At 66.8% G+C, this 57671-nt stretch carries 44 protein-coding genes (1 of these 44 running past the window's edge); 27 read left to right on the plus strand and 17 right to left on the minus strand.

Annotated features, from left to right (window positions below):
- Positions 1-675: 675 nt before the first annotated feature.
- The gene (locus C4B30_RS02105; RefSeq protein WP_027781010.1) at positions 676-1791 is read left to right on the plus strand and encodes a porin; all 1116 of its coding nucleotides are present in this window, start codon (positions 676-678) and stop codon (positions 1789-1791) included.
- A gap of 173 nt (positions 1792-1964) precedes the next feature.
- Here the strand turns inward: C4B30_RS02105 and C4B30_RS02110 are convergent, their stop codons facing one another.
- Entirely contained in the window at positions 1965-2363 is a 399-nt protein-coding gene (locus C4B30_RS02110; protein ID WP_027781009.1) for a GreA/GreB family elongation factor, read from the minus strand.
- A gap of 514 nt (positions 2364-2877) precedes the next feature.
- On the opposite strand from C4B30_RS02110, the gene C4B30_RS02115 reads away from it, so the two are divergent.
- Positions 2878-3207 carry a DUF4148 domain-containing protein gene (locus tag C4B30_RS02115; RefSeq protein ID WP_089501999.1) on the plus strand — a complete coding sequence of 110 codons (330 nt, stop codon included), beginning with the start codon at positions 2878-2880 and terminating at the stop codon, positions 3205-3207.
- 159 nt (positions 3208-3366) lie between these two features.
- Here C4B30_RS02115 and C4B30_RS02120 read toward each other — a convergent pair whose 3' ends face one another.
- Complete coding sequence (locus C4B30_RS02120; protein WP_027781007.1) at positions 3367-3828, minus strand: CBS domain-containing protein; 462 nt, start codon at positions 3826-3828, stop codon at positions 3367-3369.
- A gap of 177 nt (positions 3829-4005) precedes the next feature.
- On the opposite strand from C4B30_RS02120, the gene ribA reads away from it, so the two are divergent.
- On the plus strand, positions 4006-4656 hold the full coding sequence (gene ribA, locus C4B30_RS02125; protein WP_006480964.1) for a GTP cyclohydrolase II: 651 nt from the start codon (positions 4006-4008) through the stop codon (positions 4654-4656).
- 284 nt (positions 4657-4940) lie between these two features.
- Here the strand turns inward: ribA and C4B30_RS02130 are convergent, their stop codons facing one another.
- Positions 4941-5327 carry a VOC family protein gene (locus tag C4B30_RS02130; protein WP_027781005.1) on the minus strand — a complete coding sequence of 129 codons (387 nt, stop codon included), beginning with the start codon at positions 5325-5327 and terminating at the stop codon, positions 4941-4943.
- Between the two features lie 300 nt (positions 5328-5627).
- Between C4B30_RS02130 and C4B30_RS02140 the strand changes: the two genes are divergently transcribed.
- On the plus strand, positions 5628-5918 hold the full coding sequence (locus C4B30_RS02140) for a hypothetical protein (RefSeq protein ID WP_089501996.1): 291 nt from the start codon (positions 5628-5630) through the stop codon (positions 5916-5918).
- A 204-nt stretch (positions 5919-6122) separates the two neighbouring features.
- Here C4B30_RS02140 and C4B30_RS02145 read toward each other — a convergent pair whose 3' ends face one another.
- The 3 genes from C4B30_RS02145 to C4B30_RS02155 form a co-directional block, all read right to left on the minus strand.
- Entirely contained in the window at positions 6123-6887 is a 765-nt protein-coding gene (locus tag C4B30_RS02145; RefSeq protein WP_199779029.1) for a hypothetical protein, read from the minus strand.
- Between the two features lie 51 nt (positions 6888-6938).
- Positions 6939-7547 carry an acyl-homoserine-lactone synthase gene (locus C4B30_RS02150; RefSeq protein ID WP_027781002.1) on the minus strand — a complete coding sequence of 203 codons (609 nt, stop codon included), beginning with the start codon at positions 7545-7547 and terminating at the stop codon, positions 6939-6941.
- A 210-nt stretch (positions 7548-7757) separates the two neighbouring features.
- On the minus strand, positions 7758-8201 hold the full coding sequence (locus C4B30_RS02155) for a DUF4902 domain-containing protein (RefSeq protein WP_089501993.1): 444 nt from the start codon (positions 8199-8201) through the stop codon (positions 7758-7760).
- Positions 8202-8274: 73 nt separating this feature from the next.
- Here C4B30_RS02155 and C4B30_RS02160 point away from each other — a divergent pair, with 73 nt between their 5' ends.
- Positions 8275-8994, plus strand: a complete 720-nt coding sequence (locus C4B30_RS02160; RefSeq protein ID WP_027781000.1) for an autoinducer binding domain-containing protein — start codon at positions 8275-8277, stop codon at positions 8992-8994.
- A gap of 54 nt (positions 8995-9048) precedes the next feature.
- Here the strand turns inward: C4B30_RS02160 and C4B30_RS02165 are convergent, their stop codons facing one another.
- From C4B30_RS02165 to C4B30_RS02195, 6 genes are all read right to left on the minus strand, one after another.
- On the minus strand, positions 9049-9756 hold the full coding sequence (locus C4B30_RS02165; RefSeq protein ID WP_027780999.1) for an MgtC/SapB family protein: 708 nt from the start codon (positions 9754-9756) through the stop codon (positions 9049-9051).
- A gap of 302 nt (positions 9757-10058) precedes the next feature.
- On the minus strand, positions 10059-11603 hold the full coding sequence (locus C4B30_RS02175; RefSeq protein WP_105131579.1) for a TolC family protein: 1545 nt from the start codon (positions 11601-11603) through the stop codon (positions 10059-10061).
- Positions 11590-13635: an FUSC family protein gene (locus tag C4B30_RS02180; RefSeq protein ID WP_105131580.1), complete on the minus strand. Its 2046-nt coding sequence runs from the start codon at positions 13633-13635 to the stop codon at positions 11590-11592. Before C4B30_RS02180 ends, C4B30_RS02175 begins: the two co-directional genes overlap by 14 nt.
- Positions 13616-14665, minus strand: a complete 1050-nt coding sequence (gene mdtN / locus C4B30_RS02185; protein ID WP_089501990.1) for a multidrug transporter subunit MdtN — start codon at positions 14663-14665, stop codon at positions 13616-13618. Before mdtN ends, C4B30_RS02180 begins: the two co-directional genes overlap by 20 nt.
- Positions 14662-14955 carry a hypothetical protein gene (locus tag C4B30_RS02190; RefSeq protein WP_105131581.1) on the minus strand — a complete coding sequence of 98 codons (294 nt, stop codon included), beginning with the start codon at positions 14953-14955 and terminating at the stop codon, positions 14662-14664. The genes mdtN and C4B30_RS02190 overlap by 4 nt, the downstream gene beginning before the upstream one ends.
- A gap of 356 nt (positions 14956-15311) precedes the next feature.
- Positions 15312-15953: a LysR substrate-binding domain-containing protein gene (locus tag C4B30_RS02195; protein WP_105131768.1), complete on the minus strand. Its 642-nt coding sequence runs from the start codon at positions 15951-15953 to the stop codon at positions 15312-15314.
- On the opposite strand from C4B30_RS02195, the gene C4B30_RS02200 reads away from it, so the two are divergent.
- The 10 genes from C4B30_RS02200 (at position 15883) to C4B30_RS02240 (ending at position 39709) form a co-directional block, all read left to right on the plus strand.
- A complete protein-coding gene (locus tag C4B30_RS02200) occupies positions 15883-17028 on the plus strand; it encodes a metallophosphoesterase (protein WP_105131582.1) in 1146 nt (381 codons plus the stop codon). The two genes, C4B30_RS02195 and C4B30_RS02200, sit on opposite strands and share 71 nt — an antisense overlap.
- 158 nt (positions 17029-17186) lie before the next feature.
- On the plus strand, positions 17187-17786 hold the full coding sequence (locus C4B30_RS02205) for an alpha-ketoglutarate-dependent dioxygenase AlkB family protein (protein ID WP_199779030.1): 600 nt from the start codon (positions 17187-17189) through the stop codon (positions 17784-17786).
- A 304-nt stretch (positions 17787-18090) separates the two neighbouring features.
- The gene (locus C4B30_RS02210) at positions 18091-18297 is read left to right on the plus strand and encodes a hypothetical protein (RefSeq protein ID WP_027780993.1); all 207 of its coding nucleotides are present in this window, start codon (positions 18091-18093) and stop codon (positions 18295-18297) included.
- A 296-nt stretch (positions 18298-18593) separates the two neighbouring features.
- Entirely contained in the window at positions 18594-19025 is a 432-nt protein-coding gene (gspI, locus tag C4B30_RS02215) for a type II secretion system minor pseudopilin GspI (RefSeq protein ID WP_105131769.1), read from the plus strand.
- On the plus strand, positions 19009-19671 hold the full coding sequence (locus tag C4B30_RS02220; RefSeq protein WP_089501987.1) for a PulJ/GspJ family protein: 663 nt from the start codon (positions 19009-19011) through the stop codon (positions 19669-19671). The genes gspI and C4B30_RS02220 overlap by 17 nt, the downstream gene beginning before the upstream one ends.
- Positions 19672-19848: 177 nt before the next feature.
- Positions 19849-22071: a tetratricopeptide repeat protein gene (locus tag C4B30_RS02225; protein WP_105131770.1), complete on the plus strand. Its 2223-nt coding sequence runs from the start codon at positions 19849-19851 to the stop codon at positions 22069-22071.
- Positions 22072-22113: 42 nt separating this feature from the next.
- Complete coding sequence (locus C4B30_RS02230; RefSeq protein WP_105131584.1) at positions 22114-24357, plus strand: tetratricopeptide repeat protein; 2244 nt, start codon at positions 22114-22116, stop codon at positions 24355-24357.
- Positions 24354-26594 carry a tetratricopeptide repeat protein gene (locus tag C4B30_RS02235; RefSeq protein WP_105131585.1) on the plus strand — a complete coding sequence of 747 codons (2241 nt, stop codon included), beginning with the start codon at positions 24354-24356 and terminating at the stop codon, positions 26592-26594. Before C4B30_RS02230 ends, C4B30_RS02235 begins: the two co-directional genes overlap by 4 nt.
- A gap of 46 nt (positions 26595-26640) precedes the next feature.
- Positions 26641-26841, plus strand: a complete 201-nt coding sequence (locus C4B30_RS35130) for a hypothetical protein (RefSeq protein WP_158683361.1) — start codon at positions 26641-26643, stop codon at positions 26839-26841.
- 64 nt (positions 26842-26905) lie between these two features.
- Complete coding sequence (locus C4B30_RS02240; RefSeq protein ID WP_234015379.1) at positions 26906-39709, plus strand: filamentous haemagglutinin family protein; 12804 nt, start codon at positions 26906-26908, stop codon at positions 39707-39709.
- Positions 39710-40277: 568 nt separating this feature from the next.
- Here the strand turns inward: C4B30_RS02240 and C4B30_RS02245 are convergent.
- Entirely contained in the window at positions 40278-41603 is a 1326-nt protein-coding gene (locus C4B30_RS02245; protein ID WP_105131587.1) for a substrate-binding domain-containing protein, read from the minus strand.
- A 687-nt stretch (positions 41604-42290) separates the two neighbouring features.
- On the opposite strand from C4B30_RS02245, the gene gspF reads away from it, so the two are divergent.
- Positions 42291-43508, plus strand: a complete 1218-nt coding sequence (gspF, locus tag C4B30_RS02250; protein WP_027780985.1) for a type II secretion system inner membrane protein GspF — start codon at positions 42291-42293, stop codon at positions 43506-43508.
- Positions 43509-43516: 8 nt separating this feature from the next.
- Here the strand turns inward: gspF and C4B30_RS02255 are convergent, their stop codons facing one another.
- Positions 43517-43963, minus strand: a complete 447-nt coding sequence (locus C4B30_RS02255; RefSeq protein WP_105131588.1) for a type II secretion system protein N — start codon at positions 43961-43963, stop codon at positions 43517-43519.
- A gap of 64 nt (positions 43964-44027) precedes the next feature.
- Here C4B30_RS02255 and gspG point away from each other — a divergent pair, with 64 nt between their 5' ends.
- The 6 genes from gspG to C4B30_RS02285 all read left to right on the plus strand — a co-directional run bounded on the left by gspG (position 44028) and on the right by C4B30_RS02285 (position 48080).
- Complete coding sequence (gspG, locus tag C4B30_RS02260) at positions 44028-44507, plus strand: type II secretion system major pseudopilin GspG (protein ID WP_105131771.1); 480 nt, start codon at positions 44028-44030, stop codon at positions 44505-44507.
- Complete coding sequence (locus tag C4B30_RS02265) at positions 44482-45018, plus strand: GspH/FimT family pseudopilin (protein WP_105131589.1); 537 nt, start codon at positions 44482-44484, stop codon at positions 45016-45018. The genes gspG and C4B30_RS02265 overlap by 26 nt, the downstream gene beginning before the upstream one ends.
- A gap of 194 nt (positions 45019-45212) precedes the next feature.
- Positions 45213-45959, plus strand: coding sequence for a secretin and TonB N-terminal domain-containing protein (locus tag C4B30_RS02270; RefSeq protein WP_105131590.1), 747 nt, complete (start codon positions 45213-45215; stop codon positions 45957-45959).
- A gap of 6 nt (positions 45960-45965) precedes the next feature.
- On the plus strand, positions 45966-46514 hold the full coding sequence (locus C4B30_RS02275) for an RNA polymerase sigma factor (RefSeq protein WP_011354683.1): 549 nt from the start codon (positions 45966-45968) through the stop codon (positions 46512-46514).
- Between the two features lie 11 nt (positions 46515-46525).
- Entirely contained in the window at positions 46526-47521 is a 996-nt protein-coding gene (locus C4B30_RS02280) for a FecR family protein (RefSeq protein WP_105131591.1), read from the plus strand.
- 298 nt (positions 47522-47819) lie between these two features.
- Entirely contained in the window at positions 47820-48080 is a 261-nt protein-coding gene (locus C4B30_RS02285) for a FecR/PupR family sigma factor regulator (RefSeq protein ID WP_234015369.1), read from the plus strand.
- Positions 48081-48222: 142 nt separating this feature from the next.
- On the opposite strand, the gene C4B30_RS02290 is transcribed toward C4B30_RS02285, so the two are convergent.
- The gene (locus tag C4B30_RS02290; RefSeq protein WP_105131772.1) at positions 48223-49035 is read right to left on the minus strand and encodes a hypothetical protein; all 813 of its coding nucleotides are present in this window, start codon (positions 49033-49035) and stop codon (positions 48223-48225) included.
- Positions 49036-49214: 179 nt separating this feature from the next.
- Between C4B30_RS02290 and C4B30_RS02295 the strand changes: the two genes are divergently transcribed.
- A complete protein-coding gene (locus C4B30_RS02295) occupies positions 49215-50849 on the plus strand; it encodes a transposase (protein ID WP_105131593.1) in 1635 nt (544 codons plus the stop codon).
- A gap of 77 nt (positions 50850-50926) precedes the next feature.
- Here C4B30_RS02295 and gspK read toward each other — a convergent pair whose 3' ends face one another.
- The gene (gspK, locus tag C4B30_RS02300) at positions 50927-51922 is read right to left on the minus strand and encodes a type II secretion system minor pseudopilin GspK (protein ID WP_105131594.1); all 996 of its coding nucleotides are present in this window, start codon (positions 51920-51922) and stop codon (positions 50927-50929) included.
- Between the two features lie 32 nt (positions 51923-51954).
- Entirely contained in the window at positions 51955-52518 is a 564-nt protein-coding gene (locus C4B30_RS02305; protein WP_105131595.1) for a hypothetical protein, read from the minus strand.
- 605 nt (positions 52519-53123) lie between these two features.
- Here C4B30_RS02305 and C4B30_RS02310 point away from each other — a divergent pair.
- The 4 genes from C4B30_RS02310 to C4B30_RS02325 all read left to right on the plus strand — a co-directional run.
- Positions 53124-54296, plus strand: coding sequence for a TIGR03032 family protein (locus C4B30_RS02310; protein ID WP_105131596.1), 1173 nt, complete (start codon positions 53124-53126; stop codon positions 54294-54296).
- Complete coding sequence (gene cysC, locus C4B30_RS02315; protein WP_234015371.1) at positions 54296-54943, plus strand: adenylyl-sulfate kinase; 648 nt, start codon at positions 54296-54298, stop codon at positions 54941-54943. Before C4B30_RS02310 ends, cysC begins: the two co-directional genes overlap by 1 nt.
- A gap of 152 nt (positions 54944-55095) precedes the next feature.
- On the plus strand, positions 55096-56751 hold the full coding sequence (locus C4B30_RS02320; protein WP_234015372.1) for a ShlB/FhaC/HecB family hemolysin secretion/activation protein: 1656 nt from the start codon (positions 55096-55098) through the stop codon (positions 56749-56751).
- Positions 56752-56816: 65 nt separating this feature from the next.
- Positions 56817-57671: the 5' end (the start) of a DUF2341 domain-containing protein gene (locus C4B30_RS02325; RefSeq protein ID WP_105131774.1), read on the plus strand. 951 nt of this gene lie beyond the right edge of the window; only the first 855 of its 1806 coding nucleotides appear in the window; its start codon is at positions 56817-56819; its stop codon lies off the right edge, out of view.

A 57671-nucleotide genomic window follows, 5' to 3' on the forward strand; every position in this document is an offset into this window, starting at 1 on the left:
GGGCGGGCTGGGCCGAGGCGGCGCGCAGCCAGCCGGTGCCGACAAAGGCGGCGGTCAATCCGATGGCGCGCAGCAGCGAGCGTCGATTCATCGCGGTTCCTGTTCTGTATTCGAGACCACCTTACATTAGCCTGCCGGTACGCCCGCCGGGTTACGCGGGCGGTCAAGGCTGTTACCGAGTGTCACGGCAGGCGCGAACCGCCTTTCCCTTTCTGACGGCTGACGGGATCTCGCGGTGACACGCGCGTGGCCCCCGTTTAGGGTCGACGGGGATGTTTTTAGATGCGGGACGGCCAATATTCGAGGTCGGATTAGGTACAAATTTCCGATTTGGGGTGCTGAACCGAATCCGTTTGTTGTTTCTATGCAACCGTCAAGACGATGACATGTAAGAATGGTGCGATGAAAGCCTCCAAAAAGGCCCCGTCAAGAAGTCAAAAACAAACGTTAAAACAAATACTTATGACGCGGCCCCACTTTCATTATTTCTAGTTCTGGAAAAGCTTATTTCTTTATTTGCGGATCGCTCCCCTAGGGTACACCCCTAAACTCACGGTTCCCAAACGGGCAACTATCCGGGCGCCGCCAGCAGGACCGATGGCGCTCCCGGGCGGTTGAAGACCGTTTATGAACAAGGTCGCGAGACCTGCCTCTTTTTAGAAGGGAGCTCCACGAATGAACAAGACTCTGATCGTTGCAGCAGCTGCAGCATCGTTCGCTACCGTCGCTCACGCGCAAAGCAGCGTCACGCTGTACGGCGTGCTGGACGCAGGCATCACCTACCAAAGCAACGTCCAGCCGGCACTCGGCCAAGCTGGCAAGTCGCGTTGGTCGATGGGTTCGGGCGTTGACCAGAGCCGCTTCGGCCTGCGTGGTTCGGAAGACCTCGGTGGCGGCCTGAAGGCAATCTTCACGTTGGAAAGCGGCTTCAACATCGGTAACGGCCGCTTCGCAAACGGCAACGGCGGCATGTTCAACCGCCAGGCTTTCGTTGGCCTGTCGAGCCAGTACGGCACGGTCACGCTGGGTAAGCAGTATGACGCAACGCAAGACTACCTGGCGCCGCTGACGGCAACGGGCTCGTGGGGCGGCACGTACTTCGCGCACCCGCTGAACCTCGATCGCCTCAGCACGAACGGCGACGTCGCAGCGAACAACACGATCAAGTTCACGAGCGCGAACTACGCTGGCCTGCAATTCGGCGGCACGTACTCGTTCTCGAACAACACGAACTTCGGCAACAACCGTGCGTACAGCGCAGGTGCTGCATACCAGTTCCAAGGTCTGAAGCTGGCTGCTGCATACTCGCAAGCGAACCTGGGTGACGGTACGAACGCAAACGGCGCGACGTCGTCGGTGATCGGTGGCATCGCTAGCCAAGGCCGCGTCCGCACGTACGGTGCTGCTGCTGGCTACGCATTCGGCCCGGCACAAGTCGGCGCTGCATGGACGCAAGCACGCCTCGACAACAACGCAGTCGGTCTGGGCACGCTGCGCACCGACAACTATGAAGTCAACGCAAAGTACAACCTGACGCCGGCTCTCGGCCTGGGTGCTGCTTACACGTACACGAACGCGAAGATCAACAACGGCAGCACGCACTGGAACCAGTTCGGTCTGCAAGCTGACTACGCACTGTCGAAGCGCACGGACGTCTACGCACAAGCTGTGTACCAGCGTGCAGCGAAGAACGGCATTGGCGCGTCGATCTACAACGGCGACAACAGCACGCTGCCGAGCTCGTCGATCAACCAAACCGCAGCAACGGTTGGTCTGCGTCACCGCTTCTAAGCGTGACGGGCGGGGTAACCCGCTTCGCAGCATCGAAAAGGCGCCTTCGGGCGCCTTTTTTTCGTCTTCCGAATGCGATGACGGGAATCCGGATCGTCCGGACACAAAAAAGCGAGGCCGGTGCCTCGCTTTTTTCGTTCTGCGCCCGCGTCGCGGCGCTGGTTGCCGATGGCTCAGCGCGTGTATTCGCCATTGGCTTCCGGCTGGAACACGATCTCGGCAACCTTCATCAGCTTTTCGGCGCCGCTCGGCTGCATCACCTTGACCATCTGGCCGCGTTGCGTACCCAGCAGCGCCATGCCGACGGGCGAGAAGACGTTCAGGCGCCCGAGTTCGAGGTTGGCGGCGTCCGGATAAACGATCGTCCAGGTAGCCTGTTCCTGGGTTGCTTCGTCGAGCAGCGTGATTTGCGAGTTCATCGTGACGACGTTCGCCTTGATGGCGTCGGGCTGGACGATATCGGCGCGTTCGAGCAGCGTGTCGAGCATCGTCTGAAAGCGCGGGTTGTGCTCGGCGTGCTTTTCGAGGCGAGCGACGTCGAGTTCGGTCAGCTGGTAAAGGCGTTGTTTCATGGTGGTTCTCCAAATGATCGGCAGGGGCAGGCGTGGCGTGCCTATGAGGATCGCCCGGAGCCTGTCTAACCTGGCTCCGGGTGGAGACCGAGCGGTCAGATCAGGCGCCGGGCAGGGGCGAGCGGCGCCTGGGCCGTGCGTCGAGCGAGGGGATGCGCCGGCTGGCCGGCGCGCGCGCGCACGCCGGCCGGGCCGGACGTTGAAACCGAAGGGGGCGTGAGCGCGTACATGGTGGATGGACTATCGACTGGCGAATAAAACCTTACGATTCTACAACACAACCTTCCGGCCATGTGATCTGACTGTTGGCCTTTCGTCAGCGATTGTTGTGTAGATGAAGCAAGTTGCAACGGCCCTGTCCGGAAACAGTGGGCGATTTTTTCCAAAAACGCAACGCTGTATATTCAAACTAAGGGTTTCCCCTTGGAATCGCGCGCACTACACTGAATTCAATCGCTTCAGACAGAGTCCTGCCGAGGCGACGTCAAAAGAGAACATATTCCGGAGGTAAATCATGAAGTCGATCATCTACGCAGCCATCGCCGCATCCGTCCTTGCCGCTCCGATTGCATCGTTCGCGCAGTCCGAGCAGGGGTTGACCCGCGATCAGGTCAAGGCCGAACTCGTGCAACTCGAGCAGAACGGCTACAAGCCGCTGGCGAGCGATTCGCAATATCCGAGCAACGTCCAGGCCGCCGAGCAGCGTATCCAGCCGAACCAGCCGATGCTCGCGCAAGCGGACACGAGCGGTTACGGTGCCGTGGCGACGGGTGCCGCGCAAGGCGGCCGCCGGGCGACGCGGGAAGCGCCGAATCCCGTGAACTCGGTCTACTTCGGTAACTGATTGAACGTTCGCCGGGTCTGCCCGAGCGCACCGCTGAATTGACGAGACGCGCGCCGGTGGCGCGCGTCGTTCGCCCGCAGGAGCAGAACCTCCGTCGCCGCATGCCGGCGGCTTTCCGCCCAGACGCTGATGCGTTTGGGCCTTTTTTGCTGGGGCGAATCAGGCGGACGTGACGGTGGGCGTGCCGTGGATATAGTGTTCGAGCTGGCTGATCGTGAACTGCTGATCGGCAATCACGCTCTTCACGAGGTCGCCGATCGAGATGATGCCGATCAGCTTGCCGCCGTCGAGGACGGGCAGGTGGCGCATCCGGTGCTGAGTCATCAGCGCCATGCACTCGTCGGTGGATTGTGACGGTTCGACGTAGCGCACCTTCGCCGTCATGATTTCCTCGACGCGGGTGGCTTTCGACGAGCGGTCCTGCAGGACGACCTTGCGCGCGTAGTCGCGCTCGGTGACGATGCCCGCAATGTCGTCGCCGTCCACGACCAGCAGAGCACCGATGCCTTTTTCGGCCATCAGCTTGATGGCGTCGTAGACGAGATCGGTCTTCGTGACGGTATAGATGGTGCGGCCCGAATCCGGCTTGGCCTTGAGAATCTGCGCGACAGTCGTGCTCATTCGCTTTCTCCGTGTGCAGGTCGATGCAGGGCAGGCGGGGCGTGATGCGCGTCACCCGGTGAGCCCAGTATAGCCGGGCGGGCGGCGGCAGTCGCGTGACGTTTCCAGATTAGCGGTAAACTCCCGTCACGCACCATCCACACAACTCCTACATTCCTGAACGTTTCGATTGAATTCATGATGTCTTCGCGTCCCCAATCGCCCACGCCGGGCAATGGCCAGGCCGACGAGTGCGTGACGCTCGTTGCCACCGCGTCGCTGCCCACGCGCTACGGTACGTTCACGTCATACGCGTTTCGCGTATCGGGCAGCGATGCCGAACATCTCGCGCTCGTGATGGGCGACGTGACCGGCGAGCAGTCCGTGCTGACCCGGCTGCATTCCGAATGCCTGACCGGTGACGTGTTCGGCTCGTACCGCTGCGATTGCGGCGAGCAACTCGATCTCGCGTTGCGTTACATCGCGGCCGAAGACCGCGGCGTGCTGCTGTATCTGCGCGGCCATGAAGGCCGCGGCATCGGCCTGAGCAACAAGATCCGCGCGTACGCGCTGCAGGAGCAGGGGCGCGACACCGTCGAGGCGAACCTCGATCTCGGCCTGCCCGACGACGCCCGCGAATACGACTCGGCCGCTGCGATCCTGCGCATCCTCGGCGTGACGTCGGTGCGGCTGATGAGCAACAATCCGAAGAAGTTCGATACGCTCGTGAAGCACGGTATTCCCGTCTGCGAGCGTGTGGCGCTCGCGGTGCCCGTGCGCGAGGAAAACGAGCGTTATATCCGCACGAAGCAGACGAAGTTCGGACATTACTTCGAAGAAAACGAGTAACCAGAACGGGCGCGCCGGCGCCCGTTTCTCGTCATCTGTTTGTCCGATCGTCGCCGATACAAGCGACGATCTCGATTCCCTCCTCATTCGTTCCAATTCCGATTCCGGATCCGTGACATCAGCTGCATCGCGCGCGGCGTCCGTCCATTCCGTACTCCCGTGACGATCACGCCATCGAGTCGATGCAGAACGCCGACGCTGCGTCGTTGGCGACCCGCGAATGCGGACGTGTTACCGCCCCCGGCAGCCACGCCGGCTCGTAACGGCTCACGCGCGTTTGACTGTCAGCGCCACGTGCCGTTCTGCAACACGATCCGGTAGCCATCGGCATCCTCGAAGGTCTGGCCTGATATTTCCCAGTACGGATTGAACGACGTCACCGGCATGAAGCCGTGTGCGGTCGCGCGCTCGCACGCGGCTTCCCATTCCGGACGATCGGGCAGGTAGAACACGATCAGGTCTTCGGGCGTCGGCGACGGCGCGATCGGATGATCGGGGCAGTGCGTGAACTCGAAGTGATAGTCGAGGCCTTCGCGTCCGAGCATCACGCCGGAAAAGCCGTCGTGATCTTCGAAGCGCGCCAGTACCGACAGATCGAGGGCGTCGCGATACATGCGCTCGGTGCGGGCGAGGTTACTGACCGGGCGGGCAATGCGCAAATGGGCGTGCAAGGTGACCTCGGCGGGAAGTGGCGGGCCGGTCAATGATAAGCCGGCCGATCCCGATTGGGCGACGCGAGCGGATCGTGTTTCCGGCGATACTCGTCGTATCGAACGATATCGATTCGGCCTGACCAAACGGATCGAATTGTCGAGCCTCGTCTCGCGAAAGAAAAAACATGACGCTTCTCGATCCAGTGTGTGCACGCCGCGTCGCAGCGGCTACTCATCTGCACAACATTCGAATTCATGTGTTCCGCAGCGTCTGCCGCACGACGCGCGGATACGCGCATGCCGGTAGGGAGATGACGAATGGGTAAGCCCGATCTTCGTCGGCCGATTACCGGACCGTATCGTCAGTCGCGATGGGCGGCCGGACTCGAGGCTGCTTTCGGATGGGTGGCAAAGGGGACGTTGATACTGGCCGGGCTCGCGGTGGTCGTGTTGGCGGCGCTGACGGGCGACGTTGGCGCCGTGACGGACCTGCCGTCGACCAGGAAGGGGTGGTTGTACCTGCTGCTGATAGTGGTCGTGGCGGTCGTGCTGATATGTGCGGCGCTTCACTATTGGCCACGCCCAGCCGGCGCGCGTCCGACGGGCTAGCCGGAACGGAAAATGATGTGGCCCCGCAATCCACGCAGGCAATAAAAAAGCCCGCTGCTTGAGCGGGCTGAATCCATGTTTGGAGACATGGAGGAGACAGACGTAAATTTAAGGGAAAACCCGGACGCTTGCAAGCCCTTCGTTGTATCCGCACAACCTGCCCGCGCGCGGCATGCCGCATGGCGGTGCGCGGCATGGCCTCATTCACATGCCGGCACCCCGTGCGTGCGCCGCGAACGCGCCGAACCGCTCTTGCGCGACGGGCAGCGCGTATTTGCTGCGCATCTCCGTCTCGATCCATGCACATGCCTCGCGCGCGCAGTCGGTCAATGCGTGCCGCGTCGCATGCCCGTCGATGTGGTAGACGAAACGCACGCCGACTTCGTCATCGTCAACCTGTCGTTCGAGCTGATTGAGCTGCAGTTGCGGCCCGTGCTGTTGCGATAGCGCGCGTAGTTCGTCGAAGTGATATTCGAGCCAGTCGGCGAAGAACAGCGCGTCGCTGTGGCACGGCAGGCGGAAAGCCGCGCTGCGCGACGGGCGCGCGGCGGGTTCGCCGGCCGCCGCATGCGGCTCGCGGTCGATCGCGATGGGCAGATCGACCGGCGCGAGCGGATGCCGGATCCGCCGGTACGGCTCGCGATCGCGCAACGCGTGCCACAGCAATTCGTCGCCGGCGGCGCCAGACGGCTGCATCGTCAGGTCGTGCCGGCCGTCGCCGGTCGCGAGGATGTCGCGGATCACGAGGCGCAGCGAGCACAGCGGCTCGTCCGCGACCAGCAGGGTGGCCGGGCGCGGCAGCCCGCACACGAGCGGCGCGGCGCCGGCGGCACGAAACACGAGCCCGCGGCGATCGAGCCGCACGAGCGGCAACGGCCTGGGAAACGACGGATAGGCGACCGCGATGCGGGCGCCGCTGGTGCTCGTCAACCCGGGCATCATCGCGCGAAAGACCTGGGACTGGTCCACGTTGATTCTCCTTCGTTACGATGCCGCCCGGACGGAAACGTGCGTTCCGGCTCAGGCGGCGATAGCTGGCCGGGCGGCTAGCCCCGGCTCGATTCCTAATGCCGCAAACGTTTGCGGATCGATGTCGATCCAGCACGCGACCACCAGACGTCCGTCCACCTGCTTCGGCGGGCCTGCACGGTGCGCGTGTATGCCGATCCGGCGGAACAGCCGCTCCATGCTCGCGAACGTCACGCCGATCAGCTGTCGCGCGCCGAGCTGCGCCGCGCATTCGACGACGGCAGCAAGCATCGGGCGCACGGCCCACTCGGCGTTGCCCGGGCCGCCTTCGTCGTCGGTCGCCGCGAAGCGGGACAACTCCCACACGGCGGCCGATTGCGGCAGCGGCATGTCCTCGGCGACCAGGTCGGCGAACAGCGACTTCAGCAGATACGGGCGCGTCGTCGGCAGCAGGCGCGCGCATCCGCACATGTCGCCGTCGGCATTTCGCGCGAACACGTAGACGGTGTCGTCGCGATCGAACTGGTCACGCTCGAAACTTTCGTTCGCCGATGGGAGCGCCCAACCGAGCTGTTCGACGAACACGCGGCGCCGATAGCGCCCGAGATCCACCGCGAGTTCGTGTGGCAACCGCCCTTCCTCGTGAACGAAGGTCTGCATGGATGTCCTCGGATCTGTGCTTTTGTATGCATCCATTACAGCGCGCGGCACGAGGAGCCTGTAACTGGTAACTCTTACAGGGTGACGGCGTAAAGACGCCATTTGCGTGGTGGTAACGGTTTCTTGATCGACGGGATTGAAAACCGGACCGCTTTTGCTTATAAAGAGCGCCAGTCTCGCAAAATCGTCAGAGGAATGCGCGGCCGGTTGTCACTGAAGCGTCGGACCGGCATGATAGGCGTCGTTGTGCCCGAGCAGAGCCGACGCGACCGCGGCAGGCCAGTCGATGGCGGCGAGCCGCGCGGCGAGCGCGGCGGCCGTGCGGAACATGCCGATGTCGGCGCCCCTGGCGTCGATGGCCATCACGTTGCTGCGGACGTCGCCGCCCGCGATCACGAACGTGCCCGTCGCGCGTTCGAGGTACCAGTCCCAGCCGACCGTCACGTATGCGACGCCGGCACCGGCCGCGCGATGCCATTCGGTATAGCCGGCGAGGCGGGCGTCGATCGCGTTGTCGCGCAGTTCGGCCAGCAGCGAGGGATCGAGGCCGCTCGCGACATGGTCGAGCACGAGCGTGGCCAGTGCGCCTTCTGACAGGCGTACGTAGCCGTCCGGGGACGGGCCGGGGACAGGGTGCAGCAAGGGTGAGGTCATGCGCGGAATGTATCAGCCTCGAACGGGTGCTGGAACCTGACAAGTATGACAGCGTGACGTTGTCGGAGAAAGAATGGAACTGCGCTGGCAGGATGCCTATCAACAATTCAGCGCCGCGGAAGACGAGCAGCAGCTCTTCCAGCGGATCGCCGCCTATTCCAAGCGGCTGGGATTCGAATACTGCTGTTACGGCATTCGCGTACCGTTGCCCGTTTCGAAGCCGGCGGTCGCCATCTTCAATACCTATCCGGGCGGCTGGATGGCGCACTATCAGGCGCGGAACTATATCGAGATCGACTCGACGGTCCGCGATGGCGCGCTCAGCACCAACATGATCGTCTGGCCCGACGTCGATAACATCGACCCATGCCCGCTGTGGCAGGACGCGCGCGATTTCGGACTGTCGGTGGGCGTCGCGCAGTCGAGCTGGGCGGCGCGCGGCGCGTTCGGCCTGCTGAGCATCGCCCGTCATGCCGACCGGCTGACGCCGGCCGAGATCAACATGCTGACGCTGCAGACGAACTGGCTCGCGAACCTGTCGCATTCGCTGATGAGCCGCTTCATGGTGCCGAAGCTGTCGCCCGCGGCGGGCGTCACGCTGACCGCGCGGGAGCGCGAGGTGCTGTGCTGGACGGCCGAGGGCAAGACCGCGTGCGAAATCGGCCAGATCCTCAGCATCTCGGAGCGGACGGTCAACTTCCACGTGAACAACATCCTCGAGAAACTCGGCGCGACCAACAAGGTCCAGGCGGTCGTCAAGGCGATCTCGGCCGGGCTCATCGAAGCGCCCTGACGTGACGTGACGTGATGCGACGGCGGCGCCGGATGCGGCGGCCGCCGTCGCGGCTCATTCCATCATCGGCTCCGCTTCCTTCGCGGTCCAGCTCACGCTGGAAATGCTTTTTTCCATGCTCATCCGGCTCGCGATCTGCTCGAGCTTCTGCTGATCCTTCGGATGCAGCTTCAGCGTCGCGGTCACCTTCAGCCGGTCTGGCTGCTCGGGTACGTCCTCGCTCGTGAGGCTCTGGAACGACAGCGGCTTCGCATACATCGCGTTCGACAGCAGCGTGCGGATGTGCACTTCGTCGGCGGCGAGGCAAATCACGGTGATCTGGTATTCGCGCACGAGGTCGGCATTCGAGACGGGCGTCGCGTTGATGGCCTGGCTGACGCCGCGCAGCACCGTATTGGTGAGCAGCACGACGCCCGTGCCGGCGAGCGCGGGCACGTAGTGACCGGAGCCGGACAGCACGCCGACGGCGGCCGAGCACCACAGCGTCGCGGCCGTGTTGATGCCCTGGATCGAACCCTTGTCGCGCATGATCACGCCCCCGCCGAGAAAGCCGACGCCCGACACGACGTACGCGGCGATCTGCGTGACGCCCGCGACACCGTTGCCGGTCAGCACGCCGAGCGTGACGAACAGGCACGCGCCGCTCGCGACGAGCGTGATGGTGCGCAGGCCGGCCGTGCGCTGGCGCATCTGGCGCTCGAGGCCGATGGCGACGCCGCAGGCGAACGCGGTGAAAAGACGGAGTGCGAAATCGAAAGTCATGGTTGTCCTGCCGTGCAAGAAGCGCATGCCGGCTCGTGTCGCCGCGGCGCAGGCCGAAGGCGACGCGGCGATGGCCGTCATCGCGCGGTACTGTACCGCGCGAATGCGTCATTCAATGTGAAACGGATGGCGTGCGGCTCGCGGAACGCGAGCCGGGGCAGGAGAACTGCGGCGGACAGGCGTTCAGGCGGCAAGCGGCGCACGCAGCGGAGTGCTGCAACTGTCCACGATGGTTCCTGAAGGAAGAATGGGCGGCATTCTAGTGGGCGGCGCGCGCCCGCGTCAACCGCCTTGCGGCGGCGCTACCGCGCCGAGCCGATCGTGCCCGTCGCGAGCGCGAGCGCGGCGGCGGCCGACAATGCGCCGGCATAGCTGTCGACTTCCGCGTTGCGCGCGGCGAGCAACTGGCTTTGCGCGATCGTCGCGTCGGTGACGGAGCCGACGCCGTTCCGGTACGCGGTCAGCGCCGCGTCGTAGCTCGTTTGCGCGGCATCGACGAGCGCCTTCGCGGCATCGTGCGACGCCAGGCTCGTCTGCACCGCGTTCTGCGCGGCGACGACCTGGCGCACCGCTTCCTCCTTGGTCCGCGTGAGGCGCGCGGATGCGCTTTCCGCGTCGTTGCGCGCCTGCATCAGCACGGCCGAGCGCAGGCCGCCGTCGTACAGCGGGATCGTCACGCCGAGGAACACGCCGCCGCCGTAGCGGCTGCCGTTCAGGTTGACGGTCGGCGCCTGGTCGCCGATCGCGGGCAGCGCGGAGATGGCCGTGCCGCCGCTCGCATACGACGTCGACGCGGACAGGAAGATCTTCGGCATGAACGCGGCTTGCGCCGCCTTGATCTTCGCGCGATTGGCCTTTTCGACCGCGAACGCGCCCTGCAGATCGGGACGGCGCGCGATCGCGTCCGACACGATCGCGTCGACCGACGAACCGAGCGCGGGCGGCAGCGACCGCTTCGGCAGCGCGGCGATCGTCGGCTTCGACAGCGGCGAGATGCCGAGCGCGGAGACGAGGGCGAGGTAGCTGTCGCTTTCGGCGCCGTTCGCCTGCACGAGCGCGAGGTTCGCCTGCGCGCGGTTCTGCGTCGCCTGGGCGAGCTCGACGACCGTCCCGACGCCGTGCTTGAGCCGCGCGCGGGACGCCGCGAGGATCGCATCCGCGTTCGCGAGGCCCTGTCGTGCGCTGAGGGCGCGCGAGCGTGCGGCGTCGTAGCGGTAATAGGAGACCGTCACGTCGTGGATGACCTGCTGGTGCACGGCCGTGAACGCGACGTTGGAAGCGATCGATGCCTGTTCGGCCGCTTCGACGCGCGCCGCGCGGCCGCCGAAATCGAACAGCAGCCATTGCAGCGACAGCGCCGAAATCGTGCCGTGCACGGTGGTGTTGCTGGACGAATCGCCGAGGATCGTCGACGTCGAGCCGTGGTTCGCCTGGTACGCGCCCATTGCCGTCGCCGACAGGCGCGGCAGATACGCGGACTTGGCGAGGCCGACCGCGAGCGCCGCGTTGCGCGCGTCGTTCCATGCGATGCGGGTCAGCGGGTTCGCGGATTCCGCGAGATCGATCAGTTCGGGCAGCGTGTACGCATGCGCGGCATCGAGCGCGGCCGGCGCCGAAACCGACGCGAGCGCCGGCGATGCAGGCAGCGTGTAGTCGTGTGCACCTTGCGCGGAAGCGCGCGGCGGCGCCGCCACGATGTCGCCCGCGGCCGACGTTTGCGGCTGCCACGGGCGGTCGGACGCCTCCGGCGCCAGATCGATCGACGACGTCGCGCAGCCGGCCAGCGCGACGGCGGTCGCGAGGGCGGCGGCGGCGATCGAGGCGGCCGGCGGTTCAGGTAGACGCATGAGGGGCGGGCTCCTTCGGTGTGGCTTGACGGGCGGCGTCGGCGATATGGGCGAGCCGCGTGTCGATCAGGTTCAGCAGCGCGTCGCGCGCGGGGTCGGTGGGGGCGGCGCCCGACGGTGCCGTCGGGGCATTCGTGCGGGGCGCGGTCTCGTCGTCGCCCGGCGCGGTCACACGCGCGAGTCGCGCGCCGATCGCCGCGTCGCCGGGCTTGCGTTCGGCGAGCAGGAACAGCGGGCCTTCGATCGCACCGAGTTCCGCGAGCGCGCGCCGCCGGGTGGCGAGCCACGTCGCGGCCGGCCGCACCCACGACGGTTCGTAATGGATCAGGCCGAGTTCCTGCGAGATCGCGCCGTGGCGGGCGAACGCTTCGGCGGCCAGCGCGCGCCGTTCGGCCGGCTGCGCGATCTGCGCCACGCGGCGCCACTGGTCGAGCAGCGCCGCGAGCGTCGTGTCGATCTGCTTGGCGATGCTGACCGGCCAGATGCGCGTGAACACGAGATACACGACGACGTTGCCGAGCAGAATGCCGATCGTGCGATCGCGCGCGAGCGTCAGGTCGAAGCCGGGGCCCGCGCCCTGGATCACGCACAGGAAGAACGCGAACGCGATCTGGAAACCCGCGTACGCGATGCGCGGCGATCCGAACGCGACCCACGCGGACAGCCACGCGCCGGCGAAGACGAGCGCCATCAGTTCGCCGATCGACGACAGCGACGGGACGACGAACACGAGCGCGGCGGTGCCGATCAGCGCGCCGACGATGCAGCCGGCGATGCGCAGCGTGAGCTTCTCGACCGTTTCGGCCGTCGAGCCGAGCGATACCATGTAGCAGGTGATGAAGCAGGTATGGATGCCGGACCAGTCGAGCTGCGAGTACAGCAGGTAGCAGAACATGGCGGCGGCCGTCGTCTTCAGCGCATAGCGGATGTGGTCGGGGTTGGTACGCGCGTCCGGTGCGAAGAAGCCGCCGCGCGGGGCGGGTGGTGCGGTGGCTTCCGCCGGTTCGTCGGCGGCGCGGGTGTCGGCGGTATCGGCGGTGTCGGCCGATGCGTCGATTGCGGGCGGTTGCGCGAACTGCGTGATCGCGGCGTGCAGGTCCGTCGCGACGACGCGCGCGAGCGGCGGCAGTGCATCGGCGGCCGGCAGCGCGAGCGTCACGTCGACCGGATAGCCGCCCTGTTCGAGGATCGCGGCCATCTCGTCGAGCGTCGTCGCGATCGGCGTGGCGAATGCGTCGGGCAGCCGCGCTTCCGGTTCGCGATCCGCAAGCGCGACCGCGACGAGCAGCGCGGTGCTCGACGCGACGGCCTGCCGCAACGCGATGACATCGGCGCCCGACGACGAGCCTTCGAGCTTCGACAGCTTGAGCCACGTGAGCAACTGCTTGTCGCCTTCGCGCAGGCTTGCGTCGAACGCGGCGCGCGCGTCGTCGTCGCCGCGCAGCCGCCGCGCGGCGAGCCGCAGCCGCTTCGCGAGCTGCGCGTGCGCGAGCGTGCGCGGCGACGGCGCGATCAGCAGGTTGACGACGATCGCCACGCCGACCGGGATCGCGACCATCAGCCATGCATAGAGCAGCGCGCGCGTTGCCGCTTCGCCGACCGGCGCCAGGCCGAGCTGGTCGAGCCCGAAGCCGACGATCATCGCGAGGATCGCGCCGATGGGGCGCAGCTTGCTGGCGGACGTCAGGTAGAGCAGGCCGACCGACAGCACGGCCATGCACGCGACGCGCAGCACCGAATACTCGATGCTGAAGATCGCGACGCCGATCACGAGCGCGATCACGAGCGTGACGAGCAGCAGCATGGCGACCGCGAGCAGGGCGCTCGTCACGCGATCGGCGCGATTCAGGAAGAACACGACATACGCGGAAATCGCGGCTTCCGGCGTGCCGTATCCGCTCGTCACGAGCACCACGAGCGCACAGATCAGCGCGACGCGCACGGCCATGGCCGCGCGCCCCGGAAACGTCGCGAGCAGCCGCAGGACTTCGCGCGGGCCCGGCGAGCGGACCTCAGCGGCAGGCTGAGCCATGCCGGACCTCGACGATCGCGCTCGCGCCGACACGCACGAGCTTGCCGTCGGGTTCGTCGAGCTTCACGCGCACGGGGAAGCGCTGCGCGACGTGCACCCAGTTCACCGAGCGCTGCACGATCGGCAGCGAGCGCGGCAGGTTGATGCGGTCGCTGTCCGCGATGCCGGCGCCGATGCCGACGACCTTGCCCGTCATCGGGCGGTCGCGGTCGATCATCGAATAGACGGTCGCGCAGTCGCCGACCGCGATGCGGTTGAGCGACGTCTCGCGGAAATTGCCGACCGCGAACCATTCGCTCGCGTCGATCAGCGTGAAGATCGACTGGTTCGGCGCGAGGGTTTCGCCGGGGAGCACGCTCAGGCCCGTCACGAGCCCGTCGTGCGGCGCGCGCACGACCGTATCGTCGAGCGCATGCTGCGCGCGGGCCAGCGCGGCTTCGCGTGCATGCAGCGTCGCGATCGCGTCGGCGTCGTCGCCGATCGTCTGCGCGGACGCGCGCTGCTGCTCCTGCGCCTGCGCGAGCGAGACGGACGCGTCGCGCTGGCGCACCTTCGCCTGGTCGAACTGCTGCGCACTGACGTAGCCCTGCGCGGCGAGCGGTGCGAGCCGGTTCACGTCGCGCGTCGCGAGATCGTGGTTCTGCGTCGCGCGCTTGACCTGCTCGGCGGCGACGGACGCGTTCGAGCGCTCGCCGATCAGCGAGCGGCGGCGTGTGTCGAGCGACGCGCGCGCGAGTTCGAGATCGGCCTGCGCCTGCGCGACGGTCAGCCGGTACGGCACGGGATCGATCACGTACAGCAGATCGCCTTTCGCGACGCGCTGGTTTTCATGCACCGCGAGCTGCACGATGCGGCCGCCGACCGGCGACGCGACGTGCACGACGTCTGCATCGATCGACGCGTCGTCGGTGGACGGGTAGGCCGTCGTGCGGTGGTACGCGTAGGCGAGCGCGGCGATGCCGAGCGCGACGATCGCGAGCGCGATCACGCGGCCTTTGACGGAGGGGCGGGCGATGCCGGCGGCCTTCATGCGAACGGCCCCGTGCCGGTGAGCCAGACGATCACGGCGACCACGAGCCCGATCGCGGTGCAGACGGCAAGTTGGTACGGCACCGTCGCGGCCCAGCCGGTCGCGACGAACACGCGGTGCGCGACGATTGCGCCGACGATGCCGACGATCGCGCTGACGAGCCACAGCGGGAAGTACGCGCCGAACAGCACGTAGGACGGCGCGCCGCGCGATGCGCAGCCCGCGAGCGGCAGGGCTGACGCCAGGACGGCAGCGACGCGCAGAGGCGCGCGCGGCGTTGTTTTTCTCATGGTGTGACGAGCTCGACGTTGAGGGTGGATGCCGGGCGCGGCGCAATGCGGATCGTCGCCGCGACGACGATTCCGGGATACGGAGCCGATCATAAATCAGCGCGATGCGGATCGCCAGCGATCCGGCACGCGTTCGCGGCATGGGGCGAGGCTGGCCCCTGGTCGCGCCGCCGGTCATGCCGGACGGTCCCGCAGAGCGGGTCGGCAGCGATGGCCGGACCGCCGAGATTCTGCCGGCATCTGCTCGCGTAGGGTTGCTAACGGACTGTAAAGGATCGTCAGACGAAATTACGCAACGGGATTTGCCATGCCGACGCAGTGGAATCGGCGCGCAAATCGCCGATTGCTGCTCGAACCTATCCGAATCTGGTCAGTCCGGAGCGACTGCGCACATCCTCGACGAGCAGGTCGACGAGATCGCATGCGAATCGCGGCAGCGCATCGGCGTCGGCTACGCAGATCGGCAACTCACGCTCGGCCCCGTCGCCTTCGAGCGCGACGAGGCGCAGCGCCATCGTCTTAACAAGACGGCGCGCGGTGCCTTCGGGCAGCACGCCGACGTTCGCCTCGATCATCCGGCAGGCCGCCTCGAAGTTGCTGACCCGGATGCGTCGGCGCGGCATGCGCTGCATGTCGGCGGTCGCGCGTTTCAGGAAGGCGTGGATCGTGCTCGCTTCGTGCAGGCCGATGAAGTCGTGGTCGAGCGTCGCGACGAACGACGTCGATGCATGGACGCGGCGGCGGGCGGATGGCCGATTATCGGGCGAAGCTCCACAGAGCCGCACGGCGCCGCACCGCCGGCCGCGACCCGTCGTCGCGGCCGGGATCTGTGTACCATCGTGCGTATGGCGCGACGCGCGGCACCGGGCATCGCGGCCGGTGCGACGCTTGTCGCGGACGCGGTAGTGCAACGAAGGTGAACGTTCCATGCGAAGTTTCTTTGTCCGGTTCATTGCAATCGGCGTGCTGTTCCATCTGTACGTCGGGATACGGATCATTCCCGATGCGTTCGTGTCGCCGCTCGCGCGCACGATCGCGGTGCTCGTGCTGGCGAGTTTCATCGTCCTGATTCCGGTCGGCATGTTCTCGCGCCGCTTCGACGAAGGGTGGGCGGCGACGCTGTTCGGCTGGGCCGGCGCGCTCGCGATGGGCTTCTTCTCGTCGCTGCTGGTGCTGACGTTCCTGCGCGAAATCGTGCTGCTCGGCGTGCTCGCGTGGCGGCATCTCGGGCATGACGGCGCGTGGAGCGGCGCCGCGCCCGACACGGCGCTCGGTGTGCTGGCGGCCGCGGTGCTCGTGACCGCGATCGGGTTCGTCGGCGCGCGCCGCACGGCGGCGGTCAAGCGCGTGTCGATTCCGGTCGCGGGGCTGCCGGCCGCGCTCGACGGGCTGACGATCGTGCAACTGTCCGACATTCACGTCGGGCCGACGATCAAGCGGCCCTACATCGAACGGATCGTGCGCGCGGTCAATGCGCTCGACGCCGACCTGGTGGTCGTGACGGGCGATGTGGTGGACGGTTCGGTCAAGCGCCTGCGCGAACACACGGCGCCGCTCGGCGAGATGCGCTCGCGGCACGGCACCTTCCTCGTGACGGGCAACCACGAGTACTACGCGGGGGCGCACGCGTGGATCGACGAGTTTCGCCGTATCGGGTTGACGGTGCTGCTGAACGAGCACGTGCTGATCGAGCGCGGCGGCGCACAGGCGGTGCTCGCGGGCGTCACCGACTTCACGGCGGGCGGATTCGATCCCGCCCATCGCAGCGACCCCGCGCAGGCGCTGGCCGGTGCGCCGCGCGACGTCGGCACGAAGATCCTGCTCGCGCACCAGCCGCGCAGCGCGGAAGCGGCGAACCGGGCGGGCTTTACCGTGCAGTTGTCGGGGCACACGCATGGCGGCCAGTTCCTGCCGTGGCCGCCGTTCGTGCGACTGCAGCAGCCGGTGATCGGCGGGCTGAATCGCTTCGGCGACATGTGGCTGTATACCAGCCGCGGCACCGGCTACTGGGGGCCGCCGAACCGCTTCGGCGTGCCGTCCGAGATCGCGCTGATTCGACTGACGCGCGGCTAGCAGATGGCGGAGGGCGGCCGTGACGCGACACGAACGCGTATCGCGGTGCACGGCGGCTTCGTTGCGGCGGCGAATGAAAGCGCATGGCGGTGCCCGGCGCCGTTGGCTAGTATGCAGACATGCTCCGTTCGCTCCGTTCCTCACGCGTTCCTGCCGACATGTCGACGCCCGATCTCTTCGCTGATACGCCCGTGCCGGACGTGGACTGGTACCCGGACTGGCTTGCGCCGCCCGACGCCGATCGCGCGCTGGCCGCGCTCGTCGACGAGGTGGCCTGGCGGCAGGACACGATTCGCACGCCGCGCGGACGCATTCCGTTGCCGCGGCTCACCGCGTGGCAGGGCGACCCGGATGCCGTGTACGTGTACTCGGGCATCCGCAACGTCCCCGAGCCATGGACGCCGGCCGTGTTCGGGCTGAAGCATGCGGTCGAGGCGACGTGCGGCGTGCGTTTCAACAGCGTGCTGCTCAATCGCTATCGCAACGGGCTGGACAGCCTCGGCTGGCACGCGGACAACGAACCCGAACTCGGTGATGCGCCGGTGATCGCGTCGGTGAGCCTCGGCGCGATGCGCGTCTTCGATCTTCGCCATCGCGCGACCGGCGTCACGCATGCGTACCGCCTCGTGCATGGCAGCCTGCTCGTGATGCGCGGCCGCACGCAGGCCGAATGGCAGCACCGCGTGCCGAAGGCGCCGGCCCTGCAGGGCGAACGCGTGAACCTGACCTTTCGGCGCGTGTCGATGATGGGCGAATAGATCGCGCCCCGTTTTCTTGATCCACGAAAGGGTGATGCAAGCAATTGGCCGGGCGTGCGGCACGTTGCCGCACGAACGCGATGCCGGGCGGCTCGACGCGGCGCTGAGGCCCGTCCCGCAAGGCTTTCAGGTAGATTCGATCGACCGCCCGGTTCCGATAGATGAGTGAAACCTCTGATGGTGCGTCGCAACAATTCTTGAATAAACTATGGAATGACAGAAACGCGTCGGTGTGCCGGCGCGACCTTTTCGACATGCCTCCGCGCGTTGCCGATGCAGCGCGCAACGGGGCAGGAGCAAACGCGTGACCGTACTCGACCCTTCCTTCGCACCCTCGCTGCACGTCTTCGAGCAAGACGGCGGATGGCAATGGGCGCTGACGGTGAAGCGGGCGACCGGCGTCGGCGTGAAAGTCGTGGCGTTCAGCCGGGAAGGCTTTCGCGGCGAAGCCGAGGCATACGCCGCTGGCCAGCTCGCCCGCGCCGAATATGACGCCGCCGTGATGGCCTGACGCCGTCGCGGCGATCCCGCCCGAGGATCGTCTTCACCGTTGGCCGCTCGCTGCCGGGCGGTGCTTTCCCGATCGTTTCCCGTTTTTCAGTCTTTTGCCCTGCGCGATGCGCGCATCGCGCGGGCCGGCGCGCCTGTGCGTCCGCGCCCGCCGCGCCAAATGGTCCGTACCATTCGACACGTGCGTGCCATACGTCGCGCTTAACGTCCGAGCACGGCGTCCGTCGCGCCGGCGATGCGGCCTGCGCCGCGGTTCGACCGCCGGACGCCGACCCATCGACGAGAATGATGCAGGTCATGTGCGACGACAGAACCGACTACCACCGCGATGCGCGCGGCGGACCGCGCCCGACGCGGGCGCCGGAACGGGGATTCACGCTGATCGAGGTGCTGATCGCGCTGGCGATCGTGGCCGTGGCGCTGGGCGCCGTGATGCGCGCCATCGGCGCGCTCGCGTCGGACACCGACATGGCGCGCATGCGTCTGCTCGCGTTGTGGAGCGCCGACAACGCGCTCGGCGAGATCCGCATCGCATCGACCTGGCCGTCCGTCGGCGCGAACACGTTCGCGTGCCCGCAGGGCCGCTACCGTTTCGTGTGCCGCCAGTCGGTGGCCGCGCTGCCGAGCCCGCTCGTGCGGCGCGTGACGGTGAGCGTCTATCCGTCCGTATCGAGCCGCAACGTGCTCGCCGAAGTCGTCACGGTGATCCAGAATGAAGCGCGCCGCTGAACGTCGCGGGGCCGGACGCGCTCGCGGCTTCACGCTGATCGAGATGCTGGTCGCGATCGCGCTGCTCGCCGTGATCGCGCTGCTGTCGTGGCGCGGCCTCGACGCGACGATTCGCGGGCGCGACGATATCGCGTCGAATCTGGCGCAAACGCGTCTGCTCGGCCGCTATTTCTCCCAGTTGCAGTTCGACCTGATTAACCTCGTGACCGCTGATGAGGTGTTCGGGCCGCCGCTGCGCATCCGGCCGAACGAACTCGTGATGGTGCGCCATCTCGGCGTCGGCGGCGGACCGGCGCAGATGCAGGTCGTGCGCTACCAGCTCAAGGGGCGCGAGCTCGTGCGCAGCGCGTCGCAGCCGCTTGCGTCGCTGGCCGACGTGGAGGACGCGTTGCAGCACATGGATGCGTTCGCGCGCGTGGTGGTCAGCAACGATGCGCGGACGATGCAGCTTTCGGTGTGGATTCCGCCGGGCGGATGGACGACGAGCCAGACCGTCATCGAGCAGAGCTATGCGCAGTTTCTCGCCCAGCACGGCGTGAGCAACATCACGTCGCTCGGCATGCCGCTGCCGCGCGGCGTGCGCTTCGCGATCACGATGGGCGCGCCGGCCGTCGAATACGTGCGGACGATCCCTATCGGCCAGTGACGACGGCGCGGCTGGCTCACCGCGCGGAACGCGATCCGTCCCCCGGGCAAAATGGTCCGTAACTTTCGTCATACGTCTGTTATTACCCGTCCGTTAGTCTCGTGGCGAGGATGACCATCGCGACCGGTTCCATTGAACCGGGCCAGCGGCGGCATCGGCAAACGGGAAGGGGGTAACGTGACGGTCGAGCACCGGCATGATGCACACGCGGGCGCGTCGGGACTCGACGCGCGCGGTCAACGGCAATCTGCGGCGATCCTGGGCCGCGCACAAAACTGGCATAGCGCCGGACGGTTCGACGACGCGGCGCGCGAGTATCTCGCCGTGCTCGAGAAGGAGCCGGACAACCCCCAGGCATTGCACCTGTACGGCGTGCTGCAGTTCCAGCGCGGCGCGGCCGACGCTGCCGAAGCGTTGCTGCGCCAGTCGATCGCGATCGCACCCGGCACGCGCGTGCTGTCGGATCTCGGCGCGATCGCCGGCGAGCGCGGCCGTGCCGGCGAGGCGCTCGAGCATTTCGCGGCCGCGCTGCGCGCGGCGCCCGACGACGTGCAGACGCTCGTGCGTCACGGCAATACGCTGATCGGGCTACGCCGCTACGACGACGCGCTGGCATCGTTCGATCACGCGCTCGCGGTGTCGCCGCTCGTGCTCGACGCCCTGTGCAATCGCGGCGGCGCGCTGCGTGCGCTTGGCCGCCTCGACGAGGCGCTCCACACCTACGACCGCGCGCTGATGGTCGATCCGCGTTCGTTCGAATCGTGGTTCAACCGCGGTCTCGTGTTGCGCGAGTTGCGGCGCGCGGCCGACGCGCTGCATTGCTTCGATCGCGCCAACTCGATCCGGCCGGGTGTGGTCGCGATCATGGCCGAGCGCGGCCGCACGCTCTCCGATCTCGACCGCCTCAACGAAGCGCTTGCTGCCTTCAACGAGGCGATCGCAGCCGATCCCGCGCGGCTCGACGCGCTCTGCGACAGTGCGGCCGTGCTCGAACGGCTCGGCCGTGCGGACGAAGCGCTCGCACGTTGCGAACGTGTGCTGGCAGTCGATCCGGCCCATGCCCGCGCACTCGCGAGCCGCGGCAACGCGTTGCTGCAGCTCGAGCGTTACGACGACGCGCTCGACAGCTACGTGCGTGCGCTTGACATCGATCCGCGCGCGGCCGACACGCTGTGCAACCGCGGCACGGCGCTGCGCTACCTGAAGCGTTTCGACGCGGCGCTCGCCAGCTACGATGCCGCGTTGGCGCTCGACGCGGACTTCGCCGACGCGTGGATGAATCGCGGCAGCGTGCTGCAGGCGCTGCACCGATACGATGACGCAGCCGCTTCGCTCGATCGTGCGCTTGCGCTGAGCCCCGATCACGCGACGAACTGGCTGGCCCGCGGCAACCTGCTTGCCGACATGGGGCAGGCGGACGATGCGTTGGCCGCTTACGACCGCGCGATCGCGCTGCAACCCGATTTCTCCGGCGCGCATTGCGCGCGTGCCTCGTTGTACCTGACGGAAGGCAACTTCGCGCGCGGCTGGCCTGGGTACGAATGGCGGCTGCGCGATGCGCAGCTCGCGAGTCATGCGCGGCCGTTCACGCAGCCCGTGTGGCGCGGCGACGAACCGCTCGACGGCAAGACGATCCTGATCCATGCGGAGCCGAGCCTCGACGACACGCTGCAGTTCTGCCGCTATGTGTCGCTCGTCGCCGCGCGCGGTGCACGCGTGGTGCTCGAGGTGCAGCCGTCGATGCGCGCGCTGATGGCATCGCTCGCCGGTGCACCCCGCGTGATCGCGCGCGGCGAGCCGCTGCCAGCATTCGACTGCCATGTGCCGCTGCCGAGCCTGCCGCATGCGTTTCGCACCGAAACCGACACCATTCCGAGCCCCGCCGCGTACCTGCATGCGGACCCGCAGCGTACGCGCCAGTGGGACGCTCGGCTCGGCGCACGCCGCCGGCCGCGGATCGGGCTCGCATGGACCGGTAATCCGGAGCATCGGGACGATCGCAACCGGTCGATCGATTTCGCACGGCTCGCGCCGTTGTTCGATCTCGACGTCGACTGGTTCAGCCTGCAACAGTCGGTGCACGAACACGACGAGCCGCTGCTCGCGGAGGCCCCGATCCTGTGCGTCGACGACGAACTCGGCGACTTCGCGGATACGGCGGCACTGATCGGCGCGCTGGATCTCGTGATCGCGGTCGATTCCGCGATCGCGCATCTGGCGGGTGCGCTGGGCGCGCGCGTCTGGGTGCTGCTGCCGGATCCGCCGGAGTGGCGCTGGATGCGTGCGCGCGACGACAGTCCGTGGTATGCGTCCGCGCGCCTCTTTCGCCAGACGGCGCCCCACAACTGGGCCGATGTGATCGACGCGGTGCGTGCCGCGATCGAGCCGATGACACGTTAGACACGACACGCGATACGAACAGCGACGAGTGGGGGCCACACGATGACATCGAACGGGGAAGGGACGACATTTGCGAGCGCGCAGGTCGCGCGGGATGGTCGTCCGCCCGACGCAGCGCTGCTCGAACGGCTGCTCCTGCGCGCACGCAAGGCACATCACGAAGGTGCGCTGCAGCGTGCGGAGAACGCGTATGCCGAATTGCTGGCGCTCGATCCCGAGCATCCGGAGGCGCTGCACCTGCTCGGCGCGGTGCGCTTCCAGCAGGGGCGGCTCGACGACGCCGAGCCGTTGATGCGGCGCTCGATCGAGCGCCAGCCGGTGCCGCTCGCGCTCGCGAACTACTCGGCGGTGCTGGCCGGGCTCGGGCGCGAGCACGATGCGCTCGCGCGCCTCGACGAGGCGCTCGCGATCAATCCGGTGCATCAACGCGTGCTGTTCCAGCGCGCCGGCCTCCTCGCGCAACTCGCACGGCACGACGAAGCGTGCGCGGTCTACGATCGCCTGCTCGAACTGACGCCCGGTTTCGCCGACGGCTATGTGAAGCGCAGCGACATGCTGCGCGCGCTCGGCCGGTTCGACGATGCGCTCGCCGACTGCGACCGCGCAATCGCGCTCGCAGGCTGCACGTTCGGCGCGATGTGCGGGCGCGGGCTAGCATTGCGCGAACTCGGTCGCTTCCGCGACGCGGCGGACAGCTACGGCCATGCGCTCGCGCTGAGGCCGGGCAGCGCCGACGCGCTGTTCCTGCGCGGCGTCACGTATCTCGACTTGCACGACCCCGAGCGCGCGCTGGCGGATTTCAATGCGGCGATCGCGGCGAGCCCCACGTTCGTCGATGCGATCTTCAACAGTTCGATCGCGCTCGAACAGCTCGGCCGACACGACGAGGCGTTGATGCGTTGCGACCGCGTGCTCGCGATCGATCCGCGCCATGCGCGGGCACTGGCGAACCGCGGCAATGCGGCGAGCCACCTGGGCCGATATGTGGATGCGGTCGATAGCTACGCGCGTGCGCTCGAGGTCGAGCCGGACGGCACGGGCGTGCTGTGCAACTACGCGAACGCGCTGATGCATGTCAACCGTCACGACGACGCACACGCGATGTGCGATCGTGCGCTGGCGATCCATCCGCACTACGTGCCCGCGTCGTTCACGCGGGCACGCGTGCGGATCGAAACGCATCGCTACGACGAGGCGCTCGACGATCTCGCGTGCGTGATCGCTGCGACCCCGCGCGACAAGTTCGCGCACTTTCATCGCGGCAGCGCGCTGTGCGCGTTGCGACGGCACGAGGATGCGCTGCACGCATATGCGGAAGCGATCGACATCGATCCCGACTACGCGCACGCACACTGCATGCGTTCGTTTTTGTGCCTGTCGATCGGCGATTTCGAGGCCGGTTGGGCCGAATACGAATGGCGCTGGCGCGACAGCCAGCTCGACGGCAGTCGGCGCGACTTCGCGCAGCCGCGCTGGACGCACGGGACGCCGCTCGACGGGCAGACGATCCTGCTGTATCCGGAGCAAGGGCTCGGCGACACGCTGCAGTTCTGCCGCTACGTGCCGCTCGTGAAGGCGCTCGGTGCGCGCGTCGTGCTCGAGGCGCCCGTCGAGCTGAAGGCGCTGCTCGCGACGCTCGACGGCGTCGACGTGCTCGTCGCGCGTGGCGACCCGCTCCCGCCGTTCGACCTGCATTGCCCGCTGCTGAGCCTGCCGCTCGAATTCCGAACCGATCTCGCGTCGATTCCGGCCAGCGTGCCGTACCTGCGCGCCGATCCCACGCGCGTCGAGCGCTGGCGCGCACGCCTGGGCGCGGCCGACCGGCCGCGCATCGGCCTCGTCTGGGCCGGTAACCCGCTGCACCTGAACGACCGCAATCGCTCGATCACGCTCGCCGACCTGTTACCGCTGCTCGATGACCGTTATGAATGGATCAGCCTGCAGAAGGTGATCCGCGACGAGGATCGCCCGACGCTCGACGCGAGCGCGATCCGCTTCGTCGGCGACGAACTGACGGATTTCGCGGAAACGGCCGCGCTGACCGATGCGATGGATGCGGTGATCAGCGTCGATACGTCGGTCGCGCACCTGGCCGGCGCGCTTGGCCGGCCGCTTGCGGTGATGTTGCCGCATACGCCCGATTTCCGCTGGCTGCTCGATCGCGACGACAGTCCGTGGTATCCGGGCGCGCGGTTGTTCCGCCAGCCGGAGGGCGGCCAGTGGGCGCCGGTCGTCGAGCGGATCCGTGCCGCGTTGCCGGCGCTGGTAATGGGAGCGGTGCGATGAGCACCGCGCAGGCACCAGCGTTCGGTGCGGGCGCCGCGCCACTGCGGGCCGCCGTCGACGATGCGCTGCGCAACGCGCGTACGCGGCTCGAGCAGCGCGATTTCGCGGGTGCGGGACGGCTCTACGAGGGCGTGCTGGCGATGATGCCCGACCAGGTCGAAGCGTTGCACCTGCTCGGGCTCGTGCATCTGCAGCGCGGCGACCCCGTGCGCGCAGAGCCGCTGATCGCACGGTCGATGCGTCTCGGGCTGAACCAGCCGTGGAATTTCGCGAATCATTCGGCGGCGCTGACGGGCACGGGCCGTCATCGCGAAGCGCTCGACGCCGCCGCGCAGGCGCTCGCGCGCGATCCCGGCCATGCACCGGCACACGCGGCGCGCGGCGACGCGCTGCACGCACTCGGCCGCCATGGCGAAGCGATCGGCGCGTACGATCTCGCGCTGACGCGCGAGTCCGGCCGCGCGGCGACATGGGTCCGACGCGGTGAGGCATTGCGCGCGATCGGTCGGCCCGCCGACGCGCTGATCAGCATCGAGCGCGCATTGCGAATCGATCCGGACGATGCGGCGGCGCTCGCCGAGCGCGGCCATGCACTGCGCGCGCTCGGTCGCGGCGACGAGGCGCTGCATTGTTTTCAACTCGCGATGGTCGTGCGCGGCAAGACTCCCGATCTCGTCTACGCGTGCGGCTATACGCTGATCGAACTGGGGCGGCCGGCCGAAGCGCTGGCGTGTCTCGACGAAGCGCTTGCGCGGTCGCCGGACGATACGCAACTGCTGTTCGTGAGCTGCGTCGCGCTCGACCTGCTGCATTTGCGTGACGAGTTGCTGAAGCGCAGCGACCGGCTGCTGGCGCGCGACCGCGACAACGTCGGCGCGTGGGTCGGGCGCGGCAACGCGCTGCTCGGGCTGCGGCGACACGAGGAAGCCGCGCATGCCTACGGCGAAGCGCTCGCGCGCGCACCGGCCGATTTCGACGCGCTGCGCAATCGGGCCGGTGCGCTGCGCGCGTTCGGTGCCTACGAAGAAGCGCTCGCGCATTACGACCGTGCGCTCGAATCGAACGGCCCCCACGCGGAAGTGCTGTGCAACCGCGCGATCACGCAGCAACTGCTCGGCCGCTACGACGATGCGCTTGCCAGCTATGCCGCGGCGGCCGGCGCACCGGGCCGCACGGCCCAGGAGATCTATGCGCGCGCGGTCGCGCACCAGCAACTCGGCGACTACGAAGCCGCACTCGCCGATTTCGCGCTGGCCTGCGTGCGCGATCCGAATCATGGCGTTGCGCGCCGGTCCGAGGCGTTCTGCCGCCTGGTGATGGGAGATTTCGACACCGGCTGGCGGCAGCACGAGGCACGCTGGGACGCCGCCGACGTGACGCTGCACCGGCGTCATGCGGACCGCCCGCAATGGACGGGCGACGAACCGCTCGCGGGCCGCACGCTGCTGCTGCATGCGGAGCAGGGCTTCGGCGACACGCTGCAGTTCTGCCGCTACGCGAGCCTCGCGCACGCACGCGGCGCGACCGTGCTGATCGACGCGCCGGCCGCGCTGGCCGACCTGCTCGGCACGCTGCGCGGCGTGAGCCGCGTCGTCGTCGACGGGCAGCCTGCGCCGGCGTTCGATCTGCATTGCCCGATGATGAGCCTGCCGTTCGCATTCCGCACGATGCTCGAAACGGTGCCGGCCGACGTGCCGTACCTGCATGCCGACGCCCGGCGGCGCGCCGCGTGGATCGAACGGTTCGACACGATCACGCCGTCGCGACGATTGCGGGTCGGGCTCGCATGGTCGGGCAATCCGGCCCACGCGAACGATGAAAACCGGTCGATGACGTTTGCCGCGCTCGCGCCGCTGGTCGCACTCGACGCGACGTTCGTGAGCCTGCAGGTCGGCGTGCGGGAGCGCGACGCCGAAGCGTTCGGGGCAAGCGGCGTGCTGTCGTTCGAGGCGGCGCTGACCGATTTCGCGGAAACGGCCGCGCTCGTCGACACGCTGGATCTGGTGATTGCCGTCGATACGTCAGTCGTGCACCTCGCAGGTGCGCTCGGCCGGCCGGTATGGGTGCTGCTGCCGCGCGTGCCGGACTGGCGCTGGCTGCTCGAACGCGACGACAGCCCGTGGTATCCGACCGCGACGCTGTTCCGGCAGGAGCGACCCGGCGACTGGCCGGCGCTGATCGAACGCGTCGCGCACGCGCTCGCGGCCCGCATCCGCACACACCGCGAAACGGCGTGACCGGCCGACTGTGACAAAAGCTACGAACCTTTCATACGCGGCCGGAATGCTCCGTAACACCCGCCACGCCGCTGCCATCGGGCTTTCGTATGTTCTTGGGATTCCAGTGGCCGGGTTCGGGCCCGGGCGCAACGACCAGACGCGGCAACGGATCGACGCCGCTTTCGGCGCGATCGTCGTCCAGCGCAATTTCATAGGATTCGGGGTGAAGAATGGCAGCACGCGCATGCACGGCACGACAACCTGACGCGACGGGTTCGCGCCCGGTCCTGAAATCGGAACTGCGACCGCTGGTTCGGGCCGTGGCCCTGATGCTGCTGGCCGGGGCGTCCGCGCACGCGCAGGCGGCCGGCATCATGAACCTCGGCGCGGCGACCGCGCGCGCATCGGGCGGTGGCGCGGCTGGTGCGGGCGGTGCGCCGGGCGTGCCGAATCTCGGCGTGTCGCCGCAGCAGGCGCTGCAGGCGAGCCAGCCGTCGATCCGCAACCTCGGCTACGCCGCGCACGCGATCGCCGCACAGATCGCCGCGCAGCAGAACGCGGCCGCGGCGGCGGCGAAGCTGCCTTCGACCGTCCCGAACGGGCTCGCGCCGGGCGGGTTGGAGGTGGCGCCGGGCATCACCTTTGCGAAAGACGGCAACGGCAATCTGGTCAGCCAGAATACCGACACGGGCAATCCGCAGCTGTGGGTCAACGCGAACGGGCCGCAGCAGACGGTCGACAACAGCGGCCACGTGAACGTCGACGTCAAGCAGACCGGGCAGAACGCGGTGCTGACGTGGCAGACGATGAACGTCGGCCGGCAGACGACGCTGAACTTCGACCAGTCGGCCGGCACGCAGACGAACGGCGCGAACAACTGGGCCGTGCTGAACCGGATCAACGACCCGAGCGGGCGGCCGAGCCAGATTCTCGGCAACGTCACCGCGCAGGGCGCGGTGTACGTGATCAACCGGAACGGCGTGCTGTTCGGCGCGGGGTCGCAGGTCAACGTGCATTCGCTGGTTGCGTCGTCGCTTAATCTGCTCGACATGAAGAACCAACTCGTGCCGACGGCCGAGGGTATCGTCGCGAGCAACCAGCAGTTTTTGAGTTTGCCGGCGGGGACGACGGGCGGACTGGCCTATCCGGAGTCGGGGAGTTCCACGGGGGTAGTGGGTTCGGGCGGCAAGCCGAACGAAGTGCTGGGCCTCGGTAATGCCGCGCTGCTGACGGGCACTTATCAGGCGCCGGGCGACGTCACGATCGAGCAGGGCGCTTCGATCACGACGCATACCAACGGCACGGTGAGCGATGGCGGTTTCGTGCTGGTCGCCGCGCCGAACGTGACGAACGCGGGCAGTATCTCGGCAACGGCGGGGCAGGTCGTGCTCGCAGCGGGCGTGGGGGTGAGCCTGCGGCCCAATGCAACCGGCGCGACGGGCAACCCTCAAGTCTTGCTGCCGGAATTGAGCGGGCAGATCGTGACGACGGATCCGCAGACCGGCAAAACGATCGACGTCACGCCGGCCGGCACCTTGACCAATACCGGCATCGTCCAGGCTGCGCGCGGCAACGTGAACCTGCTCGGCAGCCGCGTCGCGCAGAACGGCGTGGTGGGCGTGACGACGAGCGTGAATACGCCGGGCACGATCACGATCTCGACGGCGGACGAGTATGCGTCGAACAATCCGCTGGGCAACCCGTATACGGGCTCAACCCCGGTCACGGGCGGCGTCGGTGGGGGCGACAACGTCAATCGTGCCGGCCTGCTGAGCTTCGGGCCAGGATCGGTGACGACGGTGCTGCCGGACAATAACGGCCAGACTGCGACGTCGACTCCGGGCACGACATTCACGCCCGGCGGCATCACGATGACGGCCGGCTCGGTCTGGTTCCAGGGCGGCTCGCTGATCGAGGCGCCGGGCTCGAACGTGTCGGTGACGGCCTACGCGCCGTCGGTGGTGACGAACAAGGTGGCCGGCCAGACCGCGGTGCCGGGCCGGATCTACGTGGATGACGGCGCGACGATCGACGTGTCGGGGCTCGCGGACGTCCAGACGCCGATCTCGCAGACGCTCGTGACGATCGACCGAATCGGCCAGAACGAACTGGCCGATTCGCCGCTGCTGCGCAACAGTTTCCTGTTCGGGCTGAAGGGCGTCGTCGTCGACAGCACACTGACGGGCACGCGCAGCGACGGCGTGCAGTGGGTCGGCAGCCCGATCCTGAACCTGTCGGGGTACGTGAACCTGATTCCGCGTACGGTCGATCAACTGCTGACCAACGGCGGCACGATCACGCTGTCCGGCAACGAGGTGATGACCGCGACAGGTTCGTCGATGAACCTGAACGGCGGGTATGTGCATTACAACGGCGGGATGGTCAATACCACGCGGCTCGTCGACGCCAACGGCGCGATCGTGCCGATCGGTCAGGCGAGCCCGTACGACAACTATGTCGGCATCGCCGGGCAGTTCGTCGAGAGCCATCCGCGCTGGGGCGTGACGAAGTCCTGGTACAACCCGTTGCTGACGGGCGGCACGTATCAGTCCGATTACATCGTCGGCGGCAATGCGGGCACGCTCGACCTGTACGCGTCGCAGGCGCTGGTGCTCGACGGCGACATCAGCGCGCAGGCGTTCGGCGGCGCGAAGCAGATGCAGGGCAACAGCCTGCCTTCGGGCGGCACGTTCAACCTCGGCGCGGATCCGAAGCTGGCCGGCGGAGCGCTGGCCGGGATGACGTGGAATGCCGCAGCCAATTCGCTGATGCCGATCAGCGCGATCTCGGGCCTGACGATTCTGCAGGACGAGGCGCCGCAGCTTGGCGCGTTGATGTCGGGCTTCTCGATCGATACGCCGCTAGACAAGAATGCTTCTTCGACGCTTGCCGGCAACGATCCGAGCAATCTGTTGACGACGCGGGTCGTACCGGTCGCGACGCTGAACAGCGGCGGCTTCGCGAACTTGAATGTGACCGAGGACAAGAACGCGGGCAAGGGCATCGTGGTTGCACAGGGCACGCAACTGAACTTGCAGCCAGGCGGTACGATCTCGCTGAACAGCCCTGCGGTAGGGGGCGACGTGAATGTCGGGGGGCGGCTGTCCGCGCCGTCCGGTTCGATTTCCATCACGAGCGGAGGCAACGTCGTCGTCGGGCCGCAGGGCGCGATCAGCGCGGCCGGCCAGTGGGTGAATAACGATGTACAGGCCGTGCCGGCCACGACGCCGGGCAACAGCCAGTTCATCAACGGCGGCAGCATCTCGCTGTCGGCGACGCAAGGGGCGACATACGTCAACGGCGACGCCGTGGACACGACCGGTTCGGTCCTGCTGCAGCCGGGAAGTGTGCTCGATGTATCGAGCGGCGGCGAAATGCTCGCGAACGGCCAGTTGCTGATGCAGAACGGTGTGCCGGCAGGGCGTGGCGGCAACGTTACGTTGCAGACGTACGCCGCTCCGCAGGCGACGCAGCAGTTCGGTCATACGCGCGACGGTGGGTCGCCCTTGCCTGCTACGCAACCGACTGCGGGCACGATCGCGATGGGCGGCACGATCCTGAGCGAAGGTTTTTCAGGGGGCGGCACGCTGACGCTCGAGGCGCTCGGCTTCCGGATCGGTGGTGACCGGGCGGGGGCGGCGCCTTGGGACGTGTATCTGCCCGAAAACTTCTTCTCGCAACAGGGTTTCGGCAAGTACGTGCTGAACGCGTACTACGATTCGACCATCGCACCTGGCGCAGCGGTCGCGCTGACGCAGTTGAACCGCATTCCGGATGCGCTGGCGCTCCAGCAGACAGGCTCGGGTGCGAATCTGTCGACGGGTGGCCTGACGACGACCGGTCAGCTCGACGCGTATCACCGGCAACCGACGAACCTCGTGTTGACGGGCGGGAATGACGTGGCGTGGCAAACCGTGCCAGACGGTCCGACGCCATCGTATCCGGGCGTGACCGGTGCGGTCACCCTGTCGTCCGGTGCATCGATCAACGCTGACGCGGGTGCGAGCGTTGCTCTCGCGTCGCCGACGCAGGTTACCGTGCTCGGTTCGGTGGTCGCGCCGGGCGGGTCGATCGTGTTGAGTGCCGATACCGGAGCCACGACCGCTCAGCCGGGGCAATTCAATGTCTTCACGCCGAGCAACAGCCGGTCTGTCTGGCTCGGCGCCGATGCGACGCTCGACGTATCCGGTGTAGCGCTCGTCAATCCGCTGGCAACGCCGGTCAAGATCGGTGGAACGACCGTCGTGCCGAATACCGGGAAGGTTCTGCCAGGCGGTTCGGTGATGCTGTCTAGCGATACGGGCTACGTGGTCACGCAAGCCGGCTCGAAGATAGACGTGTCCGGCGCATCGGCGAACTTCGATCAATTGCAGGCGAACGGCACGTATGCGTCGCAACCCGTGTGGAGTGATGCCGGGTCGATCACGCTATCGGCCGCGTACGGCCTTTTCGCGGACGGGGCGCTGGCCGGTCATGGCGGTGCGCCGCAGGCGCGGGGCGGCATGCTGACGATCCTGCCGCATTCGAACGGCGGTTCGACCGGCGCGACCGCGCTCGTCGTGCAGCAGAGCGGGATGCTCGTACCCGCCGGGCTTGCGCCGGGCGAGGATTTCCCGACGCCGATCGATTCGAACACCAACCTGCCGACCGGTCAGCCGACCGGCGTGATCCAGTTTGTTGCCGATCGTCTGAATGATTCGGGGATTGCGAATCTCGTGCTGGGCAATGGCGCACCCTCTCCGTTTTCGGCGCCGCCGATCGTGTTTGCCGGTAACGTGAATCTGACGCTGCCGGAGTCGGTGACGCTGAATACCGGCCGGATCGCAGCAATTGGACTGGATCAGTTGTCGACGCTGCTGTCGAAACCTGCACTGCAGGCAGATGGTAGCTCGACGTTCACGAACCTGCTCGCGCAACCGCCGGCCCAAGCGCTCGGCACGACGGTGACGATCAACGCGCCTTATGTTGCGCTTACCGGTCCGATGGCGCCTTCGTCGACACCGACGTTCACGCCGGTCGCGACGCTCTCCGATGCGACGCTGAGCGTGAATGCGTCGTTCGTCGATCTGCGCAACCAGTTCCAGCTCAACAATTTTGGCCAGGCCAATTTCAACAGCAGCGGCGATATCCGGCTGAGTTCGACCAATCCGTCGGGCAACGTGCTGTCGCCGGGTGTGCTGTATACGCCGGGCAACGTGACGTTCAATGCTGCGAGCCTGTATCCCGCCACCGGCACCACGTTCATCGTCGACGCGGTCGGCCCCACCGATCCGGTTACGGGCAAGCTCGCACCGACTACCGTCACGTTCGGTTCGACCGGTTCGTCGGGCACACCGCTGTCGGCCGGCGGCACGCTGCTCGTCGATGCGACGAACATCGTGCAGGGCGGCACCGTGCGCGCGCCGTCGGGCTCGCTCGTATTCGGCGTCGGCGATCCGACGAACAGTGCGACGCAGAAGCAGTTCGGCAGCCTGCCGCTCGTCGCGACGGATTCGGTGACGTTCGCGAGCGGTAGCATCACGGCGGTTTCGAACGGCACAACGATCATTCCTTACGGCACGACGGTCGACGGTGTCGAGTGGCAGTTCAATCCGCTCGCGGGCACGACCGCGTCCGACCTGAATGCGCCGCCTGCCAAGTACATCGGCGTGAACGGCACCAGCGTCGCGCTCAACAAGGGCGCTACGATCGACCTGTCCGGCGGCGGCGACCTGCAGGCAGCCGAATGGGTGCCGGGCACGGGCGGCACGCGCGACGTGCTGTCGCAATACAACGTGAGCTATGCGAACGGCAAGGGTGCGACGGCGGTGCCGACCAATGCCGGCGCGGGGAATGTCTATGCGATCGTGCCGGGCGTACAGTCGCCGGTGGCCGCTTACGATCCGGTGTTCGCGCAGTCGGTGCAGCCGGACGTCGCCAGTAATGGTACGGCGACGACCCAAACCGTCACGCTCGGCGTCGGCCAGGCCGGAACGAACGATTCGATCGGCAAGGCCGTATACCTGTCCGGCGTGCCCGGCCTCGCAGCCGGCTACTACACGTTGCTGCCAGGCAAATACGCGACGCTTCCGGGCGCGTATCGCGTGACGGTGTCGGCTACGACCGGCAACGTCGTGCCGGGTGCGTCGCAGGTGCTGCCGGACGGTACCGTCATGACGGCCGGATACTTCGCCGATGCGGTGACGGGCGGTCGCAGCGCGACGCCGATACTCTTCAACGTGCAGTCGGGCAACGTGTGGCAGCAATACTCGCAATACACGCTGAAGGGAGCGAACGCCTTCTTCACTGCGCAGGCCGCGAAGCAGGGCAACGTGACGCCGCCGCTGCCGGTGGACGGCGGTCAGCTCGTGCTGGCCGCGACGAAGGCGCTCACGCTCGGCGCGACGCTGAACGCGGCGGCGGGTGCGGGCGGCGCGCCGGCCGAGGTCGACATCGCGTCGCAGGACATCCAGATCACCGGCAACGGCAGCGCGGCGCTGCCCGGCTATCTGCAGATCGGTGGTGATGCGCTCGATTCGCTGAACGCGGGCAGCCTGCTGATCGGCGGCACGCGTGCGGCGACGACGAAGGGCGTGACGATCACGCCGATCGCGAACAGCGTGGTGGTGTCGAACGACGCGAATTCGTCGCTGAAGGGGCCCGAGATCCTGCTCGTGACGAAAACGGACGCGAGTGGCACGGATTCGAACGCGGCAAACGGCTTGCGTGTCGACGCAGGTGCATCGATCGTGGCGGCAGGCGATTACCCGGCGGCGAAGGACCAGCCGATCGCGATCGCCGGCGACGGCGCGATATTGCGCGTGTCGAACGGCGCGATGGCGCCGCTCACGCGCACGGGCGGCACCGGCGCCGGGTTGCTGACGGTCGGCGCAGGGGCGACGCTGTCGGGCGGGCAGGCGCTGATGCTCGATTCATCAGGCAACCTGAAAGTCGACCCGAGCGCGGTGTTGTCGGCGAAGGCGATCACGGCGGACGGCTCGGCGATCACGTTCACCAATGCGAGCGGCGCGGCCGCTGCGAACCTGCCGGGGTTCGTGATCGATCCGGCCGGGCTCGCGCAGCTCGCCAACGCGGATCTCGTCACGCTGCGCAGCTACGGCGCGATGGGCTTCGTCGGCGACGTGAACGCGACGTTCGGCAAGAGCGTCGACCTGAGTGCGGGCACGTTCACGAGCGACGGCGGCCGCGTGACGCTGAACGGGCAGCAGATCGCGTTCACGAACGAGACGGGCGCGCCCAACGGTACGGCTACGCCGGGCAGCGGCACGCTGACGGTCAACGCGAAAGAGATCGATTTCGGCACGGGCACGAAGACGCTGAGCGGGTTCTCGTCGGCGAACATGACCGCGAGCGGCGGCATCGTCGGGCAAGGCACGGGGACGTTCGATTTCGGCTCGCTGCCGATGACGCTCAACGCGCCGGTGTATCTGGCCGATACGAGCTCGGCATCGAACGTGAAGACCGCCGGTGCGCTGACGCTGAACGGCGCAGCGGGCACCGCATTGACGAAAACGCCGGTTGGCGGCGCATGGAAATTCGTCGGCGGCACGCTTGCCGACAACGGCGCGACGATCGCCGCGCCGGCCGGCAACGTGAGTCTCGAGGCGACGAACGGCAACCTGACGATCGGCAGCGGCTCGACGGTCAGTTCGGCGGGCGTGTCGAAGCAGTTCTTCGACGTGACGCAATATGCGCCGGCCGGCTCGATCGTCCTGACCGCCGACGCGGGTACGGTCGACGTGCAACCGGGTACGACGCTTGATTTCTCGGGTGCGAAGGGCGGCGGTGCGGCGGGCAGCCTGACGCTGTCGGCACCGAAGCAGGTCGTGAATCTCGACGGCACGATCAAGGGCGGCGCGACGAACGGCTATGCGGGCGGCTCGCTGTCGCTCGACACGGCCGGCGCGGCCGACCTCGATTCGCTGGCCAAGACGCTCGCATCGAGCGGCGTGAACCAGTCGATTGCCGTTCATACGAAGTCGGGCAACCTGACGCTGTCGGTCGGTAACGCGCTGACCGCGCACTCGGTGTCGCTGACGGCCGACGGCGGCGCGGGCAATGCGTCGGATACCGCGAACGGTAACGTGAACGTGCTGGGCACGATCGACGCGTCGGGCAAGTCGGGCGGGCAGATCGACCTGTACGGGCGCAGCAGCGTCGATATCGAGGGCACGCTGCTCGCGCGTGGCTCCGATCCGACGCAGCGCGGCGGCAAGGTGAATATCGGCACGAGCGCGGTGTTCGATCCGACGGTTTCGAATCCGTACAACGCGACCTACGGCTACGAGAACATCGACCCGTCACGCTCGGGGCTGATCCGTGTCGGCGCGAATGCGCTGATCGACGTATCGGGCGGGACGGCCGGCGGATTGTCGGGCGGCACCGTGAATTTCCGGGCGCCGCTGCTCGCGGACGGCAGCATCGATGTCCAGTTGCCGAATGCATTCAACAGCGGCAAGGGCATCGTCGGTTCCCGCGCGACGACGCTCGAGGCCTACGCGGTGTGGAACACGACCGATGCGACGTCCGGCGCGCAGCACTTCGACGGCATCGTCGACCCGGCGGGCTGGTACGACAGCAAGGGGCATCTGCTGGCCGGCACGTTCACCGCGCAAGGTACCAATCCGCCGACCTTCACGTTTACGCCGGATGCGAGCGGCGACGGCGGCGGCACGCTGACGAACGACGCGACCGGCGCGCAGGTGACGCTGACGGACAGCCAGGCCGACCTGGCTTCGCTGTATAACGGCGTCACATCGATCGGCTTTCCGGGGATGAGCAGCGCGTACTTCGTGCCGACGACCGCGAACGCCGATCATCAGAATTTCTACGGCGGACAGATCGTGAAGGCGAGCGATGGCACGCTGTCGATGACGCCCGGCACGCTGATGGGATTCATTCAGAGCGGGCTCGGCGCCAATGGGCCGATGCTGCAAGGGGCGACCTCGGGCATCGCGAATTTCCGCGTGGCGCCGGGGATCGAGTTCGACAACCCGAGCCCGGCGATCAATGGCGGCAACATCTCGATCCTGTCGAACTGGAATCTGGGCGCGGGGCTGCCGAACAACAGCGGGACGATCGTGCCTTCGTATCGCTACAAGGGGACGGTCGCGCCGATGCTGACGTTCCGGGCGACGAACGACTTCGATGCGGAAGCAAGCATTACCGACGGATTTTTCCAGAACCAGGTCGCGACGATTCTGGGGGCGGCGGGGAATGCGTCGGCTACGGGGACGTACGCCGCAGCGCTGGCGTTGTACAACAACCTGATGTCGCTGGACGATCCGGCGTCGATTACCGTGCAATTGACGGATGGTTCGACTCAGTCCTTGTCCTCATTCGGTAGCAACTCGGGGAATCCGCTATATGATCCGAACATCGCGTTGAACGCGCCGCTCGTGAAACAGACCGCCGATTATTATTCGAATTATCTGGGCTATGCGAATGCCTGGGGTGGTTATTATGATCTTTGGATGAATGGTAGTGCGAGCAAGGGTAATTATTCGCTTCATGTAATGCCTTATTCTCCGCTCTTTACGTCTGCGCCAATTATTTCAGATTATGGTTCGTATCAGGATTATTCGAGTGCGTATTCGACATGGCTGAATGGTTACAATGCCGTAACCATCACTGGATTGGTCAGGAATGGAGTGGTTGTGTACAATAAATTTGGCACGCCTACTCCTCCTGTTCTGCCGTCTAGCCCCACGGATTACAGTGCCTATATTTCATTGTATGGAAATTTTTATGTCGGTAAAATTTCCATCATTAAATCCAGTTCCAGTGTATTGGTGCATCCGAACAATGCATTCAGTTTCGTATATGCTCCGCTCGCACCGTTGTCTATCCCGGATACGGGGATTGCCAATATCGGAAACTTGCCAGGTAACGTGCCGGCCAATGTTGCAACCTCCGATAACCCGTTGCCCATCAGTTTTGCCGCGCTCCTCGGAGGCCAAAGCTCGTCATACCGCCTGGTCGGCGGCGCCGATCTGACGAGCGCCAATCCGCTTGCCGTGCAGCCTGCTGCTGCATTCAACGTCGGCAGTGCGTCTTCCGGCAACGTAACGCTAAACCGGCACACCGGGTACGTCGATTCGAACGGATTGACGTTGCTTCAGCCGACGACGATCCGTACCGGCACGGGATCGATCGATATTGCAGCTGGCAACGATCTTGCGCTGGCGGATACGACTGCACCGGGCGTGGTATATACGGCGGGCGCGCCTGCGCAGGGTTCGCCTGCATTGGGTATTACCACGGCAGTTGTGAGTGGCAGCCCGGGCCTGCAAGACATTCTGGTTACACCGGCTGTGAATCCCGATTCGGCCGGCGACATATCTATTCGTGTGCAGGGAGACATCAACGGCATCCAGAACGTGGCCGATGCGGCAGGCGCGGTGACCGGCGGCGCCGGGAACAGCATCAGCCAGTATTGGTGGCAGTGGATGGAGATCACTCCGGGGACAACTGCCAATAACAGTACGATCGTCGCTCCGTTGACCCGATCGTCGATCGATTTCGGCGCATTCGACCAAGGCGTGATGAGCGTCGGCGGCAACGTCTCGATCAGTGCCGGTGGCAAAATTTCGGACCTGGCCGTGTCGCTGCCGACCACGTGGTACCTGAACGGTAGCGGCAAGCCTGTCATTGTCGGCGGCGGAAACCTGGCGGTGCGAGCGGGCGGCGACATTCTGAGCGGCGACTACTTCGTCGCGAAGGGAACGGGGACGATATCGGCTGGCGGAAGCATCGGGTCGGATATTTCCGTGGCATCTCGACAAACTGGAGTGGCTCCGCTCGACGTGTCGACAGTGCTTGCAACTCAGGACGGAATATTCGACGTTACTGCGCGCCAGGGCGTGGATATTGGTGCGGTACTGAATCCGTCTTATTCGAGCAGCTTTGTGCAGAGCGGCGGACAGCCGACTGCTATCGTCAATCTTTTCGATTACGGCCAGTATCCTGACAACCAGGGCTATTCACCTGCTTCCGCGGTCAGTGTGCTATCCACGACCGGCGACGTCCGGCTCGGTTCGCCCGGGGGCATGTTGACCGGCGCGAACGGCGTGCTGCCTGCGAGCATGAATCTGATTGCGTTCGATGGTGCGATTGATGTTCAATCCGGCGGTGTCCTCTATCCGTCGGCTGTTGGTCAGTTGAATTTGATCGCGGACCAATCGGTGTACCTTTCCAATGTATCAGGCATGCGAACCAACGCCGCATTGCCCAATACGTTCGGTTTGTCCGACGCCGATCCATCACAGATGCCTTCGCCGACGAACCCGCAACTGAAGGTAAGTATCCCGGCGTTGACGAATACGACACTCGCCGCACATGCTCCAAATGCGCTTCATGGCGACGACTTGCAGCCCGCACGCCTTTACAGTCTGAACGGAAGCATCGTCAACGGCACCGTCGATGCTCCCGGCTATAGTGACGGCCTCTACCGGAGTCTCGTCACACTGTCGATCGACAAGCCGGCGCTCGTGCAGGCTGGACAGGACATCGTGAACCTGGCGTTCTGGGGGCAGAATTTGCGCAGTTCGGATGTGACGCGGATCGTTGCCGGTCGGGACATTTACGACACGCCGATTCCTTTCACAGGAGGCGGCGCAGTTCCGGTTTTGTCGCTTGGCGGACCTGGTTGGTTTGATGTTCAGGCCGGGCGCAATATTGGCCCGCTGACGAGTCAGGCCGAGTTGTATAACCAGAAGGCCAACACAGATGGAATCGCGCACCCGTTCACGGGCATCGATGCAGTCGGCAACGCGAACAACCCGAACCTGCCGCACGAGAGCGCGAACGTCAACGTGCTGTTTGGCGTGGGCCCCGGCGTCGATCTGCCTGGGTTCATCTCGACCTATGTCGCGCCGGGCAGCTCGGTTGCCGGCGTGCCGAGCGCGACGCCCGCGTTGATCGCGTTTATGGAGCAGTACGACGCGGGGCTTGGCGTCGATACGGGACTGCAGGTGGACAAGGACAAGGCACTGGCGAAGGTCGCCCAGTTGACGGCCGACGACGCGTGGAAGCAATTCCAGGCGCTGCCGTCTTACGTACAGCAGCTCTTCGCGGAAAAGGTGTTGTTCGGTGTGCTCGCGCAAGTCGGTGCGGACTTCAACGACCCCGCGAGCCGATACAGCGGCCAGTACGCGAGAGGCTACCAGGCGATCAACACGCTGTTCCCGGCTTCGTTCGGCTACACGGCGAACAATCTGGGCGGTGGTTCGAATGGCGCGAACAAGCAGGTCGACACGGGCAATCTCGATATCCGCAGCACGACGATCCAGACGCAGCAAGGCGGCGACGTGACGATCCTCGGGCCGGGCGGGCAGGCACTCGTCGGTAGTACGACGGCGCCGCCGCAGATTGTGGACGCCAACGGGAACGTGGTGGCGGGCCCCGGCACAATGGGGATTCTGACGCTCGAGAAGGGCAACGTCGATATCTTCACGGACCAGAGCGTGCTGCTCGCGCAGAGCCGGATCTTCACCGAGCAGGGCGGCGACATGACGATCTGGAGCTCGAACGGCGATATCAACGCGGGCAAGGGCGCGAAGACGTCGGCCGATACGCCGGCGCCGCAGTACGTGTGCGATGCGAACCACTACTGCACGGTCGATTCGCGCGGGCAGGTAACTGGTGCAGGGATCGCGACGCTGCAAAGCATACCGGGTGCACCGAAAGGCACGGTCAACCTGATTGCGCCACGCGGTACCGTCGATGCCGGGGACGCTGGCATTCGTGCGGGTAACCTGAACGTCGCCGCGTTGCGTGTCGTGAACGCGGACAACATTCAGGTGACGGGAAAGGCAACCGGTATTCCGCTCGTGCAAGCGGTGAATACGGGCGCGCTGACGGCTGCGAGTTCGGCGGCGTCGGCGGCGAGTCAGGTTGCTCAGGACATCGCGAAGAACAATGCATCGGGCGTTGCTCCGCGCCGCTGGACGATCAGCGTTCAGGTCGAGGGTTTCGGGGATAACGGCCCGGATGGCGGGTCGAAGCGACGCAAATCGGAGCAGGTTGGTTACGATTCGTCGAACTCGGTTTCGCTGCTGGGGTTCGGCGCGGCGGGGCCGACCCAGCGGACGTTGCTCAGCAAGGAGGAGCTTGGAAAGCTGAACAGGTTCTGAATGTGACCGAGAAATGCAGGTTGATTCGGTAGCGCCCGATTCAGCCGGGTAGACTGGAAAAACACTCCTGCTTTGCATGTTTGAAGCGGGAGTTTTTATTTCCAATCTCCGAATCGTATGCGCTTGGAGCGTCTCTTTCATGAGCTGTCGGCGGTTGCGGTGTCGCAGGATTCGCGAAAGCTGCGTCCAGCACATCCTGAATGATTCGAGAGGCTGCTTCCGGGAGATGGGAGATACGACGCAGCATTCACTGAGACGAGGCTTGCCGTATCGATGGTGTGCGTAACGAACGTTGAGACAGGTGAGAACGGTGTTGGCGATAGCTTGGGGATGCGGTTCGCTGCGGCCACGATCTTCCGCGTCTGACACGCGTGGCTAACGGCCACGGGTTATGGATCGTGATAACCATTGCATCGTGATGCCTTCGACTGCAGCGCGAATCGATGCAGTACGACCAATGTGGGGCGTTATAGGCGGGTCATTGACTGAGGTGGAGGTTTAAAAAAACGGCCTCGATTGCTCGAGGCCGGTGCGCTGTAATGCCGTGTGTTGCAGGATCGGTTGTCGATTACCGGCCGGTGACGAAAGCGCAGGCCGATGCGTCGCCGATGTCCAGGTTGTTTCCGCTCGTGTTGCTCAGGAAGTTCGCGGAGATCGCGGTCTTGAAGCTCGACGGCACGGTGTCGAAGCCGTTGCCGTGCACGACCGACGCGTAGCTGGCGTTCGTGTAGTGGTTGTTCAGGAAGCTTTGAACATTCGACGTTACGCTCGGATTGGCATAGCACTGGCTCAGGATGATCTGGCTCGTGCCGGAAACCGGATAGCCGGAGGCCGGGTTGGCCAGCTGGCTGTAGGCCGTGCCGGAAACCGGAACCCACTGGGTCGGATCGGCGGCGGCGGCGCCCGACGGAGCAGCAATCGTACCGAGCGCCGTCGTCGCGTTCGCATACGTCGGCGCGTAGTACGCGCCCTTCGTCGAGTTGTACAGGCTGGCGATCGGGAGCTGCAGCGCGCCTGACGACGTCACGACCGTGCTTTGCGACGCGAGGAACGTGTTCGTGTAGTCTGGGCTCAGGTAGGCGACTGCGGCCGTACCGGCCGACGACAGCGATGCGAGCGAACCGCGAACGCCGCCGCTGCCCGAAGCCGCGACGAAGTTTGCCGGCACACCGGACGGGAACGCCGTCGTGTTCGCGAACGTCAGCGAATCGACGAACGTCACGCCGGCCTTCGTGTTGGCGGTCGTGCAAACCGCATGCAGGTGGCGAGTCAGCAGTTCGGTCGTGCCACTGCCGTCCGCGCGATAGACGACCGTGATCGGCTTGTTCAGCGAGTACAAGCCGCCTTCCGGATTGGTAACTTGGTTCCAGTTCGTCAGCTTGCCCGAGAAGATGCCGCACAGGTCGTCGTCGTTCAGCGCAATGCTGTGCGCCTGACCCGGCATCGTTTGCGGCGTGATCGAACTCGTCACGGCCGGGCCGTTGACGACCGGCACCGTGATGGCCGTCACGATGTACGGGATCTGGATCAGCGGGCCGCTGTTTGCACCGACCGTGCCGGCGTTGTACGACGTGACTTGTGCCGTCGTCAGCGCGGCATCGCTGTTCGCGAAGTCGACCGTGCCCGTGACGCCCGCGCCGAGGTACGTCGGCTGGTTGTTCAGGAATGCGTTCTGGCCGGCACCCGAGCCGACCGAGTAGTACGTGAACGTGGCATTGGAAGTGCCGAACAGGCCGATTTCACCGGAAGCCGGCGAGTTGGCGCCGATCGTCGGTGCGACGAGCGACGAACCGCCACCTTGAATCACCGGGCCTGCGGCCATCGCGGCCGTGGCGCCCAGACCGGAAATGACGAGAGCGAGGACTTGACAGATCTTGCGCTTGCTGGATTTCATGAGAAATTTCCTTGAACGAAGATAAACGGGAACCCCTGCTACTGCGGTTGGAATGCTTATGGACCGCCGGGTAAATGTAGGTGTAAATCCGAATAACGCGTGTGAATTTTTTATAACGAATGGTGCGTAACATTTTCGCCAGAGAAGTCATTGCGTTACTCGGATTGATAAAGGGGCGATTTGGCCGCTATTCGACGTGTGCCGGAATTCCCAGATGTTGAGATTGTGTCGGCGAGCGCCGCTGCGCACTTTCGAGCGGGCTTGGAGCGGGGTGCTGGAGCGCGTTTCCGCACGTCACGCGAACGGTTCCCGGCATACGGTGCCGCGCTATCGCAACTCCAAGTCAGTTTCGTGGCGGATGCTGCGGAGCATTTCTTCCGGAGACGAATGAGTCATCTGTTGAAATTTCCCTGAAATTGATTTAATGGGTTTGATAAAAGAATTCTGATTCTTGCGTATCTGATCGTTAATCTTCAAGTGATTGAGTATGCTATCCGGAATGAAATCGTTTTTCCGATATAAGAATATCGATCGAAAGTAATAAAGCCCGCCAAAAAAGGTAGCCCAACATCCGTCACAAATTTGCGCCGGTTCGCTCCTTAGTCTTCTCCGGCGACTCCATCCGGCCCGTTGCGCAACATCGCCGGAAAAAGTCGTACGCGTGACACGAGGGCAGAGGGTACTGACATGTCGGCATTCCGCTACGAAGCGATCGATCCCACCGGCCGCACGCTGAAAGGCGTGCTCGAAGCCGACAGCGCACGCGCCGGCCGCAGCCATCTGCGCACGCAGGGGCTCACGCCGCTCGTCGTCGAACTGGCCGCGCAGCGTCTGCACGGCGAGCGCCATCAACGGTTGTCGCTCGGCCGCAAGCTGTCGCAGCGCGAGCAGGCGATCCTCACGCGCCAGCTCGCGAGCCTGCTGGTCGCAGGTCTGCCGCTCGACGAATCGCTGTCGGTATTGAGCGAGCAGGCCGAACGCGAATACATGCGCGAGCTGATGGCGTCGATCCGCGCGGAAATCGTCGGCGGCCATTCGTTCGCGAACGCACTGAGCCAGCATCCTCGCGATTTCCCGGAGATCTACCGCGCGCTCGTCGCGGCCGGCGAGCACACGGGCAAGCTCGGCGTCGTGCTGTCGCGCCTGGCCGACTACATCGAGCAGAGCAACGCGCTGAAACAAAAGATCCTGCTGGCGTTCACGTATCCCGGCATCGTCACGCTGATTGCGTTCGGCATCGTCACGTTCCTGCTGAGCTACGTGGTGCCGCAGGTCGCGAACGTGTTCACCAGCACCAAGCAGCAACTGCCGACGCTGACGGTCGTGATGATGGCGTTGTCCGATTTCGTGCGGCACTGGTGGTGGGCGTCGCTCGCGGCGACGGTCGCGATCGTCTATGCGATCCGCAAGGTGCTGTCGCGCGATGCACCGCGGCTCAGATTCGACACGTGGGTGCTGACCGCGCCGCTCGCCGGCAAGCTCGTGCGCGGCTACAACACGGTGCGCTTCGCGAGCACGCTTGGCATTCTCACGGCGGCCGGCGTACCGATCCTGCGTGCGTTGCAGGCGGCCGGCGAGACGTTGTCGAACCGCGCGATGCGCGCGAACGTCGACGACGCGATCGTGCGCGTGCGCGAAGGCTCCGCGCTATCGCGCGCGCTGGCCCATACGAAGACGTTCCCGCCGGTGCTCGTGCACCTGATCCGCTCGGGTGAGGCGACCGGCGACGTGACGACGATGCTCGATCGCGCATCCGAAGGCGAATCGCGCGAGCTGGAGCGCCGCACGATGTTCCTGACGAGCCTGCTCGAACCGCTGTTGATCCTGGCGATGGGCGGCGTGGTGCTCGTGATCGTACTGGCGGTGATGATGCCGATCATCGAGCTGAACAACATGGTGCAGTGATGCGCGGCTCAGCGCACGAACGCGTTGGCCTTCTCCGCGGCGGGCAGCGCGATCTCGTGTTGCAGCCCGTTGCGGTCGATGACGATCGAGCGCGCGCGAACCTCGGCAAGCTTCGCGGTGCCGCCGATCGCCGCGCCGAGCGACACGACGCGCGATGCTTCGCCGCCGACGCTGACGATCGCAGCGGCTCGGCGTGCATCGAAGGCGAGTACGCCGAGCAACTGGATGGCATCGCCGCCGCCGTCGGGTTTCGCGCCGAACAACCGTGCGCCGGCTGCAACGTCGATCGACGTGGGCGGTGGTGCAAGCGCCGCGACCGGCGCATCGGCGCCGCTCAATACGCGCACGGCCCACAGCGACACGGCGGCGAGTGTCGCGGCGGCGGCGAACGTCGCCGCGAGCTGCACGAGATCGGTGCGGGACGGCGCGATGCGAAGCAGGTCGAATGGTTTCATGGCGACGGGTCGATGCGATGGACAGAAGACGTTTTCCATTCTTTGCTGCGAGGGTGAATGCATGATGACGGGCCTCAACGAAACCCGAACGTCGTACGCCGGCCACGCGGGCAGACGAGCGCGTCGCCGCACGCAACGCGGCTTCACGCTGATCGAGATCATGGTGGTGGTCGCGATCCTCGGGATTCTCGCGGCGCTGATCGTGCCGAAGATCATGAGCCGCCCGGACGAGGCGCGCCGCATCGCCGCGAAGCAGGACATCGGCACGATGATGCAGTCGCTGAACCTGTATCGCCTCGATAACGGCCGCTATCCGTCGCAGGAGCAGGGGCTGACCGCACTCGTGCAGAAGCCGACGGTCGACCCGGCACCGAACAACTGGAAGGACGGCGGCTATCTGGAACGGTTGCCGAAGGATCCGTGGGGCAACGCGTATCAATACCTGAACCCGGGCGCGCACGGCGCGATCGACGTGTTCAGCTACGGTGCGGACGGCAAACCGGGCGGCGAGGGCAACGATGCGGACATCGGTTCGTGGCAGTAACGGCGTGCGCATCGTGAAGCGGCCGATACGACACACACGCGTCCCGCGTCACACGGCGGCGGGCTTCACGCTGCTGGAGATGCTCGTCGTGCTCATGATCGCCGGGCTGCTGGTCGCGGTCGTAACGCTCGCGCCGTCGCGCAACCGGCGCACCGATCTGGCGGAGGAGGCGCAGCGCCTGGCGAACCTGCTCGAATCGGCCGGCGACGAAGCGCAGGTGCGCGCGATGCCGATCGCTTGGCAGCCGGTCGGCGGCGGCTATCGCTTCGTACAGCGCACCGAAGGCGGCGCCTGGGCGCCGATGACCGACGACCTGTATCGCGCACGCCGCTGGGGCAGCGAAGTGACGGGCGTGTCGGTGCATTACACGGGCGGCGGCGAAGCGCCGTCGCGGATCGTGCTCGGCAGCGAAAGCATCGACGTGCCGGTGACGATCACGCTGTGGTCCGGCGATGTGCGGATGGCCGTCGTCGGCACGGGCATCGGCAACTTCGTCGTGCGCCGGCCCTGAGCGGCGGGCGTCGTGGTTCGCGTGCGATCCGGCGATGCACGAAAGCGGTGCGGCGCGATTGAGCCGCGCGGCGATACGCTTCACCGGACTGTCACAGTGCCCGCTCACAATCTGTCGTTCGCTTGCGGCCGAACCGCTAACGGGGGTTTGCGTTCCGGCACGCGGCGTGCAACTCCACTTCCGTCCAGGGATTCATGACTCGTTCACGGGCGCCGACCGGTGTCCTGGCGCTCGTCGCGTGGCTCGCGTTCGTCGTGCTTTGCATGCGCGGCGTACAGGCACAGGAGACCGGTTCCACCGGCCGCCAGCCGGGCAGCGCGGTGCATTTCGATCTGCCCGCGCAGCCGCTCGCGAAGACGTTGCGGGATTTCGCGCGGCTCACCGAGCTGATCGTGCTCGCGCCGGCGCCGCTGCTCGACGGGCGCACGAGTGCGCCGGTCCAGGGCGATTTCGCGCCGCGCGACGCGCTCGAGCGGATGCTGGCCGGAACGGGATTGAGTGCGAAATTCTCGCGCCCGGACGAAGCGATCATCGTCGCGCAGCCGGCCGCCGAGACGCCGCCCGCTCCGGCCGACACGCCGGCGGATGCGGCGCTGCCGATCGACGGGATCGGCGATTCCGGCGATCGGCGTGCGTTCGCGGGCCTGCTGCAGGCGCATCTGATCGATGCGCTGTGCGCGCAGCCGGCGGCCGTGCCGGGCAGCTATCGACTCGTCGCGCAGGTGCGCATCGACAACAGGGGGGCGGTGGTGGCGGTCAACATGGTGGCATCGAGCGGTTCGGCCGCCCGCGACGCGGCGGTGATGCGCGCGTTGCGCGCGCTGAAGCTGGACGACGCGCCGCCTGCGGACCTGCCGCAGCCGGTCACGATCCTGCTGCGCCCGGCCGGCAACGGCGTGCATTTCCGTTGCCCGGCGCCGCAGCCGGCGGTGCGGGGCTAGGCCATCATGTCCGACAGCAACCGCTCCGGGCTCCGGAATCTGCTGGCGACGCGCTACGCGTACCTGGTCAGGCGGCTCGAGCGCGTGACGGGGTCGAAGGACGGCGCCGCCGACGCGCTGCACGAAACCTGGCTGCGCCTCGAGAACGCGAACGTCTCCACGCAGGTGACGAACGCGGACGCTTATATACTCGGGATGGCGAACAATGTCGCGATCGACCAGCATCGGCGCGAACGGCGGCATCTGCACGACGACGACGTCGAGACGCTGCTGGAGATGCCCGACGAACTGGCCGATCCCGAGCGCATCGTCGCGGCGCGCCGCAAGGTCGAGACGCTGAAGGACGTGCTGCGCGGCCTGCCGCCGCGGCGCCGCGCCATCCTGCTGGCCGCCCGCGTGGATGGCCTGCTGAACCGCGAGATCGCCGAGCATTTCGGCATTTCGCTGCGGCTCGTCGAAAGCGAGCTGAGCGCGGCGATGAAGTACTGCCTGCAGCGCATGCAGGAAGACGGCGATCCGTACACGGGCACGCGAGGCGGCCCGCGTAAATTTTGAGCATCCGGACGATGACGAAAGCCCAGGCCCAACCTGCCCACGACGAACTCGACGAAGCGAGTGCGTGGCTGCTGCGTCTGCGCTCGGGGGACGCGAGCCAGGCCGACGCCGACGCGTTCGAGCGCTGGTGTGCGGATCGTCCGCAAGCCGCCGATCTGCTGCGCGGCACCTGGAGCTCGCTGCGCACGGCCGCGACCGAACTCGCGCACGAGGAGCGCACGGCCGCTGCCTGGGCACATGTCGCCAGGCGCGAACGCACGATGCGCACCGGGCGGCGCGCGTTCATCGGCTTCGCGGTCGCGGCGGGCGCATCATGGCTCGCGGTGCGGCCGCCGATGCAGCTGTGGCCGTCGCTCGGCGACATCGCGGCCGATTACCACACCGGTACCGGCGAGCAGCGCAGCGTCGCGCTGTCGTCGCGCGTCACGGTCGAACTGAATACGCAAACGCGTCTCGACGTGCTGCCGGCAAGCGATGCCGCGCATGGCGTCGAAGTCGTCGCGGGCGAGGCGGAAATCGACGCGGTCGCGCCGCCGGCCGGCCGCGCGACGCCGATCCAGCCGGTCACGGTGGTGGCGGGCGGCGGCCGCATGCGGGCGCTGGTCGCGCGTTTCAACGTGCGGCGTACGGGCACGCAGGTCTGCGTGACGTGTCTGTCCGGAACGGTCACGCTCGAGCATCCGCGCGGCGGGCGTACGCTCAGTGCCGACGATCAGGTCGTCTACGACGACCGCGGCGTGCAGCCGGTGTCGCGGACCGATCCGGGTGCCGTCAGCGCGTGGCGGCGCGGCATGCTGGTGTTCAACGGCGTGCCGCTGTCGGACGTCGTCGACGAGATCAACCGCTACCGGCGCGGCAAAGTCATCCTGCGCAGCGCGTCGCTCGGCGCGAACCGAATGCAGGCGCAGTTTCCGATCACCCGGCTCGACGACGTGATCGACATGGTCGGCCGCCTGTACGGCGCGCACGTCACGCGCCTGCCCGGCAACATCGTGCTGCTGAGCTGAGCTGAGCTGAGCTGAGCTGAGCTGAGCTGAGCTGAGCTGCTTTCCCCGCGTTCCGCTTTCCTTCCTTTATCCCGCTTCCTTCAGGCCGCTGCTCCGCCTGCCGCTCGGCTGCCCGCGCTGCGGGTTACGGCGCGTCGATACGACCTTATCCATGAGGGCCGGCAAACGCCGGGCTGTCACGCGTGACGGCCCGGCGGGGCGTCGTCGGACCCGAGGCGTGGGTGGCAAGCGCCCCGGCCGTGCAGCGATGCGCGGTGGGGGGATGTGTGTCGAGGGAGCTTCGGGCGGTGGCGTGATCATGAACGAATCGCAACGGGATACGGATTCCGGCGTCGCGGACACGCGCGCCGACGCGATCCGCGAGGGCGCGGTGCGCTGGCTGCTGTGGTTGCGCGCCGGCGACACGACTGAACAAGAACGCGACGCTTTCGCGCGCTGGCGCGCGCAGAGCGACGAGCATGCGCGCACGGTGCGCGAGCTGATCTGGATGTGGGCCGTGCTGGAGACGGTCGGCCGTCCGGAGCCCGGCGAGCCGGGCGGGTCGACGCGCACGCATTGACGCGCCGCATGGGCGTTGCAAGAAAGTCTGCGGGTTAGGCGGGGCCGCTGCGACCTTGTATATGAGAGAGCGAGGGGCCGTGAAGAGGGGCTGTGGCGTGGAGACCGGGGAACGGGGGCCGGAATGGCCCCCGGATCACCCGTCATGCACGATGGTCGGCGCGCGCGCCGCTCCACGCGGCATCGAGCGGATCGTCGGCGTCGCGCAGCGGCTCGCGCAAAAACGGAAAGCGTTCGACGAACGGTGCGGATTCTTGCAGGGCCACGATATGGTTGACCATCCATTGCAGCAGTTCGCCGCCGTGCCGGACCTGTTCCGGGCGCCAGTCCGGCATCGTCGAGAAGAGGGCGGAGAAGCCGCTCCAGCGCGACGGGCGGTCGTTGTCGCCGGGGCGAAAATAGGTATTCATCGCGACGTCGCGCGCTTGCGTCAGCGTGCCGACGAACAGTCCGTGCGGCGTCGGCACGCCGATCTGCTGCCAGCCTTCCGCGATCGCCAGCGAGCGCATCACGCGCGCCGCGACGAACGCGATGCGCGTCTCATGCTCGATTTCCGCAAGCGACATCACGCCGTTGCGCTGCATGCAGCGCGCGACCGCGTGCGGCCGGATCACGTTCGACGCGAAACTGCGCAGCACGAGGTCGGGCACCGTCAATTGAAGCTGGAATTCACGCAAGCCGTGTTCGGCGCTCATCGTCGAGAAATGAACGAACAGCCCTTCCGCGTGACCGAGCGCGCCGACGTACGGTTCGAGCCCGAGGCGCACGAGTTTCGGCGCGATCTGACGCTCCAGCAATCGGAGCAGGTTGCGGCGATTGCGCACGCCCTTGAAATCGTCGAGGCTGCGCGTGACAACATCGCTGATCTCCCAGCGGCGCTCGTCGGCGATGAGCCGCGGCGAGCCGCTCAGGTCGAACCGGGCGCGGCCGTGCGCCACGCGGGGATCTACGTACATGCCGGTGCCTCGTGCATTGATTGCGGGCGGACCGCCGCGACGGTGCGTCGTCGCGCGGATCGGGTCGCTCACGATGCTGCGGGGTCGATCGCGCTGCGTCAAGTGCGAACGCGTTGCGACGCGCGCGAGCGCATGCCGGTGCGGCCCGCACGATCGACCGGACAGCGTGGGGTAACCCGATGATGCGCGCGGTCGTGGAACGCTTCGTCGAGCAGAGCCCGATGACGATCATGGCGCGGCTCGTCCTGCAATGCGCGCTGCACGACGACTGGGTCGGCGCCGCGGCGGGCGGCGGCGACGAACCCGACGGCGAGTCGATCCGCGAGGCGCTGTTTGCCGTTGCCGTCGACGCGATCGCGGCGATTGCCGCGTGGCAGCGGATGCCGGATGCCGTCGGCACTGTCGCGCCGGGGTTTGGTGCGGCCGTGACGGCGCTGCACGATTGCATGAGCCGGTGGCGGTCCGGCTGGGGGCGTGCGCTGGTCAGCGACAGTGTCGACCTGCTGCTGCCGGTCGCGGCGATGCGCGACGTCGATGGTGCGCGCGCCGTCGACGGGATGCGGCTGCGCGTGCTCGATGGGGCCGCCGAGGCCTGTGCGCCGCGAGCCGACGGTTGCGGCTGCGGGCGGGCGTGCGACGACCCGGCGCGCGATGCGGCGGCAGGCGGTGCGCGCGTCCTGCCGGTGTACGACCCGGATCTCGGGATGATCGTCGACCTGCTGCCTTGCGAGCGTGGCCGGGCGCACGAGCGCGCATTCGTCGGCGCGCTGCTTGAAACGGTCCGGCCCGGCGAGCTGTGGATCGTCGACGGGCGCTTCGATACGGATGCGATCCTGTCCGGCTGGCCGCGCCGCGGCGGCGCGTTCGTGCTGCGCGAATACGACCGTTCGGCTGCCTGCCGGCCGCTGGGCGACTGGCAGGACGCCGGCGTGTTCGGCGCCGGGCGCGTTCGCGAACGATCCGTCGGGATGGCCGGCGAGGGCGGCGCGTCGGACACGTTCCGCCAGATCGAATGGGAAGGCGCGGAGGCGTCCGGCGATATCGTCACGCTGCTGACCGATCTGTCGGCCGAGCGGTTCGACGCGCCGCAGGTCGTGGCGTTGTCGCGCCGGCGCTGGCGCGACGCGTTGCCGCTCGCGCTCGAGCCCGTCATGGGCGGCACGCCGTTCGGCGCCGTGCCCGCGCGCGCGGCGCTGCTGGCGAGCGGAATCGCCGCGTTCGCCTACAACGCGTTCAGCGTGATGACGCGTGTCGTCGGCGGCGCGCTCGATCTCGATGCGCGCGACGTCGCGCGCCTGCCGTCGCTGATCGCCGACGGCGTGACGGCCACCTATGCGGGCATGATGATCGCGCTGCCGCCGGACTGGTGGCAGCGTTACGACCAGTTGCCCGCGACGACGCTCGGACAGATCGTGCGGATGCTCGCCGTGCACGTCGACCCGCGCAGCGAACGGCGGCGCCGCCGCGACAGCCGGCTGTCCTCGAAGTCGCAGGCATTGCTGCGCGCCGCGACGCTCGAGTGCCTGCTGCACGACAACGGCGACGATCCGGCCGCGAGCGTGTTCAGCCTGCGCACGATCGCGATGGCGACGCGCGACTTCAGCAGCAATCCGTCGAAGGCGCTGCGGTACGCCGGTGAGGCGCTGGTGATGGTCACCAAGTACAACCGGCCGATCGCGCTGCTCGTGTCGATCGACGACTGGAACCGGCTGCTCGGCGAAGTGCGCGAGACGAGCTTCACGCGATTGTCGTTCGATGCGGCGGCGGCGCAGGGCCTGCGGCCGGTGACGTTGAGCGAGTCGTCGCTGAATTAGTCGGCGACGATCGTACGTTGTCGGCCCGGCCCGGCCGGGCTCGCCGTTCGCCGCGCCGGTACCTGCCGCATCCGGCTTCAACTCGTCAGCCGCCGCACCCAGATCACCGACGTCCACGCGAAATTGCCGCTGCCGTAGCGCGCGATCAGCGTGTCGATGCGCGCGTTGATCCGCGCCGAATGCACGCGGCAATGCACGATGAAGTAGCCGCTGTTCACGCCGACGGCCGCGCCGTCCGGCAACGTCGGGCTGCCGCCCTGCGCGGGCAGCAGGTATTCGGCGATGTCGCCGGTGCTCACGAAGTAGGCGGTCGCGCGCCGATCGACGAGCCGCTTGGCCTGGCTCGCCGACAGCGTCGGGATCGCGGCGACGAGCACGGGTTCGGTCGCGGTGTTCGCGTTGACGACGGTCAGGTCGGGCAGGATCGTGACGAACGGGGCGAGCGCTTCAATCGCATGCGCGTCGTAGCCCGGAACGCGAGCGAGATCGTCGACGGACACGAGCTGCAGCGGCCAGCCGCCCGGGCCGTTCGCGTCGCGCAGCGAACGCAGCATGTAATCGGCCGTTGGTTGCGCGAGCGCCGGATCGAGCGACAACTGGCCGAGCAGGCGCCGGTACGCCAGCACGCCTTCCCCGTTGGACTGCCACGGCTTGCCGGGCGCGGCACGCGACACGAGGTTCATGAGGTTGAAGCGCGCCTGCGCGTCCTCGACGCTGCCCGAGATCCACGCACGCGACAGTTCCGCATTGACCGCCAGCGCGTCGGACGGCAGCAGGTCCGAGAGCTGCACGTCGGCGACCGGCGCCGACCACGGCTGGCCGATGAACGTGACGTTCGACGTCGCGCTTTGCGCGCGCAGCGTCGCGCGTGCCCACTCGACCGCGGCGCGCTCGATCCACATCGTCTGGGTCGCGAGCCGCTGGTTCTCGACGTCGCGCGTCGCGACCTGCTGGCGCCACAGCACGCTGGCCGCGAGCGTGGCCGCCAGCGCGACGACGAGCAGCACCATCACGATCGCGATGCCGCGTTCGCGCCGTGCGTGCGCCGTCCTTCCTGTCCCGTATCGATGCATTCGCGTGCCCCCGCAGTGTCGGCGCGGCGCGCTCACACCTCGAACGCCAGCCACGCATGCGCGATGCTCGCATGCGCGGATGACGCGACGCCGAACAGCGCGGCGAGCCCCGCGACCCAGCACGCGAGCGTCGCGGGACGCATGCCGACGTCGGCAAGCGGGCCGACGAGGCCGGCGATCGCGTGCGAGCGCCACAGCAGCAGCACGAACAGCGTGCAGCCGACGGTCATCGCGATCGCGAACGTGTGGGCTGCAACCGCGGGGCGGCGAGTGAACGGCGTGCGGTGATGCCGCTGGTTCGTCGCGACGATCGCGACGCCGTTCGCGACCGGCACGATCGCCATCGCGAACGCCCAGAACAGCGGCTGGTCGCTCGACGGATTGATCAGCAGCAGCGTGCCGATCGTCCAGATCGGCGGCGCGAGCAGCGTGAGCGCGGACCACGACAGCAGCTGCCACGCGAGCCACGGCGAGCGCCAGCGCAGCGGCGGATTCGACGCGGCACGAGCGGCGCGCGGACGCAACTGGCCCGGCATACCGGCGGCGCCGGCCAACCGCCCGGCGAGCCACCGTACGAGCATCGTGGCGAATGACATGGAGTGTCCTGTCGTTGACATGTTTCGTTCTCAATAGCTAGGACGAAGCGGGCGGCTGCAAGCCGCAGGATTTCGTACGTGCTCGCGGTTTGCGGTGCGGCGTAAACGGTCCCGACGATCGCGCCCCGTGTTTCGCGCGTGTTTCGTGAATATCTTCAGTCGAATGTCACAAAAACTTCCCGGTTGAAACCGGAGGATTGTCGGGCCGCACGCTGGCCGTCGCGTTTTCGCTCGGGGGCCGGCCGGACGGCGCCTCGTTTGCCGGCGGGCCGCCGAAGCGCCGCGCGTCGGCCAGGCAACGACATGTACACGAAACGGGGGCCACGCAAGGTCATGCGCTGCGTCTCGCGAGTCTCGCGCGAGGGCGCGGCCGCACGCATGCAGGCCGCTTGCGTCGAACGCTTGCCCATGCCGGCGGATCGCTCGACGTCACGCAAAAAAACATTGCGGCAATGCGCGCTTCGTTCCGTCTAGGTAGGTGGGAGCTGCGACTTGGTGCGCCGTACGCGGCCCCGTTCGCGACCGATGCGCGTGCATCGGGTCGGCGGGCGGGGGTCTGCAAGCGGGCATTTTTTCTCATCAGGCGGCGTGAAGCCGACAGGTGCATGACAGTGGAACAGTTCGAGGAAACCCGGCCGGCGGGCGAAAGCGGCGCGCCGACTGACGACGTATCGGCGCGGCAGGCGGAAGCGTTGTCGCCGGTCATCGACCTGCGCGACACCGGGCGCTTCCTGCAGGTGCTCGAGGCGCTCGGGTGCTCGCTGGCCGTGAGCCGCCGCCCGTCCGGCGTGGCCGTGATCGGCGTCGACGACGGCGTGCCCACGCTGTCCGCGTGCCTGTTGCCGCGCTCGATGGGGATGGCCGTGTCGGGCAAGCGGCTCGCGGTCGCCACGATGCACGAGCTGATGGTGTTCGCCAACGTGTCGACGCTCGCGCCGCGCTATCCGGCCCGACCGGATCACTACGATGCGATGTTCGTGCCGCGCATGTCCTATTACACGGGCGATCTCGACCTGCACGACATGGCGTTCGACAAGCATGTGCTGCTCGCGGTCAACACACGCTATTCCTGCATCAGCGTGATCGACGGCTATTTCAACTTCACGCCGATCTGGCAGCCGCCGTTCGTGACGGAGACCACGCCGGACGATCGCTGCCACCTGAACGGCATGGCGTTCGCCGACGGCAAGGTGCGGTTCGCGACGGCGCTCGGCATGAGCAACGAGCCGTTCGGCTGGCGTAGCGGAATGGCCGGCAGCGGCATCGTGATGGAGGTGCCGTCCGGCCGGATCGTCGCATCGGGGCTGTCGATGCCGCATTCGCCGCGCGTGATCGGCGGGCGCCTGCATGTGCTCGAAGGCGGTCGCGGCCACGTGCTGCAGATCGATCCGCAGTCCGGCGCGCGGCGCGTGCTCGCGAAGCTGCCGGGCTTCACGCACGGTCTCGCCGAATACGGGGGCGTGCTGTTCGTCGGGCTGTCGAAGTTGCGCGACAAACGCGGTCCGCAGGGATTGCCGATCGAAAGCGAATCGGACGTGCTGGTCGCGGGGGTCGCCGCACTCGACGCGAACACCGGCGACGTGCTCGGCATCCTGCAGTTCTTCAACGGCGTCGACGAGATCTTCGACGTGCAGGTGATCCCGAACGTGCGGCGTGCCGAAATCCTGAGCCCGCATCAATGGGCCGAGACGCCGTCGATCGTGACGATGCAGGGCGGCTTCTGGCAGACGCGTCCGCGCGAGGACGACGAACCCGCGAAGGCGGCGGAGCGCGCGTGATGACGATCGATCGTTGCGGGTTTTCCGATGTCGTTTCGTCCTTATCGGTAGACGGGGCCCGCGCAGGGCGGCGCGCGTCGTCGCCGCGGGCCGGCGGGGTGTTGTGGCTCACGGGGTTGTCGGGCGCGGGCAAGACGACGCTGGCCGATGCGGTAGCGGCGCGACTGCGCGACCGACGCATGCATCCGGTGGTGCTCGACGGCGACCGGCTGCGCACGGGGCTGAATCGGGATCTCGGCTTCACGGTGCAGGATCGTTTCGAAAACGTGCGGCGCATCGCCGAAGTCGCGGCACTGACGAGCGAATCCGGCGCGCTGGCGATCGTCGCGGTCATTTCGCCGCTCGCGGCGATGCGCGACGCGGCGAGAGCGATCGTGGGGCCGGCATTCCGCGAAGTGTATGTGAGCACGCCGCTGGCGTGCTGCGAGGCGCGGGATCCGAAGGGGCTGTATGCGAAGGCGCGGTGTGGCGCGCTGCCGGAATTCACGGGTGTTTCGGCGCCGTACGAACCGCCGGTGGAAGCCGATATCACGCTCGATACCGGCCGTGCATCGCTCGCGACGTGCGTCGATACGCTGTTGCAGTTCGCGGTGACGCAGTTCGGGTTTCACGCCGATGCGCAGGCGGTGTTGACGCATCACGGCTGAGTTCGGATCGACAGTATATAGAGCATCACACGATTCATGATAAGGATGGCGAATCAATCGTCATCAAAGTGAAACAGGCAGCTGATAGCGGGGCAAGCGGCGAGTTCGCGACAGCTTCGCTGCGATCCGGAACAACAAAAGGGGAATGGCGCATGCCGCCGAGAGTAGACCGCAAGTCACGCGAACGATGGCGGCTGAATTGCCGATGCCTGGCCGGCGCCGTGCTGGCCGGAGGATTGAGCGTCGCGCCGGCTGTTCATGCGCAGGAAGCTGCCGCGCCGGCCGCGAAGGCGGCGTCCGCCGCGCCGCAGTCGTTCGACGTGAATGCCTTCGTGGTGCGCGGCAACACGACGTTGCCGACGCTCGAGATCGAGAAGGCCGTGTATCCGTTCGAAGGGCCGGGCCGCACGCTCGCCGACGTGAACGCGGCCCGCGATGCGTTGCAGAAGGTATACCAGGATCGCGGCTACCAGTCGGTCGTGGTCGAGCTGCCGCAGCAGCAGGTGAAGAACGGCGTGATCCTGCTGCAGGTGACCGAGGCGAAGGTCGGCCGGCTGCGCGTGGACGGCGCGCAATACAACTCGCCGCAGAACATCCGCGACGCGGTACCCGCGCTGGCTGAAGGCAAGGTGCCCGATTTCAACCAGGCACAGCAGCAGCTCACCGACCTGAACCGCTCGGCGGACCGCCAGGTGATCCCGGTGCTGAAGCCGGGCGCGCTGCCGCAGACGGTCGACGTCGACCTGAAGGTCGACGATCACAGCCCGCTGCACGGCTCGCTCGAACTGAACAACGACAACAGCCCCGGCACGTCGACGCTGCGCACGACCGCGAGCCTCAGCTATTCGAATCTGTGGCAGCTCGGCCACGTGATTTCCGGTACCTACGTGATCGCGCCGCAGCATCCCAACGATGCGCGCGTCTACGCGTTCTCGTATCTCGCGCCGATCAAGGATTCGCGCTGGAGCTTTCTTGCGACGGTCGTGCATTCGGACAGCAACGTCGCGTCGGTCGGCAACACCAACGTGCTCGGCAAGGGCACCACGTACGGCTTCACCGCGATCTATTCGCTGCCTGCGACGGAGACCTACGCGCACACGGTCAGCATCGAGATCGACCGCAAGCATTACGACGAAGACGTGTCGCTGCCGGGCCAGGGCGGCTCGACGGCGCCGCTCACGTACGTGCCGGTGACGCTGTCGTACAACGGCCAGCTGAGCCTGAAGAACTCGCAGACGTCGTTCTCCGCATCGCTGACGACGAACATCCGCGGCCTCGGCAGCGACTGGGGCGCGTGGGACAACAAGCGCTACAACGCGACGCCCGATTTCGTGTACGGCAAGTTCGACGTGAATCATACGCAGCGCTTCGCGAACGACATGCAGGCCAATGCGCACGTGAACGCCCAGATCTCGAACTCGCCGCTCGTGTCGAGCGAGCAGTTCGCAGCCGGCGGGATGAACAGCGTGCGCGGCTACATGCAGGCGGAAGACACGGCCGACAGCGGCGTGATCGCGTCGCTGGAGTTGCGCAGCCCATCGCTGTCGAAGTGGCTGGGCGGCGCGGTCGGCAGCCGGGTGAACGAATGGCGCTTCCATGCGTTCTTCGACGCGGCGCACCTGTGGCTGCTGAGCCCGCTGCCGGAGCAGACGTCGCGCTTCAACCTGATGAGCGTCGGTGTCGGCACGCGGCTGCAGCTCATGAAATACGCGAGCGCGGATTTCGAGGCCGGCTGGCCGTTGAAGGCCGGCGTCTATACGCGGCGGTACAGCCCGCGGTTCGATTTCTACGTAAGGCTGGGATTCTGACGGATTTTTTGATCGTGGCGGGGCGATGCGACGAGCGCGGCGCCCGCCCATTCGGGGAGTGGATCGTGAAGCGAGTCTTGTTTTTCCTGTTGGCGGTGATGCTCGGCGTGCTGCCCGGCATCGCGAACGCATGGTGGCAGAACGACTGGTCGTACCGAAAGGCGATCACGATCGACGCGAGCCCGAAGGGCGCGAACCTCGCGGAATCGGCCGGCCGCGTGCCGCTGCTGATTCGCCTGCATTCGGGCAACTTCCAGTTCGACGGGCTGGCCGACAACGGCGCCGACATCCGCTTCGTCGCGGCCGACGACAAGACGCCGCTGAATTTCCATGTCGAGCAATACGATCCGGTGCTCGGCGTCGCGCTGATCTGGGTCGACGTGCCGAAGATGCCGGCCGGCGCCGCGGAATCGATCTGGATGTACTACGGCAACAAGAAGGCGCCGGACGGCGGCAAGCCGGCCGAGACCTTCGATGCCGACTACACGCTCGTCTATCACTTCAACGGTGCGGCCGGCGCGCCGCCGAAGGACGCGACCGCATACGGCAACAATGCGCAGAACGCGGCGTTCCGCACGGTCGAGGACGGCATCGTCGGCAAGGGCGCGCGGTTCGACGGCACGGGGTCGCTGACGCTGCCGGCGAGCCCGTCGCTGAACCTGGCCGCAGGCGGCAGCTTCACGTTCAGCGCGTGGGTCAAGCCGTCGGCGCTGGCGCCGAACACGCTGCTGTACAGCCGCCGCGACGGCGCGAATGTGCTGCTGATCGGCCTCGACAACGGCGTGCCGTTCGCGGAAGTGGCGGGTGCGGCCGGCACTCCGGCGCCGGTGCGCACGCCTGCCGTGCCGCCCGTCGCCGCGAACCAGTGGACCCATCTCGCGGTCACGGCCGACGGCAAGAACCTGACCGTCTACGTGAAC

Origin of the sequence: Burkholderia sp. BE12 (assembly GCF_002959955.1) — a bacterium.
Lineage (GTDB): Bacteria > Pseudomonadota > Gammaproteobacteria > Burkholderiales > Burkholderiaceae > Burkholderia.

What these genes read in the sequence shown, in the direction of transcription:
- C4B30_RS02190 (WP_105131581.1), bottom strand. Translation starts at nt 14,955, where the DNA reads ATGAGAAAAACAACGCCGCGCGCGCCTCTGCGCGTCGCTGCCGTCCTG.
- C4B30_RS02255 (WP_105131588.1), bottom strand. Translation starts at nt 43,963, where the DNA reads ATGAAACCATTCGACCTGCTTCGCATCGCGCCGTCCCGCACCGATCTC.
- C4B30_RS02230 (WP_105131584.1), top strand. Translation starts at nt 22,114, where the DNA reads ATGACATCGAACGGGGAAGGGACGACATTTGCGAGCGCGCAGGTCGCG.
- ribA (WP_006480964.1), top strand. Translation starts at nt 4,006, where the DNA reads ATGATGTCTTCGCGTCCCCAATCGCCCACGCCGGGCAATGGCCAGGCC.
- C4B30_RS02200 (WP_105131582.1), top strand. Translation starts at nt 15,883, where the DNA reads ATGCGAAGTTTCTTTGTCCGGTTCATTGCAATCGGCGTGCTGTTCCAT.
- C4B30_RS02280 (WP_105131591.1), top strand. Translation starts at nt 46,526, where the DNA reads ATGACGAAAGCCCAGGCCCAACCTGCCCACGACGAACTCGACGAAGCG.
- gspI (WP_105131769.1), top strand. Translation starts at nt 18,594, where the DNA reads ATGTGCGACGACAGAACCGACTACCACCGCGATGCGCGCGGCGGACCG.
- C4B30_RS02110 (WP_027781009.1), bottom strand. Translation starts at nt 2,363, where the DNA reads ATGAAACAACGCCTTTACCAGCTGACCGAACTCGACGTCGCTCGCCTC.
- cysC (WP_234015371.1), top strand. Translation starts at nt 54,296, where the DNA reads ATGACGATCGATCGTTGCGGGTTTTCCGATGTCGTTTCGTCCTTATCG.
- C4B30_RS02195 (WP_105131768.1), bottom strand. Translation starts at nt 15,953, where the DNA reads ATGATCCGTATCCCGACGTACAGATGGAACAGCACGCCGATTGCAATG.
- mdtN (WP_089501990.1), bottom strand. Translation starts at nt 14,665, where the DNA reads ATGAAGGCCGCCGGCATCGCCCGCCCCTCCGTCAAAGGCCGCGTGATC.
- C4B30_RS02115 (WP_089501999.1), top strand. Translation starts at nt 2,878, where the DNA reads ATGAAGTCGATCATCTACGCAGCCATCGCCGCATCCGTCCTTGCCGCT.
- C4B30_RS02220 (WP_089501987.1), top strand. Translation starts at nt 19,009, where the DNA reads ATGAAGCGCGCCGCTGAACGTCGCGGGGCCGGACGCGCTCGCGGCTTC.
- C4B30_RS02180 (WP_105131580.1), bottom strand. Translation starts at nt 13,635, where the DNA reads ATGGCTCAGCCTGCCGCTGAGGTCCGCTCGCCGGGCCCGCGCGAAGTC.
- C4B30_RS02205 (WP_199779030.1), top strand. Translation starts at nt 17,187, where the DNA reads ATGTCGACGCCCGATCTCTTCGCTGATACGCCCGTGCCGGACGTGGAC.
- C4B30_RS02105 (WP_027781010.1), top strand. Translation starts at nt 676, where the DNA reads ATGAACAAGACTCTGATCGTTGCAGCAGCTGCAGCATCGTTCGCTACC.
- C4B30_RS02285 (WP_234015369.1), top strand. Translation starts at nt 47,820, where the DNA reads ATGAACGAATCGCAACGGGATACGGATTCCGGCGTCGCGGACACGCGC.
- C4B30_RS02240 (WP_234015379.1), top strand. Translation starts at nt 26,906, where the DNA reads ATGCTGCTGGCCGGGGCGTCCGCGCACGCGCAGGCGGCCGGCATCATG.
- C4B30_RS02290 (WP_105131772.1), bottom strand. Translation starts at nt 49,035, where the DNA reads ATGTACGTAGATCCCCGCGTGGCGCACGGCCGCGCCCGGTTCGACCTG.
- C4B30_RS02140 (WP_089501996.1), top strand. Translation starts at nt 5,628, where the DNA reads ATGGGTAAGCCCGATCTTCGTCGGCCGATTACCGGACCGTATCGTCAG.
- C4B30_RS02175 (WP_105131579.1), bottom strand. Translation starts at nt 11,603, where the DNA reads ATGCGTCTACCTGAACCGCCGGCCGCCTCGATCGCCGCCGCCGCCCTC.
- C4B30_RS02275 (WP_011354683.1), top strand. Translation starts at nt 45,966, where the DNA reads ATGTCCGACAGCAACCGCTCCGGGCTCCGGAATCTGCTGGCGACGCGC.
- gspK (WP_105131594.1), bottom strand. Translation starts at nt 51,922, where the DNA reads ATGCATCGATACGGGACAGGAAGGACGGCGCACGCACGGCGCGAACGC.
- C4B30_RS02150 (WP_027781002.1), bottom strand. Translation starts at nt 7,547, where the DNA reads ATGCAGACCTTCGTTCACGAGGAAGGGCGGTTGCCACACGAACTCGCG.
- C4B30_RS02270 (WP_105131590.1), top strand. Translation starts at nt 45,213, where the DNA reads ATGACTCGTTCACGGGCGCCGACCGGTGTCCTGGCGCTCGTCGCGTGG.
- C4B30_RS02310 (WP_105131596.1), top strand. Translation starts at nt 53,124, where the DNA reads ATGACAGTGGAACAGTTCGAGGAAACCCGGCCGGCGGGCGAAAGCGGC.
- C4B30_RS02295 (WP_105131593.1), top strand. Translation starts at nt 49,215, where the DNA reads ATGATGCGCGCGGTCGTGGAACGCTTCGTCGAGCAGAGCCCGATGACG.
- C4B30_RS02165 (WP_027780999.1), bottom strand. Translation starts at nt 9,756, where the DNA reads ATGACTTTCGATTTCGCACTCCGTCTTTTCACCGCGTTCGCCTGCGGC.
- C4B30_RS02235 (WP_105131585.1), top strand. Translation starts at nt 24,354, where the DNA reads ATGAGCACCGCGCAGGCACCAGCGTTCGGTGCGGGCGCCGCGCCACTG.
- gspF (WP_027780985.1), top strand. Translation starts at nt 42,291, where the DNA reads ATGTCGGCATTCCGCTACGAAGCGATCGATCCCACCGGCCGCACGCTG.
- C4B30_RS02305 (WP_105131595.1), bottom strand. Translation starts at nt 52,518, where the DNA reads ATGTCATTCGCCACGATGCTCGTACGGTGGCTCGCCGGGCGGTTGGCC.
- C4B30_RS02265 (WP_105131589.1), top strand. Translation starts at nt 44,482, where the DNA reads ATGCGGACATCGGTTCGTGGCAGTAACGGCGTGCGCATCGTGAAGCGG.
- C4B30_RS02155 (WP_089501993.1), bottom strand. Translation starts at nt 8,201, where the DNA reads ATGACCTCACCCTTGCTGCACCCTGTCCCCGGCCCGTCCCCGGACGGC.
- C4B30_RS02320 (WP_234015372.1), top strand. Translation starts at nt 55,096, where the DNA reads ATGCCGCCGAGAGTAGACCGCAAGTCACGCGAACGATGGCGGCTGAAT.
- C4B30_RS35130 (WP_158683361.1), top strand. Translation starts at nt 26,641, where the DNA reads ATGCTCCGTAACACCCGCCACGCCGCTGCCATCGGGCTTTCGTATGTT.
- C4B30_RS02120 (WP_027781007.1), bottom strand. Translation starts at nt 3,828, where the DNA reads ATGAGCACGACTGTCGCGCAGATTCTCAAGGCCAAGCCGGATTCGGGC.
- C4B30_RS02245 (WP_105131587.1), bottom strand. Translation starts at nt 41,603, where the DNA reads ATGAAATCCAGCAAGCGCAAGATCTGTCAAGTCCTCGCTCTCGTCATT.
- gspG (WP_105131771.1), top strand. Translation starts at nt 44,028, where the DNA reads ATGACGGGCCTCAACGAAACCCGAACGTCGTACGCCGGCCACGCGGGC.
- C4B30_RS02160 (WP_027781000.1), top strand. Translation starts at nt 8,275, where the DNA reads ATGGAACTGCGCTGGCAGGATGCCTATCAACAATTCAGCGCCGCGGAA.